This window comes from Micromonospora sp. NPDC049801, assembly GCF_040656575.1.
Classification (GTDB): domain Bacteria; phylum Actinomycetota; class Actinomycetes; order Mycobacteriales; family Micromonosporaceae; genus Micromonospora.
In genome coordinates this window covers 1-55690 of the sequence record NZ_JBFAMS010000007.1, presented here as the reverse complement: position 1 = coordinate 55690, position 55690 = coordinate 1, and the positions used below count along the sequence as shown (strand labels likewise).

The 55690-nt window shown below is 72.8% G+C and carries 55 protein-coding genes (1 of these 55 cut by a window edge); 35 read left to right on the top strand and 20 right to left on the bottom strand.

The window, feature by feature from the left end; all coding sequences use genetic code 11:
• Positions 1–15 carry the 3' end of a biotin/lipoyl-binding carrier protein gene (locus tag AB0I89_RS14780; protein WP_007464729.1) on the top strand. It extends 207 nt beyond the left edge of the window, so only the last 15 of its 222 coding nucleotides appear in the window; its start codon lies off the left edge, out of view; the stop codon is at positions 13–15.
• Positions 12–521: a GNAT family N-acetyltransferase gene (locus AB0I89_RS14775; RefSeq protein WP_357125867.1), complete on the top strand. Its 510-nt coding sequence runs from the start codon at positions 12–14 to the stop codon at positions 519–521. Before AB0I89_RS14780 ends, AB0I89_RS14775 begins: the two co-directional genes overlap by 4 nt.
• 11 nt (positions 522–532) lie before the next feature.
• Here the strand turns inward: AB0I89_RS14775 and AB0I89_RS14770 are convergent, their stop codons facing one another.
• Entirely contained in the window at positions 533–1144 is a 612-nt protein-coding gene (locus AB0I89_RS14770) for a helix-turn-helix domain-containing protein (RefSeq protein WP_357125864.1), read from the bottom strand.
• A 112-nt stretch (positions 1145–1256) separates the two neighbouring features.
• Here AB0I89_RS14770 and AB0I89_RS14765 point away from each other — a divergent pair, with 112 nt between their 5' ends.
• Positions 1257–2840: an MDR family MFS transporter gene (locus AB0I89_RS14765; RefSeq protein ID WP_357125861.1), complete on the top strand. Its 1584-nt coding sequence runs from the start codon at positions 1257–1259 to the stop codon at positions 2838–2840.
• 64 nt (positions 2841–2904) lie between these two features.
• On the opposite strand, the gene AB0I89_RS14760 is transcribed toward AB0I89_RS14765, so the two are convergent.
• Positions 2905–4734 (bottom strand): tetratricopeptide repeat protein, encoded by a 1830-nt coding sequence (locus tag AB0I89_RS14760; protein WP_357125857.1) that lies wholly within the window; start codon positions 4732–4734, stop codon positions 2905–2907.
• Positions 4735–4915: 181 nt separating this feature from the next.
• Here AB0I89_RS14760 and AB0I89_RS14755 point away from each other — a divergent pair, with 181 nt between their 5' ends.
• Together AB0I89_RS14755 and AB0I89_RS14750 are read left to right on the top strand one after the other, a co-directional pair.
• Positions 4916–5947, top strand: a complete 1032-nt coding sequence (locus tag AB0I89_RS14755) for an SIS domain-containing protein (protein WP_357126547.1) — start codon at positions 4916–4918, stop codon at positions 5945–5947.
• A 30-nt stretch (positions 5948–5977) separates the two neighbouring features.
• Positions 5978–7573: a histidine kinase N-terminal domain-containing protein gene (locus AB0I89_RS14750; protein ID WP_357125854.1), complete on the top strand. Its 1596-nt coding sequence runs from the start codon at positions 5978–5980 to the stop codon at positions 7571–7573.
• 249 nt (positions 7574–7822) lie between these two features.
• On the opposite strand, the gene AB0I89_RS14745 is transcribed toward AB0I89_RS14750, so the two are convergent.
• Positions 7823–9274, bottom strand: a complete 1452-nt coding sequence (locus AB0I89_RS14745) for a glycosyltransferase family 39 protein (RefSeq protein ID WP_357126544.1) — start codon at positions 9272–9274, stop codon at positions 7823–7825.
• Between the two features lie 377 nt (positions 9275–9651).
• On the opposite strand from AB0I89_RS14745, the gene AB0I89_RS14740 reads away from it, so the two are divergent.
• The 4 genes from AB0I89_RS14740 to AB0I89_RS14725 are packed head-to-tail and all read left to right on the top strand — an operon-like array spanning position 9652 to position 13047.
• Positions 9652–11364: a nitrite/sulfite reductase gene (locus AB0I89_RS14740; protein ID WP_357125851.1), complete on the top strand. Its 1713-nt coding sequence runs from the start codon at positions 9652–9654 to the stop codon at positions 11362–11364.
• Positions 11361–11522, top strand: coding sequence for a hypothetical protein (locus tag AB0I89_RS14735; RefSeq protein WP_355050529.1), 162 nt, complete (start codon positions 11361–11363; stop codon positions 11520–11522). The genes AB0I89_RS14740 and AB0I89_RS14735 overlap by 4 nt, the downstream gene beginning before the upstream one ends.
• On the top strand, positions 11519–12280 hold the full coding sequence (locus AB0I89_RS14730; RefSeq protein WP_357125848.1) for a phosphoadenylyl-sulfate reductase: 762 nt from the start codon (positions 11519–11521) through the stop codon (positions 12278–12280). The genes AB0I89_RS14735 and AB0I89_RS14730 overlap by 4 nt, the downstream gene beginning before the upstream one ends.
• On the top strand, positions 12277–13047 hold the full coding sequence (locus tag AB0I89_RS14725) for a CbiX/SirB N-terminal domain-containing protein (protein WP_357126541.1): 771 nt from the start codon (positions 12277–12279) through the stop codon (positions 13045–13047). The genes AB0I89_RS14730 and AB0I89_RS14725 overlap by 4 nt, the downstream gene beginning before the upstream one ends.
• A gap of 85 nt (positions 13048–13132) precedes the next feature.
• Here the strand turns inward: AB0I89_RS14725 and AB0I89_RS14720 are convergent, their stop codons facing one another.
• The gene (locus tag AB0I89_RS14720; protein ID WP_007072794.1) at positions 13133–13390 is read right to left on the bottom strand and encodes a WhiB family transcriptional regulator; all 258 of its coding nucleotides are present in this window, start codon (positions 13388–13390) and stop codon (positions 13133–13135) included.
• Between the two features lie 447 nt (positions 13391–13837).
• Positions 13838–14788 (bottom strand): diacylglycerol kinase family protein, encoded by a 951-nt coding sequence (locus AB0I89_RS14715; RefSeq protein ID WP_357125844.1) that lies wholly within the window; start codon positions 14786–14788, stop codon positions 13838–13840.
• Positions 14789–14831: 43 nt separating this feature from the next.
• Between AB0I89_RS14715 and AB0I89_RS14710 the strand changes: the two genes are divergently transcribed.
• Positions 14832–15221 (top strand): hypothetical protein, encoded by a 390-nt coding sequence (locus AB0I89_RS14710; RefSeq protein WP_357125841.1) that lies wholly within the window; start codon positions 14832–14834, stop codon positions 15219–15221.
• 114 nt (positions 15222–15335) lie between these two features.
• Here the strand turns inward: AB0I89_RS14710 and AB0I89_RS14705 are convergent, their stop codons facing one another.
• The 3 genes from AB0I89_RS14705 to sodN are packed head-to-tail and all read right to left on the bottom strand — an operon-like array spanning position 15336 to position 16697.
• The gene (locus AB0I89_RS14705; RefSeq protein WP_357126538.1) at positions 15336–15743 is read right to left on the bottom strand and encodes an ATP-binding protein; all 408 of its coding nucleotides are present in this window, start codon (positions 15741–15743) and stop codon (positions 15336–15338) included.
• A 31-nt stretch (positions 15744–15774) separates the two neighbouring features.
• Positions 15775–16296: a GNAT family N-acetyltransferase gene (locus AB0I89_RS14700; RefSeq protein WP_357125838.1), complete on the bottom strand. Its 522-nt coding sequence runs from the start codon at positions 16294–16296 to the stop codon at positions 15775–15777.
• On the bottom strand, positions 16293–16697 hold the full coding sequence (gene sodN / locus AB0I89_RS14695; RefSeq protein WP_355050524.1) for a superoxide dismutase, Ni: 405 nt from the start codon (positions 16695–16697) through the stop codon (positions 16293–16295). Before sodN ends, AB0I89_RS14700 begins: the two co-directional genes overlap by 4 nt.
• Positions 16698–16781: 84 nt before the next feature.
• On the opposite strand from sodN, the gene AB0I89_RS14690 reads away from it, so the two are divergent.
• The 3 genes from AB0I89_RS14690 (at position 16782) to AB0I89_RS14680 (ending at position 19542) form a co-directional block, all read left to right on the top strand.
• Entirely contained in the window at positions 16782–17132 is a 351-nt protein-coding gene (locus AB0I89_RS14690) for a S24/S26 family peptidase (protein WP_357125834.1), read from the top strand.
• Positions 17133–17276: 144 nt separating this feature from the next.
• Positions 17277–18455: an NADP-dependent malic enzyme gene (locus AB0I89_RS14685; RefSeq protein ID WP_357125831.1), complete on the top strand. Its 1179-nt coding sequence runs from the start codon at positions 17277–17279 to the stop codon at positions 18453–18455.
• Positions 18456–18579: 124 nt separating this feature from the next.
• A complete protein-coding gene (locus AB0I89_RS14680) occupies positions 18580–19542 on the top strand; it encodes a zinc-binding dehydrogenase (RefSeq protein ID WP_357125828.1) in 963 nt (320 codons plus the stop codon).
• 124 nt (positions 19543–19666) lie between these two features.
• On the opposite strand, the gene AB0I89_RS14675 is transcribed toward AB0I89_RS14680, so the two are convergent.
• Complete coding sequence (locus AB0I89_RS14675; RefSeq protein ID WP_357125825.1) at positions 19667–20632, bottom strand: chlorophyllase; 966 nt, start codon at positions 20630–20632, stop codon at positions 19667–19669.
• Between the two features lie 75 nt (positions 20633–20707).
• Entirely contained in the window at positions 20708–21757 is a 1050-nt protein-coding gene (locus AB0I89_RS14670) for an aldo/keto reductase (RefSeq protein WP_357125822.1), read from the bottom strand.
• A gap of 90 nt (positions 21758–21847) precedes the next feature.
• Between AB0I89_RS14670 and AB0I89_RS14665 the strand changes: the two genes are divergently transcribed.
• Positions 21848–22309: a MerR family transcriptional regulator gene (locus tag AB0I89_RS14665; protein ID WP_357125819.1), complete on the top strand. Its 462-nt coding sequence runs from the start codon at positions 21848–21850 to the stop codon at positions 22307–22309.
• On the opposite strand, the gene AB0I89_RS14660 is transcribed toward AB0I89_RS14665, so the two are convergent.
• A complete protein-coding gene (locus AB0I89_RS14660; protein WP_357125816.1) occupies positions 22191–22736 on the bottom strand; it encodes an aminoglycoside adenylyltransferase in 546 nt (181 codons plus the stop codon). The two genes, AB0I89_RS14665 and AB0I89_RS14660, sit on opposite strands and share 119 nt — an antisense overlap.
• A 120-nt stretch (positions 22737–22856) precedes the next feature.
• Between AB0I89_RS14660 and AB0I89_RS14655 the strand changes: the two genes are divergently transcribed.
• Positions 22857–23111, top strand: coding sequence for a type II toxin-antitoxin system prevent-host-death family antitoxin (locus AB0I89_RS14655; RefSeq protein ID WP_357125813.1), 255 nt, complete (start codon positions 22857–22859; stop codon positions 23109–23111).
• Entirely contained in the window at positions 23108–23482 is a 375-nt protein-coding gene (locus AB0I89_RS14650) for a type II toxin-antitoxin system VapC family toxin (protein ID WP_357125810.1), read from the top strand. Before AB0I89_RS14655 ends, AB0I89_RS14650 begins: the two co-directional genes overlap by 4 nt.
• Before the next feature lie 35 nt (positions 23483–23517).
• On the opposite strand, the gene AB0I89_RS14645 is transcribed toward AB0I89_RS14650, so the two are convergent.
• Positions 23518–24411 carry an alpha/beta hydrolase gene (locus AB0I89_RS14645; RefSeq protein ID WP_357125807.1) on the bottom strand — a complete coding sequence of 298 codons (894 nt, stop codon included), beginning with the start codon at positions 24409–24411 and terminating at the stop codon, positions 23518–23520.
• A 157-nt stretch (positions 24412–24568) separates the two neighbouring features.
• On the opposite strand from AB0I89_RS14645, the gene AB0I89_RS14640 reads away from it, so the two are divergent.
• Positions 24569–24736, top strand: coding sequence for a hypothetical protein (locus AB0I89_RS14640; protein ID WP_357125804.1), 168 nt, complete (start codon positions 24569–24571; stop codon positions 24734–24736).
• On the opposite strand, the gene AB0I89_RS14635 is transcribed toward AB0I89_RS14640, so the two are convergent.
• From AB0I89_RS14635 to AB0I89_RS14620, 4 genes are all read right to left on the bottom strand, one after another.
• Positions 24733–25848, bottom strand: coding sequence for an acetate kinase (locus AB0I89_RS14635; protein WP_357125801.1), 1116 nt, complete (start codon positions 25846–25848; stop codon positions 24733–24735). The genes AB0I89_RS14640 and AB0I89_RS14635 overlap by 4 nt on opposite strands.
• Entirely contained in the window at positions 25845–27914 is a 2070-nt protein-coding gene (gene pta, locus AB0I89_RS14630; protein WP_357125798.1) for a phosphate acetyltransferase, read from the bottom strand. The genes AB0I89_RS14635 and pta overlap by 4 nt, the downstream gene beginning before the upstream one ends.
• Before the next feature lie 148 nt (positions 27915–28062).
• Positions 28063–28248, bottom strand: coding sequence for a DUF6104 family protein (locus AB0I89_RS14625; protein ID WP_139582193.1), 186 nt, complete (start codon positions 28246–28248; stop codon positions 28063–28065).
• A gap of 121 nt (positions 28249–28369) precedes the next feature.
• The gene (locus AB0I89_RS14620; protein ID WP_357125794.1) at positions 28370–32107 is read right to left on the bottom strand and encodes a multifunctional oxoglutarate decarboxylase/oxoglutarate dehydrogenase thiamine pyrophosphate-binding subunit/dihydrolipoyllysine-residue succinyltransferase subunit; all 3738 of its coding nucleotides are present in this window, start codon (positions 32105–32107) and stop codon (positions 28370–28372) included.
• Between the two features lie 254 nt (positions 32108–32361).
• Between AB0I89_RS14620 and AB0I89_RS14615 the strand changes: the two genes are divergently transcribed.
• Together AB0I89_RS14615 and AB0I89_RS14610 are read left to right on the top strand one after the other, a co-directional pair.
• On the top strand, positions 32362–32703 hold the full coding sequence (locus AB0I89_RS14615) for a hypothetical protein (protein ID WP_357125791.1): 342 nt from the start codon (positions 32362–32364) through the stop codon (positions 32701–32703).
• Complete coding sequence (locus tag AB0I89_RS14610) at positions 32700–33107, top strand: hypothetical protein (protein WP_357125788.1); 408 nt, start codon at positions 32700–32702, stop codon at positions 33105–33107. Before AB0I89_RS14615 ends, AB0I89_RS14610 begins: the two co-directional genes overlap by 4 nt.
• Before the next feature lie 103 nt (positions 33108–33210).
• On the opposite strand, the gene AB0I89_RS14605 is transcribed toward AB0I89_RS14610, so the two are convergent.
• From AB0I89_RS14605 to AB0I89_RS14595, 3 genes are all read right to left on the bottom strand, one after another.
• Positions 33211–34032, bottom strand: coding sequence for an ABC transporter permease (locus AB0I89_RS14605; RefSeq protein WP_357125785.1), 822 nt, complete (start codon positions 34030–34032; stop codon positions 33211–33213).
• On the bottom strand, positions 34029–34964 hold the full coding sequence (locus AB0I89_RS14600) for an ABC transporter ATP-binding protein (protein ID WP_357125781.1): 936 nt from the start codon (positions 34962–34964) through the stop codon (positions 34029–34031). Before AB0I89_RS14600 ends, AB0I89_RS14605 begins: the two co-directional genes overlap by 4 nt.
• A 129-nt stretch (positions 34965–35093) precedes the next feature.
• On the bottom strand, positions 35094–35738 hold the full coding sequence (locus AB0I89_RS14595; RefSeq protein ID WP_357125778.1) for a hypothetical protein: 645 nt from the start codon (positions 35736–35738) through the stop codon (positions 35094–35096).
• A 151-nt stretch (positions 35739–35889) separates the two neighbouring features.
• Here AB0I89_RS14595 and AB0I89_RS14590 point away from each other — a divergent pair, with 151 nt between their 5' ends.
• From AB0I89_RS14590 to AB0I89_RS14550, 9 genes are all read left to right on the top strand, one after another.
• Positions 35890–36666, top strand: a complete 777-nt coding sequence (locus tag AB0I89_RS14590) for a GNAT family N-acyltransferase (RefSeq protein WP_357125775.1) — start codon at positions 35890–35892, stop codon at positions 36664–36666.
• Complete coding sequence (locus AB0I89_RS14585) at positions 36663–37595, top strand: lysophospholipid acyltransferase family protein (protein ID WP_357125772.1); 933 nt, start codon at positions 36663–36665, stop codon at positions 37593–37595. The genes AB0I89_RS14590 and AB0I89_RS14585 overlap by 4 nt, the downstream gene beginning before the upstream one ends.
• Before the next feature lie 368 nt (positions 37596–37963).
• Positions 37964–38788: a DUF4097 family beta strand repeat-containing protein gene (locus AB0I89_RS14580; RefSeq protein WP_357125769.1), complete on the top strand. Its 825-nt coding sequence runs from the start codon at positions 37964–37966 to the stop codon at positions 38786–38788.
• Positions 38785–39396 (top strand): PadR family transcriptional regulator, encoded by a 612-nt coding sequence (locus AB0I89_RS14575; protein ID WP_357125766.1) that lies wholly within the window; start codon positions 38785–38787, stop codon positions 39394–39396. Before AB0I89_RS14580 ends, AB0I89_RS14575 begins: the two co-directional genes overlap by 4 nt.
• Before the next feature lie 74 nt (positions 39397–39470).
• Complete coding sequence (locus AB0I89_RS14570) at positions 39471–40172, top strand: response regulator transcription factor (protein WP_357125763.1); 702 nt, start codon at positions 39471–39473, stop codon at positions 40170–40172.
• Positions 40169–41725 carry a HAMP domain-containing sensor histidine kinase gene (locus tag AB0I89_RS14565; protein WP_357125760.1) on the top strand — a complete coding sequence of 519 codons (1557 nt, stop codon included), beginning with the start codon at positions 40169–40171 and terminating at the stop codon, positions 41723–41725. Before AB0I89_RS14570 ends, AB0I89_RS14565 begins: the two co-directional genes overlap by 4 nt.
• A gap of 62 nt (positions 41726–41787) precedes the next feature.
• The gene (locus AB0I89_RS14560) at positions 41788–43491 is read left to right on the top strand and encodes a trypsin-like peptidase domain-containing protein (RefSeq protein ID WP_357125757.1); all 1704 of its coding nucleotides are present in this window, start codon (positions 41788–41790) and stop codon (positions 43489–43491) included.
• 169 nt (positions 43492–43660) lie between these two features.
• Positions 43661–44329, top strand: a complete 669-nt coding sequence (locus AB0I89_RS14555; RefSeq protein WP_357125754.1) for a BON domain-containing protein — start codon at positions 43661–43663, stop codon at positions 44327–44329.
• A 141-nt stretch (positions 44330–44470) separates the two neighbouring features.
• A complete protein-coding gene (locus tag AB0I89_RS14550; RefSeq protein ID WP_357126535.1) occupies positions 44471–45526 on the top strand; it encodes a glycosyltransferase family 4 protein in 1056 nt (351 codons plus the stop codon).
• 15 nt (positions 45527–45541) lie between these two features.
• Here the strand turns inward: AB0I89_RS14550 and AB0I89_RS14545 are convergent, their stop codons facing one another.
• Positions 45542–47041, bottom strand: a complete 1500-nt coding sequence (locus AB0I89_RS14545) for a protein kinase (RefSeq protein ID WP_357125750.1) — start codon at positions 47039–47041, stop codon at positions 45542–45544.
• A gap of 164 nt (positions 47042–47205) precedes the next feature.
• Here AB0I89_RS14545 and AB0I89_RS14540 point away from each other — a divergent pair, with 164 nt between their 5' ends.
• The 7 genes from AB0I89_RS14540 (at position 47206) to AB0I89_RS14510 (ending at position 55566) form a co-directional block, all read left to right on the top strand.
• A complete protein-coding gene (locus AB0I89_RS14540; RefSeq protein WP_355052803.1) occupies positions 47206–48039 on the top strand; it encodes a patatin-like phospholipase family protein in 834 nt (277 codons plus the stop codon).
• Positions 48039–49055: a 1-acyl-sn-glycerol-3-phosphate acyltransferase gene (locus tag AB0I89_RS14535; protein WP_357125746.1), complete on the top strand. Its 1017-nt coding sequence runs from the start codon at positions 48039–48041 to the stop codon at positions 49053–49055. Before AB0I89_RS14540 ends, AB0I89_RS14535 begins: the two co-directional genes overlap by 1 nt.
• Positions 49056–49064: 9 nt before the next feature.
• Positions 49065–49385, top strand: a complete 321-nt coding sequence (gene cutA, locus AB0I89_RS14530; protein WP_357125743.1) for a divalent-cation tolerance protein CutA — start codon at positions 49065–49067, stop codon at positions 49383–49385.
• 48 nt (positions 49386–49433) lie between these two features.
• A complete protein-coding gene (locus tag AB0I89_RS14525; protein ID WP_357125740.1) occupies positions 49434–52865 on the top strand; it encodes a hypothetical protein in 3432 nt (1143 codons plus the stop codon).
• Between the two features lie 134 nt (positions 52866–52999).
• Positions 53000–54052: an acyl-CoA desaturase gene (locus AB0I89_RS14520; RefSeq protein WP_357125737.1), complete on the top strand. Its 1053-nt coding sequence runs from the start codon at positions 53000–53002 to the stop codon at positions 54050–54052.
• Positions 54053–54121: 69 nt separating this feature from the next.
• The gene (locus AB0I89_RS14515) at positions 54122–54415 is read left to right on the top strand and encodes a 4a-hydroxytetrahydrobiopterin dehydratase (RefSeq protein ID WP_357125734.1); all 294 of its coding nucleotides are present in this window, start codon (positions 54122–54124) and stop codon (positions 54413–54415) included.
• On the top strand, positions 54412–55566 hold the full coding sequence (locus AB0I89_RS14510) for an FHA domain-containing protein (protein ID WP_357125731.1): 1155 nt from the start codon (positions 54412–54414) through the stop codon (positions 55564–55566). The genes AB0I89_RS14515 and AB0I89_RS14510 overlap by 4 nt, the downstream gene beginning before the upstream one ends.
• The last annotated feature ends 124 nt before the right edge of the window (positions 55567–55690 follow it).

Here is a 55690-nt window from a genome sequence, read left to right as displayed (position 1 = left end):
GCGGTGATCGGTTGACCGGCCTGCTGGTCCGGCTCGCCGATCCGGCCGACTTCCCGGGGGTCGCCCGCCTGACCGTGGCCGCGTACGAGGCGGATGGTCAGCTCAAGGGTGAGCACGGTTACGCGGCGGTACTGGCCGACGTGTCGACCCGGGCCGCCGCCGGCGAGGTGCTGGTCGCGGTGGACGAGGCGACCGGATCGGTGCTCGGCTCGGTGACCTTCGTGCTGCCGGGCACCCTGTTCGCCGAGCTGTCCGGGCCGGGCGAGGCGGAGTTCCGCATGCTGGCCGTCGACCCGGCCGCCCAGGGGCGGGGTGTCGGCGTGGCGCTGGCGCGCGCCTGCGTCGACCGGGCCGCCGAGCTGGGTTGCACGGCGGTCGTGATCTGCGTCCGCGCGGGGATGGCCGTGTCGGCCCACCGGCTCTACGAGCGTCTCGGGTTCGTGCGGACGCCGGAGAAGGACTGGTCGCCGGCGGCCGGAGTGGCTCTGCTCGGCCTGCGGCTGGAGCTGTCCCGCGGCTGACCGTCGGCCCGTCAGCCGCGAGCGTTGGCCGGGCTGGTCGGGGTGGCGTCCCCGTCTCGCGGAGTGCCGATCGCGGCCAGCAACTCGTCGGCGACCTCCAGCGCTAGCCGGCGGCGCTCGGAGTCGGTGATGCCCGGCGCCCGTACGGCGAACCAGCTCGTGTGCACGGCGAAGAGGGACAGCGCGGCGCGGAGTTGGGCGGCGGGGGAGTCGTCGCCGCGGCAGAGCGCGTTGGCGAGCTGCATCATCCGGCCGCGCATCTGCTGGCCGGAGGAGAGGCTCTTGAGCACGGTCTGGTTCTGCTCGAAGAAGCGCATCACCGAGGGCATGTCGCCGCCGAACATCGTGTCGGCGTAGCGGGAGATCAGCGTGCGCCGAGTCTCCAGGGTCGCCGGCTGTGACTCGCCCCAGGTGGTCAGCGCGTCCATCTGGTCGAGCCGATCCTCCACGAAGCTGGCGACGATGTCGTCCTTGCTCTTGAAGTGGTAGTAGAGCGCGGCCTTTGTGACGTTGAGGCGTTCGGCGATCTCCCGTAGCGAGGTCTTCTCGTACCCCTGCTCGGTGAAGAGCTCCAACGCGACGGCCTTGATCCGCTCCCGGGTGCCGCCTGTGCTCTCCCTCACCCACGCCCTCCAATTCGTTTGACCGCGTGCCGGTATCCAACTTACCGTGCGGCTAGTAAGGTGACTAGCCGGGCGGCAAGTAAGTACGACAAACCTCGGGGGGAGCTTACCCATGACTCAGGCAACCCAGGCCGACGTGCGACCCAATGTACGGGTCGTGCTGTTCGGGCTGATGATCGCGATGATGCTCGCGATGCTCGACAACATGATCGTCAGCACCGCGCTGCCGCGGATCGTCGGCGAGTTCGGCGGCCTCAACCACTTCACCTGGGTGGTCACCGCGTACGTCCTGGGTACCACCGTCTCCACCCCGATCTGGGGCAAGCTCGGTGACCTCTACGGCCGCAAGTCGGTCTTCCTGACCTCGGTCGTCATCTTCCTCGTCGGCTCGGCCCTCTGCGGCATGGCCGGCTCCGGGATCTTCGGCGGGCCCGAGGACGGCATGGTGCAGCTCATCGCCTTCCGGGCCGTGCAGGGCCTGGGCGCGGGCGGCCTGATGGTCGGCGTCATGGCGATCATCGGCGACCTGGTCCCGCCCCGCGAGCGCGGGCGCTACCAGGGCATGATCGCCGGCATCATGGCCATCGCCATGGTGGCCGGCCCGCTGGTCGGTGGCTTCATCACCGACAACCTCTCCTGGCGGTGGGCGTTCTACGTCAACCTGCCGCTGGGTGGCATCGCGCTGCTCGTGCTCATCACCACCATGCACCTGCCGAAGTACCGGACCGAGCACCGGATCGACTGGCTCGGCGCCGGGCTGCTCTCGGTGGGCATCACCGCGATCGTCCTGATCACCACGTGGGGCGGCAACGAGTACGACTGGACCTCGCCGCAGATCTTCGGCCTCGCCGCGTTGGCGCTGGTGACGCTTGTGGCGTTCGGCCTGGTGGAGCGTCGGGTCCCGGAGCCGATCCTGCCGTTGACGCTCTTCGCCAACCGCAACTTCGCGCTGATCTCGGTGGTCGGCTTCCTGCTCGGCTTCGCGATGTTCGGCGCCATGAACTTCCTGCCGCTGTACCAGCAGACCGTCCAGGGGGCCTCGGCCACCAACAGCGGTCTGCTGCTGCTGCCACTGATGTTCGGCATGCTCGTCGTCTCGCTCGCCGTCGGCCGGGCGATCACCAAGAACGGCAAGTACCGCGCGTACCCGATCGTCGGTGGTGTGGTGATGGCCGGCGGCATGGCCCTGCTGTCCATGCTCGACACCAACACCAGCAAGCTGACGTCCTCGCTCTACATGGTCGTGCTCGGCGTCGGCATGGGCTTCCTCATGCAGACCTCGATGCTGATCGCGCAGAACAGCGTGGAGCAGAAGGACCTGGGCGCGGCGAGTGGCGCGGCCACGTTCTTCCGGTCGATCGGCGGCTCGTTCGGCATCTCGCTGTTCGGCGCGATCTTCGCCAACCGGCTGGCCGACTCCGCCGCCGGCGCGGCCTTCGGCGGCGAGTCCAGCGGCGGTGGGATGGACCTGGAGAAGCTCAAGCAGCTCCCCGCCCAGGCGCAGGAGCTGGTCCTCAGCGGCCTGGCCGACGCGATCTCGCACGTGTTCCTCTGGGCCGTGCTGTTCACCGTGGCGATCCCGGTGCTCGCCTGGTTCATCAAGGAGATCCCGCTGCGCACCGCCAACGAGGCGCCGGCGCAGGCGACACCGGAGGAAGACGCCGAGGTCGCCCTCGGCAAGGCCCCGGTCGCCTGATCCTCCCCCGAAGAAGCGCCCCGCCGATCCTCGGCGGGGCGCTTCTCGCGTGTGCGCGGAACACTCAGCGTCGGTGGGTCAGGCGCTGCCAGAGACGGCGTAGCGGGTTGCGGGGGCGGGGAAGGCGGGGGGCCCGCTCACCGAGCATCCGGGTGGCCAGGGCCGTGGTGACCGGATCGACGGCCGGGGCGGCCAGCGCGAGGTGGGCCAGCGAGGTCGCGATCGGCACCGGCCGCGTCTGGGCCACCGTCGCCACGTCGGCCAACCGCTCCGCCACCACCCGGGCCACGTCCGACCGCGCCTCCGGGTCCACCCAGGCGGCGGTGACCAGGGCGAACAGCGCCGCCTCGGTGACCCAGTCCTCCACGCCCCAGACCAGGTCGAGCAGCACCTGTCGTCTCGTCGAGCCGTCCCAGGGCTCGTCGGTGCGCTGGTGCAGCAGCCCCAGGCAGGCCCACACCTGAACGGCGCGTACCCAGATCGACGGATCCTGCGCGGCCAGCAACCGGCCCAGCGCGTTGGCCGGCGCGGCGGGCGGACGCACCAGCAACCCGAGCAGGTCGTCCACGTCGAGACCGGCCAGACCGACCGCCGCGTCGTAGGCGGCGGGTGGGTGCGGCCACGCCGGTTGGGCCACCTGACCGATCCGCTCGACCGCCACCGCCGAGGGCCCGGGAAGCGCCGGCGTCGGCAGGTGCCCCGTGAAGGTCCAGAGCCGCCGTGCGGAGGCGCGCCGGGGCTCGCGCGGGTCCGGCTCGACCGCGCCCGCCACCTCGATGTGCAGCCCAGGCGCCACGGACGTCACCGTCCGCAGGGCGCTCGGTGGGGCTGCCGCCGTGAGGTGTACGACGCCGCCGATGCCGTTGTCGTCGTCGGCGACCGCCTGGCGCAGCGCGTCCAGCAGGGGCCCGCCGGCCGGCGTCAGTTGCCCGAGCCAGGGCCGCGCCCGACAGCACTGGGCCAGGTCGCCGTGCTCGTGACTGTCGTCCGGGTGGTCACGGATGAAGTCGGCGAGCGCGACCAGGTGGGACACGTCGCCGTCGCGCAGGTGCCGCAGGCGGTGCGTCGTGTGCACCGCGCAGTCGAACGTCGGGTCCCGGGCCAGCGCCCGCTCGGTCCACTCCAGCGCGTCGTCGAGCCGGCCGATGTCGGCCAGGGTGCCGGCGATGTCGGCATAGACGGCCAGGTCGTCGGGGTCCAGATCGACTGCCCGGTACAGGGCCGCGAGGGCGTCGCGGGTCCGTCCCGCGCTGCGGTACGCGTACCCGAGCCAGACCTCGCCCATCTTCGACGGCTGGCTCCGTACCCCTCGGCTGGCCCAGCGGATCGCCAGCGTGACCTCGCCGAGACGCCGGGCCAGCGCGGACGCCGCGCCCAGCAGCGTCCCGTTCTCCGGATGGACGGTGACAGCGTTGCGGGCCAGCGTGAGGTACGGCGTGAGGGCGGCCCGGCCGGCGCGCGGCACCGGGTCGCCGAGCGCCGCGCAGACCTGCATGAGGACGCGGGCCAGGCGGCCCGGGTCCAGCCGTTCGGCCAGTTCGGGAGCGGTCACCCAGGGCACGCCCGCCCACTCGGCGCCCGGCGCGTGGCCGGTCGCGGCGGCGAGCAGTTCCAGCCCTTCGGCGGGGCGGCCGGCGGCGGCCAGTAGGTGGGCACGGGCGACGACCGCGCCCACGAAGGTGTGGTGGTTGATCGGAAAGAGGTCGAGGCCTCCTCCGTCGGCCGCGGCGAGGTGGGCAAGCGTCTCGTGCACCTCGGGCAGGGTGGGCGCTCGTGCCAACGCGCCAGCGAGGTGGCGGGCGGCGTGGTGCAGGTCACCCTCGCCCAGTGCCAGCCGGGCCAGGGCCAGCTCCTCCGTCGCGGAGAGCGCGGGGTTGTCCCTTCCCTCGGGCACGGTGTCCTCTCGTCGCAGTTTCTCGGCGGGGCCAGCGTAGTTGATATTGAGATGATCAAGTGATCAACTGCGCACTACTGCTCGAATAATTGCTCTGGCCAGCAGAAGGGTGCAAGACTGAGCAGGAAACGCGCGGCAATCGCGCAGGAGGGGAGTGTCCGTGTCACGTGCAGGGTCGGGAATGGCCGCCGACATCGACGAGCAGCCGGCCGGTTACGCGCGCCTGCTCGACACCGCCAACGCGGCGGCGATCGCCCGGGTGGCCGCCGTCGTCGCCGAGCGTCGACCACGGCACGTCGTCTTCACCGCCCGGGGTACCTCCGACCACGCCGCCCTCTACGGGGCATACCTGACCGAGATCCGGCTCGGCCTGCCCGCCGGGCTCGCCTCGCCGAGCGTGGTCACCCTCTTCGGCGCACGCCCCGACCTGTCCGACGCCCTCGTCGTCGGGGTCAGCCAGAGCGGTGGCTCGCCCGACCTGGCCGAGGTGCTGCGCGCCGCGCGGGCCTCCGGCGCGCTCACCCTCGCGGTGACCAACGCCCCCGACTCCCCGCTTGTCGAGACGGCCGAGCTGAGCATCGACATCGCCGCCGGCCACGAGCGCGCGGTGGCGGCGACGAAGACGTACACCGCCGAGCTGCTCGCCCTGCTGATGCTGGTGGAGGGCATCCGGGCCGGCGACGGCGTACTCCCCACGGCCGAGAGCGAGGCGCTCGCCGCGCTGCCCGACCTGGCCGCCCGCACCCTCGCCGACGACACCCCGGCCCAGCTCGCGCCGCGTTACCGCTTCGCCCGCCAACTCGTCACCACCGGCCGGGGGTACGCCTACCCGACCGCCCGCGAGGCGGCGCTGAAGCTGATGGAGACCTCGTACCTGCCGGCGCTCGCCTTCTCCGGCGCCGACCTGCTGCACGGCCCGCTCGCGATGACCGATCCGGAGGTCCCGGTCCTCGCCGTGGTCGGCTCCGGCCCCGGCGGCCGATCGATGGGCGAGGTGCTGCCCCGGCTCGGCGAGCGCCGCGCCGACGTGGTGGTGGTCGGCTCCGCCGACGTGCCGGGCACCGCGCGACTCGCCGTCCCCGAGGTCGACGAGCGGTACGCCCCGCTGCTGGACATCCTGCCGTTGCAGCGCCTGGCGCTGGCGTTGGCGCTCACCCGCGGCGAGGACCCGGACGCGCCGCGCGGCCTGAAGAAGGTCACCGCGACGATGTGAGGCGCGGCGCGGCGTGGCACCCTGGTCACCGTGTCCACGCTGCGCGACCTCGCCGAGGAGCACACCCACCTCCGTCCGGCCGACATCGACCACCTGCACCGGATCGCCGGTGACTGGCAGTTGCTCTCCGACCTGTCCTTCGCCGACCTGCTGCTCTGGGTGCCGGTCGACGCCGAGGGCACGTTCCTCTGCGTCGCCCAGGTGCGCCCCACCACCGCGCCGACCGCGTACCAGGACGACCAGGTGGGCCGCATCATCGGCGGCTCGGAGGTGGCCCACCTGGCGGTCGCCTACTCCCAGGGGCGGATCTGGCGCGAAGGAGACCCGGTCTGGTACGGCGACGTGCCCGCCCGGCACGAGGCGATCCCGGTCCGGCTGCGCACCGCCGACGGCGAGGCCGGCGAGGTGATCGCCGTGGTCGGCCGGGACACCAACCTCTCCACCGCGCGAACGCCCAGCCAGCTCGAACTCAACTACCTGACCACGGCCGACGACCTCGCCCAGATGATCGCGGACGGCACCTTCCCGCCGCCCCGGCACCCGGGCGAGACAACGTCCGCGCCCCGCGTCGGTGACGGCCTGGTACGCCTCGACGCCGGGGGCAAGGTCACCTACGCGAGCCCGAACGCCCAGTCGGCGTACCGGCGGTTGGGTTACGCCTCGCACCTGGTGGGTGAGGACCTGGCGGCGTTGCACCGCCGACTGGCCGGCGACCCGCTCGACGGCACCGAGGCGGCGACCGGGATCCTGGCCGCGCTGCGGGGCGAGGCCCCGCCCCGCCGGGAGATCGACGCGCGCGGGGCCACGATGCTCACCCGGGCGCTGCCGTTGATGCCCGCCGGCGTACCGATCGGCGCGCTGGTGCTGGTGCGGGACATCACCGAGGTCCGCCGCCGGGATCGGGCGCTGATCACCAAGGACGCCACCATCCGGGAGATCCACCACCGGGTCAAGAACAACCTTCAGACGGTGGCCGCGTTGCTGCGGTTGCAGGCCCGCCGGGTGTCCATGCCGGAGGCCCGGGTGGCCCTGGAGGAGTCCGTCCGCCGGGTCGCCTCGATCGCCCTCGTGCACGAGACGCTGTCGATGTCGAGCGACGAGGCGGTCGAGTTCGACGGCATCGTCGACCGGGTCGCCAGCGCGGCGACCGAGGTCGCGGCGACCGAGGTGAGCGTCGGGATGCGCCGCCAGGGCAGCTTCGGGGTACTGCCGGCCGAGATCGCCACGTCGCTGGTGATGGTGCTCAACGAACTGCTGCTCAATGCCGTCGAGCACGGCTTCCCACCGGCCGACGAGGCGGAGGAGCCAGCCGTGAGCGCGGCTGCCTCGGGCCTGGTGCCGGTGGCCGCACCCGAGGTCGATCCGTCGCTGCGACCCGAGGTGGTCGTCTCGGCGCACCGGTTCCGCAAGATGCTGCACGTCTCGGTGACCGACAACGGACGCGGGCTGCCGCCCGAGTTCGACGCCGAACGTGGCAGCCGACTCGGCCTCCAGATCGTCCGGGCACTGGTCACGGGGGAGTTGCGCGGCACCATCGAGCTGCGCGCGGGCGTCAACGGAGGCACCGAGGCGTTGCTGGTCGTCCCCCTGGGCCGCAGCGCCTCGGACGGCCGCTCCCAGGGCTGAGCCGTCCGCTGCCCGCGGGCCCTTGCGGGGAGCGGATATGTGAATGAGCGTGATGCCGGTGAGTCATCAAGATGACTCACCGGCATCACGCTCATCGCAGTGGGCCGGCCACGCCTCGTGGGCGATGAGGCCGTCAGCCGACGCCGCGGGGGTCCGCCCGCCTCCTGCTCGGTCGGGCCCACGGTCGACCTCGCCGGCGAGCGAGCAGGCCGACGGTCGACGCGCGGGTCCGCGCGGTGGGCCGGTCGGTCAGCGGCTGGTCAGCAGGGCGACGGTCAGGCCGGGGCGCTGCCAGACCTGGGCGACGGTGAACTGCGCGCGCAGCGCGTCGCCTTTGGCGTCCGGCACGGCGGCCAGCGGCTCGGCGTGCCGCCCGGCAACCACGAGCCAGACCCGTGCCGTGCCGGCCAGGCACTGCGCCGGTCGCGGGCACTCGGCGGCCCAGAGATCGCCCCGGGCGACCTCGTCCTCGGTGACGAGCACGTCCCGTGGCGGGTCGTCGAGGTGGTATTCGATGCCCAGATCGAGGAAGAGCCAACTGTGCCGGGGGGAGTAGACCACGGCGTCCCCGGGGCGCTGGCCGTCGGCGATCGCCCGGGCGACGCCCGCGTAGTCCACCGGCGCGCTGCGCGGCCACTCGTGGGTCCGCCGCAACGCGGCCTGGTCGGGGAGGCCGAGAAGCCCGGCCAGGACCACCACGGCGAGCGCGGCCGGCGCGGGCACCGACGCCAGCGCCGCGCCGGCCAGCAGGCAGGCGAACGGCACCACGAACACCAGGTAGCGGGGCACCCACAGCGGTACGACCGCCCCGGCCACGAAGAGCAGCAGGACCGGCAGCAGCACCGCGCTCAGCGGTAGCAGGGCGTGCCGTCGGAGTCGGGCCGCGCCGAGCGCCGCCACCCCGACCAGCAGGCCGCCCACCACGCTGCTCTGGGCCACGCCGCCTGGCAGCGCGCTCAGGTCGTCCGGCCGTGCCAGGCCGACCCAGTTCAACTGCTCGGAGCGTTGCGCGCGGGCATGCAGCAGCAGCGGTGTCACCACCAGCGCGACCGGCACCAGCGCGACCGCCCACCGCCACACCCGCCGATCCCGACCGCCGGTCGCGGCGATGCCGGCCACCCCGGGACCACCCCACCAGGCGACCAGCACGACCAGCGCGTGCGCGGCCAGCAGGGTGAGCGCGACCAGGTGAGTGAGCCCGAGCGCGGCCACGGCGACGCCGTACCCGGTCCAGCGGGCCCACCCCGGCCGGCGCAGCGCGGCCACCAGCAACAGGGTGGCGAGTACCGCGAGGGCGGTGGCCAGGGCGTACGGGCGGGCCTCCTGCCCGTACCGGGAGGTGCTGGGCAGCACCGCGAACAACAGCCCGGCGAGGAGACCCGCGCGCCGGTCGACGAGGTGCGCCCCGAGCACGGCCAGCAGCCCCGCGGCGACGGTCATGGCCAGCGCGGCAGGCACCCGCAGGGCGACCGTGGAGTCGCCGACGACCAGGACCCAGACGTGCATGAACAGGTAGTACGGTCCGGTGGCGGCGTCGATGGTCCCGGCCAGTCGGGCGAGTTCCTCCGGCGACCGGGTGGCGGCGCTCCAGGTCGCCAGCTCGTCGCGCCAGAGCTGCGCCGAACCGATCCCGGTCAGCGTGACCGCCAGGGTCAGCAGCGCCGGAAGAAGCCAGACCGGCACGCCCCGCGCGACCCCGATCGACTTCCCGGACCATCCGTCCACAGCCCCGAGCCTGCCACGCCGCCAAGGCCCTCGGGCCCACCCCGCGAAGTGCCGCGAGTTGGCTGGCCCGTGATGTGGGATGCCGCACGTGGACATTGGCCGGGCCCTACCCGGTGTGGCAGCATGGGCGCATGACCGCCGCTGTCGTCCGCCGCTTCGTGGCTCGTCGCCACGTCGACTACGGCCGCGTGCGCAGCGCCATCTGTCCGGCTCACTGACGACGCCCGACCAATCTGTCTCGGGCGCGCTCCGCGCCGGCTGTCTGAAGACACCGTTGTCCCGCCCGCTTCGTCGGGCCGGCCGTCGCGCCCCGCGCGTGCCCCGAGGCACAGCAGACAACGGAGGACGCCGCGATGGCGGTCAGCAGCATCCCGGCCCGGCCCGAGGACCCGACGGCCCGGCCCGCCCGGCCGCCGCGCCGGCCCCGGGGCGAGGGCCAGTGGGCGCTCGGGCACCGTGAGCCGCTCAACCCCAACGAGCGGATCAAGAAGGACGACGACCCGCTCAACGTTCGGGCCCGGATCGAGAACATCTACGCGCACCGTGGCTTCGCCTCCATCGACCCGCAGGACCTGCGCGGCCGGTTCCGCTGGTGGGGCCTCTACACCCAGCGCAAGGCGGGCATCGACGGCGGGCGCACCGCCGTGCTGGAGCCGCACGAGCTGGAGGACGAGTTCTTCATGCTCCGCGTCCGCATCGACGGCGGCCAGCTCAGCCTGGCCCAGTTGCGGGTCATCGCGGACATCTCCCGGGAGTTCGCCCGGGACACCGCCGACATCACCGACCGGCAGAACATCCAGTACCACTGGATCCGCGTCGAGGACATGCCGGAGATCTGGCGTCGGCTCGAGTCGGTCGGCCTGCAGACCACCGAGGCGTGCGGCGACTGCCCGCGCATCGTGCTCGGCAGCCCGGTCGCCGGGGTGGCTTGCGACGAGCTGCTCGACCCGACCCCGGCGGTCGACGAGATCGTCGCCCGGTACGTGGGTGACAAGCAGTACTCCAACCTGCCCCGCAAGTTCAAGACGTCGATCTCCTGGCTGGTCGACACCCCGTACGAGTCGAACGACATCGCGTTCCTCGGTGTCGACCACCCCGAGCACGGCCCCGGCTTCGACGTCTGGGTCGGTGGCGGCCTCTCCACCAACCCGATGCTCGCCCAGCGGCTCGGCGTCTGGGTGCCGCTGGTCGAGGTACCGGACGTCTGGGCCGGCGTGGTCGGCATCTTCCGTGACTACGGCTACCGCCGGCTGCGTAACCGGGCCCGGCTGAAGTTCCTGGTCGCGGACTGGGGCGTCGAGCGCTTCCGCGAGGTCCTGGAGAAGGACTACCTCGGTCGTACGCTGCTCGACGGCCCCGCGCCGACCCTGCCGTCGAAGCCGATCGACCACGTGGGTGTGCACGAGCAGGCCGATGGGCGGAACTACGTGGGTGCTGCCCCGGTGGTCGGGCGGGTCTCCGGCGCGCAGCTCAGCCAACTGGCCGACGTGGTCGAGGCGCACGGCAGCGACCGGGTGCGGCTCACTCCGTACCAGAAGCTGCTGGTGCTCGACGTGCCGACGGCGCGGACGGAGTCGCTCGTCGACGCGCTCCGCGGCATCGGCCTGGAGGCCCGGCCGTCGGCGTGGCGTCGCGGCACGATGGCGTGCACCGGCATCGAGTACTGCAAGCTCGCCATCGTCGAGACCAAGGCTAGCGGTGAGGAGCTGGTGGCCCGGCTGGAGCAGCGGCTGCGCGACTTCGACGCGGACATCTCGATCCACATCAACGGCTGCCCGAACGCCTGCGCCCGCACCCAGGTCGCCGACATCGGCCTCAAGGGTCAGCTGGTGGTCGGCCCGGACGGCCGGCAGGTGGAGGGCTTCCAGGTGCACCTGGGCGGCGGCCTCGGCATGGCGCAGGGGCAGACCGCCGGTTTCGGCCGCAAGCTGCGAGGCCTGAAGACCACCGCCGAGGAGCTTCCCGAGTACGTGGAACGGCTGGCCCGCCGCTACCTGGCCGGGCGGAACGAGGGCGAGACGTTCGCCAACTGGGTGATCAGAGTCGACGAGGAGGAACTGCGGTGAGCAGCGAGAACCGAGCGGCACCCCTGTACTGCCCGTACTGCGGCGAGGAGGACCTGCGGCCGCACGAGGCGGGGCACGGCGCCTGGGAGTGCCACGCCTGCGCCCGGGTCTTCTCGGTGAAGTTCACCGGGCTGCTCTCCCGGACGGTGACCCGATGAGCCTCGTCTCCGCCGCAAGCCTGCGCCTGGTCGGCCCGGGTGGTCCGAAGCCCGCCGACCCGTCCCTGCGCAGCCCGGACGAGCTGCGCGTGCTGGCCGAGGACGCCGGTCGGGAGCTGGAGGGCGCTCCCGCGCTGGAGATCGCCCGCTGGGCGGCGCAGACCTTCGGCGACCGGTTCTGCGTCACCAGTTCGATGGCCGACGCCGTCCTGGCCCACCTGGTGTCCCGGGTCGCCCCGGGCGTGGACGTGGTCTTCCTCGACACCGGTCTGCACTTCCCCGAGACGCTTCGCGTACGCGACGAGGTCGCCCGTACGCTGCCGGTGAACGTCCGGTCGATCCGACCCCGGCTCACCGTGGGGCAGCAGGACGGCCAGTACGGTCCGCGACTGTTCAACAAGTCGCCGGACGACTGCTGCCAGTTGCGCAAGGTGGAGCCGTTGGAGCGGGCCCTGTCCGGGTACGACGCCTGGGCCGCCGGTCTGCGTCGGGACGAGTCGCCGACCCGGGCCAACACGCCGGTGGTGACGTTCGACGCGCGGCGCGGCAAGGTCAAGGTCAACCCGATCGCGGCCTGGTCGCAGGGGGACGTGGACGCCTACATCGCCCGCTGGAACGTGCCGGTCAACGAGCTGTTCAAGCAGGGGTACGGCTCGATCGGCTGCTGGCCGTGCACCCGCCGGACGAAGGCCGGCGAGGATCCGCGCGCTGGCCGCTGGGCCATGTTCGAGAAGACCGAGTGCGGGCTGCACGTCTGACCTCGTCGTCGACGACCCCGACCGGCCCCGGTGCGGCCGGCGGGGCGGTCCCGGTGGTGCTGGTGGCGCACGGCAGCCGGGATCCACGAGCCGCCGAGGCCACCCGGGCGCTGGCCCGGGCGGTGTCGGCGGCCCGGCCCGGCCTGTCGGTGTGGGCGAGCTGGCTGGACCACACCGAGCCGGGGCCGACCGAGGTGCTGCGCACGCTGGCCCAGGCGGGGCACCGGCGTGCGGTGGTGGTGCCGCTACTGCTGACCGCCGCGTACCACCGTCGGGTGGACATCCCGGCGGCGGTGACCGCCGCGACGACGGCCGGAGCAGCGCTGACGGTACGGGTGACCGACGTGCTCGGCCCGGCGGACGGGACGGTGACGCGGGCCCTGCTGGCGGGGCTGCGTCGTCGGCTCGGGGAGGTCGCGCCGGGGCGCTTCGACGCCCTGGTGCTGGCCGCCGCGGGCACCCGGGACGCGCGTGCGCGCGGTTCCGTGGGCCGGGTGGCCGATGCGCTCGGCGTTGAGTTCGGGGTGCCCTGCCGGGTGTCGTACGCCTCGGCGGCCCCGCCGGCGACGGGTGTGGCGGTGACGCGGCTGCGGGCGGCGGGCGCGCGTCGGGTCGCGGTGTCCGCGTACTTTCTCGCGCCGGGCCTGTTCCACGACGCGGTGACCGCCTCGGCGCGGGCGGCCGGCGCGGTGGCGGTGGCGGCCCCGTTGACGGATGCGCCCGAGTTGGCAGAGCTGGTGCTGAGCCGGGTCGACGAGCCGGCCTGACCGCTCGTCCGACCCGGTCGGTTTTGGACAGCAGTACGCCCCGGCAGGCGGACCCGCCGGGGCGTACTGCTGTGTCGTTGGGAGATCAGGCGGAGTGAGCGCGCAGCACCCGGAGGCCGCCGCGCCGCTTGACAGCGCGCCGCTCCTCCTCGCTCATCCCGCCCCAGACGCCGGCGTCCTGACCCGACTCGAGCGCCCACTGAAGGCACTGGTCGGTGACGGAGCAGCGCCGGCAGACGGCCTTGGCCTGCTCGACCTGAAGGAGAGCCGGTCCGGACGTCCCAATCGGGAAGAACAGCTCCGGGTCCTCGTCGCGGCAGACAGCATGGTGACGCCAGTCCATGGCGGCAACACTCCTCATTCTGGATGGGTGGCAATTTATTGCGGGTCGTGCTTTTCCTATATGCATCCGCAGTGCCTATGGTGACCGTTCGCGTCTGACCATTCGGCAGTGCGTGAGCAGGCAGTCAGCCCCGGGGACCTGCTGGAACAGCTCAACCTGACGAGCATATCCAGGCAATGTCCCGGTAACTCAAGTTCGCTTGTGAATACTTTCACGAACGCTCGCGATGTCAAGGGTGACGCTCGGAAAAACTCCGCGCGGTGAGCAAGCCCACAACCCATTTGTCCGGGTTCCAGTGCCTTCCTGGTTACCCGCCGTGCCACAGTCGAGGATCAATATAGTACAGTCCGCGTGACATTGCTGACATTTCCGGCACCTGCCCCTCGGTGTGGCGGCGCCTGCCGAAGCGGTTGCGGCGCCGCGTCGACCAAGGGCAGTACCCGAGACCTAGCAGATTACTCTCAGTGCGGCCGGAATGGAGGTGAATCTGACCTTCTCCCGCTCGCCAAGATAGTCACCGTCGAGCTGGAACGCCTGCGGGCGGCTGGAGACCAGCGTGAACTCCGCAGTGTCATGGAGGCGTAACACCTGACGTCCGTTCGGATCTGGCTGCCGACCCATGAATTGGGTGACTGTCCGTGTTGTGCTAGCCACCCGGAGCTGTCGCAGTGCCAGCACGTCGAGGCCGAGGTCGAACGACGCCTCCGGATTCGGGTTGACCTCCCGATCACCCAGGTACGTCCACGGGGCGGTGTTCTGGATGATGACGGTGGCCAGCTCGCCCTCCGACTCCTCACCCGGTCGCTCCAGACTGATCGCCGGATGCCGCCGGTCCGAGGCGAAGAAGTACTGGCTCATGATCGAGCGGAAGTAGAGCCCGGGCGTCGAGACCCGCCCCTTGCGCCGGGCCTGCTCCACCCGGTGGATGACGGCGGCGTCCAGCCCGAACCCGGCGCAGAAGGTGAAGTAGCGGTCGTCGGCGCGGCCCAGCCCGACCGTGCGCTGCCGGCCCAGGCGCAGCCCTTCCAGGATCATGCTGGTGGCGTCCGGCCACTCCCGGGGCAGACCCAACGCGCGGGCGAAGACGTTCGTGGAACCGCCCGGGACGGTGGCCAGCGCCGGCAGTCGCTGGGCCATCGACGCGTCACCGACACCGGCCGGCGGCTCGGCCGTCATCAGGCCGTTCACCACCTCGTTCACGGTGCCGTCACCACCCAGGGTGACGACGAGATCGACGCCCTCCGCGGCGGCCTCCCGGGCCAACGCCATGGCGTGCCCCCGGCGGCGGGTGTAGCGCACACTGAGGTCGACTTCGCTGCGCAGCGCACGGACAAGCACGTCTCGGCTGCGTTCGCTGGTGGTGGTGGCCTTCGGATTGACCACCAGGACGGCCCGCATGGGCGGCACTGTACCTCTCGGTAGCACGGGTATCGTGGCGCGCGTGACCATCGACTCGGCCCGGATTCCCGGCACGCTTCGCTGGGCGGTGCGGCTGCTGTGGGCGGAGGCGGTCGCCGTCGGGCTGATCGCGGTCTGGTTGCTCTGGGCCGACCTGACCGCCGCCACCACCGATCTCGCGTCGGCGTTGCTGGTGACCGCCTTCGCCGTCGGGGCGGCCGTCGCGCTGTGGGCGCTGGGCCGCGCGCTGCTGCGCCGCCGGGCCGGCGCACGGGCCCCCGCGATCGTCCTTCAGCTGATGCTGCTGCCGATCGGCTGGTTCATGATCCAGGGCGGGCTGGGCTGGCTGGGCATTCCGCTGATGGCGCTCGGCCTGGGCGTCGGCTGGCTGCTCGTCAGCCCGCCCACGACGAAGGCCCTCGGCTTCGAGTGACGTCGACCGGCGGGCGCGGCTGAGCCCGTCGCGGCACGCTGACGTGCACGGTGGCCCCGCCCGCGACGCCGCGCCGCCTGAGCCTCGCGGCCCGGCACGGCGGAGCGTTGCCGGTCAGTAGCCGCCGGAGCGGCGGGTCAGCAACGAGATGGTCGCCCGGCCGTCGGTGGCCGTGGCGGACGCCGACGTGGTCAGCGCGGTGAGCACCTTCCAGGCGAAGGACGACTCGGCGGGCAGCGTGGCGCCGCGGACGGTCGGCACGGTCACCTCGACGGTCAGCGCGTCGTTGGTGACAGCGAACCGACACTCCAACTCGGCGTCACGGGTGGCGATGGCGAGCAGCATGGCGCACGCCTCGTCGACCGCGATCCGCAGATCCTCGATCTCGTCGAGCGCGAACTGCAGCCGGGCCGCGAGGCCTGCGGTGGCGGTACGGAGCACGCCGAGGTAACCGCCGTCGGCGGGCACCGTGAGGTGCACCACGTCGTCGTCGGTCGTTGGCTGGCCGGTCAGTTGAGTCACGCTCATCCCCCCGGTCGGGGACTCTACCCGGTCAGTCGCCCGGGCGCGTGTCGGCGGCCTCCGCCTGAGCGGCCAGATCGCGTAGGGCGTCACCGCTGAGCCGGTACGGGACCCACTCGTTCATCTGCTGGGCGCCGATCGAGGCGTAGAAGCCGGCGGCCGGATTCCACTCGATCATCCACCACTCCAGCCGGCGGTAACCCCGACGTACGCAGATGTCGGCCAGCGTGGCGAGCAGTAGTCGGCCCGCGCCGGTGCCCCGGGCCGCCGGGGAGACGTACAGGTCCTCCAGGTAGATGCCGTGCACGCCGGCCCAGGTGGAGAAGTTGAGGAACCACAGGGCGAAGCCGACCGGCGCGTCGTGCTCGTCGACCGCGACGTGACCGAAGAGGGCCGGAGCGGTGGTGAACAGCGCCGAGGTGAGCTGTTCCTCGGTGAGGTGACACTGCTCGGGAGCGCGTTCGTACGCCGCCAGTTCGTGCACCATGGCGACGACGGCCGGTACGTCCGCGGGACGTACCGGCCGGATCGTCGGGGTGACCGGGTTGGTCACGCCTTCTTGGTCTCCCAGAAGATCTTCGCGATCTCGTCGATCTTCGCGAGGAGCTGGTCGGCCGTGGCCGGGTCGAGGCTGCCCTTGACGCCGCTGGCGCCGGCGAGCTTGGTGGCCTCGTTGAACAGGGTGTGCAGGTTCGGGTACTTCTCGAAGTGCGGCGCCTTGAAGTAGTCGGTCCAGAGCACCCACAGGTGGTGCTTGACCAGCTCGGCGCGCTGCTCCTTGATGATGACCGCCCGGGTGCGGAACTCCGGGTCGGTGTTCGCCTGGTACTTCTCGCAGATCATTTTGACCGATTCGGCCTCGATCCGGGCCTGGGCCGGGTCGTAGACGCCGCACGGCAGGTCGCAGTGAGCGCTCGCGGTGACGCGGGGCGCAAGGATGCGCGGAAGTCGCATCGGGATCCTCCATGGGAAGTTTGCGATGATCAAAGGCGACATTACTCCTGGGAATGCTCCCCGAACCGGGTGGAGGTGAAACCGGTGCGCGCCGATCACCCGGGTGAGCCGCCTCGTTTGCGCGGCCCGCTGACGGCGGTCGCGGTGGCCGGCCCGTCCATGGCGCCGACGCTGCGGCACGGCGACGCGGTGCTGGTCCGCTCGGGCGGGCGTCCCATCCGGCCCGGCGACGTGGTGGTCGCGGTCTTCCGAACACGGCCGGAACTGCTGGTCGTCAAGCGGGCGGTCCGGCCTCAGGATGGCGGCTGGTGGCTGCGCGGTGACAACGAGTTGATCACCGACGACTCCCGGGCGTACGGCGTGGCCGACGTACGCGGCCGGGTGGTGGCTCGCTACTGGCCGCGCCCCGGACGGGTGCCTCGTCGGGATATATGACCCTGCTCACATCCGAGGGGCAGGGTCGACACTATGCTCGGAAAGTGCCGGGTGACCCCCCGCGCCGCGTGCCATCGCTCGCCGCCCACCTCGCGGCCGGGCCCGCCGCCTCACATCTGCTCGACAGATCCTGGAGTCACCGCCATGTCTTCATCCACCGTGGACCCCGCTGATCCCGTCTTCCAACTGCACGTCGGCGGCAAGATGGCCGTCGCCTCGACGGTGCCGCTCACCAGCCGCGAGGACCTCTCCCTGGCGTACACCCCGGGGGTGGCCCGGGTGTGCGAGGCGATCGCCGCCGACCCCGCCCTGGCCGACGAGTACACCTGGGCGTCGCACGCTGTCGCGGTGGTGACCGACGGCTCGGCCGTGTTGGGGCTCGGCAACATCGGCCCGCGCGCCGCCCTGCCGGTGATGGAGGGCAAGGCGGTGCTGTTCAAGCAGTTCGCCGGGGTGGACGCGGTGCCGATCTGCCTGGACACCCAGGATGTGGACGAGATCGTCGCAGTGGTGCGGGCGCTGGCCCCCTCGTTCGGCGGGATCAACCTGGAGGACATCAGCGCGCCGCGCTGCTTCGAGATCGAGCGTCGCCTCGACGAGGCGCTGGACATCCCGGTCTTCCACGACGACCAGCACGGCACCGCCATCGTGGTGCTCGCGGCGCTGCGTAACGCCGCCACCCTGCTCAACCGCAAGCTCGGCGACCTGCGGGTCGCGGTGAGCGGCGCGGGCGCGGCCGGGGTGGCCGTGACGAAGATGCTCATCGCCGGTGGCGTCAACCCCGACCAGGTCGTCGTCTGCGACTCGAAGGGGATCATCGGCCGGCACCGCACCGAGCTGACCGGTGGCAAGGCCGAGTTGGCGGCGAGCACCAACGCGGACGGCCGCCACGGCGACATCACCGAGGCGCTGCGCGACGCGGACGTGCTGATCGGCGTCTCCGGAGGCGAGATCCCGGAGGCCGCCATCGCCGGTATGGCACCCGGTGGGATCGTGTTCGCGCTGGCCAATCCCACCCCGGAGGTGCACCCGGAGGTGGCCGCCCGGCACGTCGCGGTGGTCGCCACGGGCCGCAGCGACTACCCCAACCAGATCAACAACGTGCTGGCGTTCCCCGGGGTGTTCCGGGGCGCGCTGGACGCCGGCGCCACCCGGATCACCGACGCGATGAAGGTCGCCGCGGCGGACGCCATCGCCGCAGTGGTGGCCGAGTCGTTGACTCCCGAGGCGATCGTCCCGTCGCCGCTGGACCCGCGTGTCGCTCCGGCCGTCGCCGAGGCGGTGGCCGAGGCCGCCCGCCGTGACGGCGTGGCCCGGCGGTGACCGGAACGCCGTGACCGGCGTGGTGACCGGAACGCCGTGACCGGCGTGGTGACCGCGACGGCGTGACCGGCGTGCGGCGTGGCCCGGCGGCCGGCCCTTCTTAACGAGCGCTCAGCTTGTTACGGTGCCGATCATGCGTGCTGCCTTCGTCTCCCGCTTCGACGACGCCGATCCGCTCACCGCCCTCACCGTCGGTGAGCGACCCGAGCCGACCCACCCGGAGGACGACTGGGTGACCGTGCGGGTGCGCGCCACCTCGCTCAACCACCACGACCTATGGTCGCTGCGCGGGGTGGGGCTCACCGAGGCGCAGTTGCCGATGATCCTCGGCTGCGACGCGGTGGGTGTGGACCCCGAGGGCAACAACGTGGTCGTCTACCCGGTCGTCGTCACTCCCGGTGACCCACGCGGCGTCTCCATCCTCTCCGAGCACTTCGCCGGGACCCTCGCCGAGCAGGTCGCCGTACCCCGGTCGAACCTGGTCCCGCTGCCCGGCGGCATGGCCGCGACCGACGCCGCGTGCCTGCCCACGGCCTGGCTGACCGCGTGGCGGATGCTGACCACCAAGGGTCGCGTCGCGGACGCCGACAGCGTGCTGGTGCAGGGCGCGGGCGGCGGCGTCGCGACGGCGGCCGTCGCGCTCGCCGTCGCGATGGGCAAACGGGTGTACGCGACCAGTCGCGACGCCGCCAAGCGCGAGCGGATCTCCGCTCTCGGGGCCACCGCTGTGGAGCCCGGCGCCCGGCTGCCGGAGCGGGTCGACGTGGTGATCGAGACGGTCGGCGCGGCGACCTTCGAGCACTCGATGAAGTCGGCCGCCCCGATGGCCCGAATCGTGGTCTCCGGCGCCACCGCCGGCCACCAGCCGACGGTCAACCTGCGCCGGGTCTTCGCCATGCAGTTGGAGATCCTGGGCACGTCGATGGGCACCCCCGGGGAGCTGTACGAGCTGCTGGCGTTCTGCGCCGAGAACGAGGTCCGCCCGGTGGTGGACAGCGTGGTCCCGTTCAGCCGGGTCGAGGACGCCTTCGCCCGCCTGCACTCCGGCGACGCCTTCGGCAAGGTCGTCCTCGACCACACCGCCTGACCCCCGCGCCCGGCCCCCACACCTCCACACCCCCGCGATCTTGCACTTTCTGTTGCCGTCTCGCGAAAAATGTCCCGCTATGACGCGACAGAAAGTGCAAGATCGCGCGGGGGAGGGGCGACGGTCAGAGGTGATCGTCGAAGGTTGCGATGTCGTTGCGGGTCGCGTCCTTGGCGATGCGCTTCTTGGCCGCCGGGTCGCCGTACAGCGACCAGCGCAGGAACTCGACGGACGTGTCCGAGACGACCCGCAGTGACGCGGCGTCGCCGAGCAGCGCTCGGCCGTGGTCACCCTTGGGCAGGCTCAGCAGCGCCTTCGGCCACGGCACCTTGTCGTACGCCGCCTTGCCCGCCGCGTAGTCGACCACCTCGTCCAACTCGCCGTGCACGAACAACTGCGGCGCGGTCGCGCCCGCGAACGCCGTACCGACGCCGACGGCCGTACCGGCGAACACCACCCCGGCGTCCAGCCGTTCGTCCCGGCCCGCGGTGAACAGGCCGATGGTGGTCACCCCGCCGGCCGAGTGCCCCGCCGCGGCCACCCGGTCGGTCGCCAACCGGCCGCGCAGCCCGTCGCCGGCCCTGCCGTCGAGCGCCAGCACCTGGGTCAGCGCGTACGACACGTCGGCCGGTTGGTTGAGGACGTCGAGGACGTTGCCGTCACCGCCCTTGGAGGTGTGCGGGAAGGTCGGCGCGGCCACCACGAAGCCGGCCGCGGCCCAGCGGGTCAGCAGCGCGGCGTAGTCCTCCGGCCGCCCGCCGAGGCCGTGGCTGAACATCACCACCGGAAACCGGCCGTCCGCCGCCGCCGCGGACCGCCTGGCCGCGCCGCCGGCCTTCCCGGCCGCCGGATACCAGAGGGTCACCGGCAGCGCACGGCCGTCCCGGTTCAGCTTGAGCTGTCGTACGCCGACGCCGAAGGCGCTCTCGGGCGCGGACCCGGCGGGTACCCGCGGTGTCGGCGTGGCGGCCGGCGGCGGCTCGACGGCGACCGGCGCGGTCTCCTTCCTCGGGGCGTCCGTGGAGCAGCCGACCAGACCGGTCAGGAGCAGGGCGCTGGCCAGCAGCGTGGGGGTGACACGACGCGACATGGCCTCAATTGTGCCGTGCCGTGCCGGTGGCTCGGGGCGGTCCGGCGCGCTGCGGCCACGCTGTCACCGGTCGTCTCAGGCCGCGGCGCGTTCGGAGAGCGGACGCCGCCGCCGCGCCGGGTCGGTCAGGGAGCGGGGGCGGAAGGCGGCGTTGGGCTCGTACCGGTTCGTGCCGGGTGGCACGATCTCGTCGATCCGGTCGAGGGTCGCGTCGTCCAGGGCGAGGCTCGCGCCCTTGAGCAGGTCCTCCAGGTGCTGCATGGTCCGTGGTCCGATGATCGCCGAGGTGACCGCCGGATGGGCCACGGTGAAGGCGATGGCGAGTTGTGGCAGCGTGCACCCGATGTCCGCCGCGAGGTCGACGAGCCGCTCGACGATGTCGAGCTTGGCCGCGTTCTCCGCGATCGCGGGATCGAACTGCGCCGGCCGGAGAACCGCCCGCCCGGTCGACAGGTCGACGGCCCGATCCTTGCGGTACCTGCCGCTGAGGAAGCCGAAGGCGAGCGGGCTCCAGACCAGCACCCCCATGCCGTAGCGCTGGCAGACCGGGAGGACCGAGGTCTCCACCCCGCGGGCGAGGATCGAGTACGGCGGCTGCTCGGTGCGCAGCCGGCCGAGGCCGCGACGCTCGGACACCTGGTGTGCCTCGACGATCTCCTCAGCGGGGAACGTCGAACATCCGAAGGCGCGGATCTTTCCCTGGCTCACCAGGTCGGTGAGCACCGAAAGCGTCTCCTCGATGTCGGTCGAGGGGTCCGGGCGGTGGACCTGGTAGAGGTCGATCCAGTCGGTACCCAGACGTTGGAGGCTCCCCTCGACCGCCTTGAGGATCCACCGCCGCGAGTTGCCACCCTGGTTGGGCCCCTCGCCCATCGGAAAGTGGACCTTGGTGGCGAGGACGACGTCGTCGCGACGCCCCCGCAGCGCCTTCCCCACGATCTGCTCGGACTCACCCCGGCCGTACATGTCGGCGGTGTCGATGGCGTTGATGCCGCTGTCGATCGCGGTGTGGATGATGCGGACGCACTCGTCGTGGTCCGGGTTTCCGACGGCACCGAACATCATGGTTCCGAGGCAGTGGGTGCTCACCTCGATGCCGGTCCCGCCGAGGGTGCGATAGCGCATGCCGATGCTCCTCTGGCGATGTCGTGACGATCACGGGGGACCCTAGGAGCTGGAGTCGGCTCTAGGTCAAGCCTGGCTACCCTGCTCGGCATGGCCGACGACATCGCGAGTCTGAGCATCGGGCAGGTCGCCGAACGCACCGGCCTGAGCGTGCACGCCCTCCGCTTCTACGAGCAGGAGGGCGTCTTCGTCGATCCCGTACGCCGAGGGCCCGGCGGGCGTCGCGTGTACAGCCAGGACGACGTGGACTGGTTGACCGTCTGCATCATTCTCCGTACCTCGGGCATGCCGTTGCCCGCGCTGCGCCGGTACGCCGACCTCGTCCGGGCGGGTGCCGGCAACGAGGAGGAACGTCTTGCCCTGATGCGCGAGCACCGCGAGCGCGTCACCGGCCAGATCGGCAAACTCACGCAGTGCCTGGACCTGATCGGTTTCAAGATCGGGGTGTACGAGGACCTGCTCGACGAGGCCCAGCGCGCAGTCGAGCCAGGTCGGCCGCGTCCTTCGGACGGCGGGGACGCTCCGGCATCCACACCGGGTACATCTGCTTGAACTCGATCTGGGCCGCCACCGAGATCGTCGGCACGGTCAACGAGCCGATCCGGCCGGGCGGCGCGTCCAGCATCCCGGCCGGCAGAGGGGTGCCCGCCCAGGGGCCGGCGCCCACGGTCGGCCGACCGCTGTCGTCCCGGCCCAGGTACGCCACGCTGACCTCGACGTCTCCCGCGAACAGGTCGAGCTGTCGCTCCGCCGGCATCCTCGGGTCGGGACGCCAGCCCCGGGCCAGCAGCAGTGCGGGGAGTCGCGGCGCGTCCTCGTGCCAGCAGTACCAGTCGACGTCGACGTGCGGGCGGGTCACCGCGCCGAGGTGGAAGTCCATCGCCCAGCCGCCGCGCAACCACACCGGGACACCAGCCGGCGTGCTCACCTCGACCAGTTCGGCGATGCTCGCCAACTGGCGACGCGCGAGGTCGTCCATCGGGCCACGGTACCGTCGGGAGGCGTGCGCGTCCGACCCCCGCCCCGAGCCGACAAGGCCGCTGACGTCAGCGTTCAAACAGGCTAGACTAATCCCTTAGCTAAGCGAGAGGGCTGCGCCATGTCGGCTGAGGCCGTGCACTACAACATGCATGATGCCAAGACCCATCTGTCGCGCATCATCGAACGGGTGGAACGCGGCGAGGAGATCATCATCGACCGGGCGGGCACCCCGGTGGCGAAGGTCGTACCCCTGGTCCGGCGGGCCAACCGCACCGCGATCGGCTCGCTCGCCGGCGAACTGGACCTCTCGGGTGACTGGGACTCACCACGGACCAACGCCGAGATCGCCGAGGACTTCGGCCTCGGCGCATGAACCTGCTGCTGGACACTCACGTCGCCCTCTGGGCCATCGCCGGCGACCCGGACCTCGGCCCCGAGTTGCTCGACCAACTACGCCACGAGCCAGACATCTTCCTCTCCCCGGTCACCCTGTGGGAGATCACCATCAAGCAGAGCACCGGGAAACTCGCCGGACCGCCTGACCTTGCGGAGCGGGTTCGAGACATGGGCTTCCGGGACCTCCCGGTGACCCATGCCCACGCCATCGCCGCTGGCCGCCTGCCACCACATCACCGCGACCCCTTCGACCGCATGCTGGTGGCGCAGGCGATCACCGAAGGGTTGACCCTCGCTTCGCGCGACGCGTCGATAGCCCTGTACGACGTGGACGTCCTCAAGGTGTGACCGGACGGCTCGGCCGGGTGCCGGGTGGGGAGTTGCTAGCGGGCCGGGCGTGACTCGTAGCGGGTCAGCGCCGTGCGGGCGTCGAGGGGGAGGCGCGCGCCGGCCGTGCTGTCGCCGTAGAGGGCCCAGCGCAGGAAGTCGGTCGTCGTGGCCAGCACCGGTGTGAACCCGGGACGGTCCGGCGTGAGGTACTCGCCGTGCCCCTGCCCCACGACGCTGAGGAAGGCAGCCGGACCCCGGGTGCGCGCGTACGCCGCCCGCCCGACCGTCACCGGCACCACCGGGTCGGCCGTGCCGTGCACGAACAGCACCGGGGCGCTCGGCCCCGCGAAGCTGCCGGGCAGTCCGCCGCCGGCGATCACGATGCCGGCGCGCAACCGGGTCGGGTGGCCCTCGGTGAACATGCCGGAGGTGGTGAAGCCGCCCGCCGAGTGACCGGCGGCGGCGACCGACGCGAGATCCAGGTGGCCGGCGAGCGGATCACCCGGGTCGCGGTCGAGGCGGCCCAGGTGCCGGATCAGCCGCCAACCGTCGGCGGGCTGGTTGCGGACGTCGGCCCGGGTGAAGTGCGCGGCGTCCGAGCGGGTGTGCGGGTACGCCGGCGCGGCCACCACGAATCCGGCCGCCGCCCACCGGGTGGTCAACCCGGCGTGCAGTTCGGGCCGGCTGTGCAGCCCGTGGCTGTAGACGACCACCGGGAATCGTCCGGCGGCCACACCGTCGGTGCCCGCCGGATACCAGAGGGTCACCGGCAGGGGGCGCGCCGAGCGCGGATCGAGGGTGAGCGTACGCACGCCGACGGTGTACGACCCCTCGGGCGCTCGGCGCGCGGCCGGTGCCCCGGTGGACCCGCCGGCCACGGCGGAGGCCGGCGCGCACCCCGCCAGCAGCGCTGTCACCAGTACGGCGACCAGCCGTCCCGCCCCCACTGTCTCACCGTAGGCGTCGGGACCTGCGCGACGACCCCGCCGTCCGGCCTGCCTCTGCCCCCACCCGGTCGGGTCACCTCCGCCGCCCGGCCCGACCCGACGCGACCACGGGAGGTGGGGGCGGTGCGTCGGCCACGGCTTCGCTAGGGTCACCGGCATGGCTGAGAACTACACCGACCCCAGCGGCAACACCGAGGCGTTCCGCGCCTTCACCCAGACGCCGGAGGCCGCCGTCCCGGCCGACGCGCCGTCCCGGCTGCCCCTCATCGTCGGCGCGGCGGTGGTCGTGGTGCTGCTGGTGGCCCTGGTCGTCTGGCTGGCCTAGAGCTTCCCCACCACGTCGCGGGTCTGCCGGGCGATCTCCCGTTCCTCGTCGGTGCGGATGACGCAGACGCTCACCTCGGCGCCGTCGGGTGAGATCACCCGGTCACCCTGGCCGCCGTTGCGGGTGTCGTCCACGCTGATGCCGAGCCGGTCCAGGCCGGCCAGCGCGGCAGCCCGCACTCCGGCGGCGTGCTCGCCCACCCCGGCGGTGAACGCGATCGCGTCGACGCGGCCGAGCAGCGCGTAGTACGCCCCGACGTACCCGGTGATCCGCCGGCAGTAGACGTCGAAGGCCAGCGCGGCGGCCCGGTCGCCGGCGGCCCGGCGTTGCAGTACCTCGCGCATGTCGTTGACGCCGCTCAGGCCGAGCAGGCCGCTGCGGTGGTTGAGCAGGTCGTCGATCTCGTCCACCGACAGGCCGCCCTCGCGTCGCAGGTGGAAGATCACGGTCGGGTCCAGGTCGCCGCTGCGGGTGCCCATCACCAGCCCTTGCAGGGGTGACATCCCCATCGAGGTGGCGACGCTGCGACCACCGGCCACCGCGCAGGCGCTCGCCCCGTTGCCCAGGTGCAGGGTGATCGTGTTGAGCTGCCCGTACGGCCGGTCCAACAGCTCGGCGGTACGCCGGGAGACGTACGCGTGCGAGGTGCCGTGGAAGCCGTACCGGCGGATGTCGTACCGCTCGGCGGTGTCCCGGTCGATCGCGTAGGTCGCGGCGGCCTCGGGCAGGGTGTGGTGGAACGCCGTGTCGAAGACGGCGACCTGCGGCACGTCCGGCAGGGCCGCCCGTGCCATCTCGATGCCGGCCAGGTTGGCCGGGTTGTGCAGCGGGGCGAGCGGGACCAGGTCGCGGATCGCGGCCAGCACCGCGTCGTCGACGAGCGTCGGGGCGGTGAACGTCCGGCCGCCGTGCACCACGCGGTGCCCGACGGCTGTCAACCCGGTCAGGTCCAGCCCGTCCAGGATCTGCCGGACCGCGCTGGCGTGGTCCGCCGGGCCGCCACCGGCCTCGCCGACCCGCTCGACGGTGCCCTGCCCGAGCGTGCGGTCCCCGTCGTAGAGCCGCCACTTCACCGACGACGACCCGCAGTTGAGCACCAGGACCCGACTCATGACGCCTCCCCGGCGGCCGCCTGGATGGCGGTGATCGCCACCGTGTTCACGATGTCCGGCACCAGCGCGCCCCGGGACAGGTCGTTCACCGGCCGGCGCAGGCCCTGCATCACCGGCCCGACGGCGACCGCCCCGGCCGAGCGCTGCACCGCCTTGTACGTGTTGTTGCCCGTGTTGAGGTCCGGGAAGATGAAGACCGTGGCGTGCCCGGCGACCTTGCTCTCCGGCAGTTTGGTCGCCGCCACCGCCGGATCGATCGCCGCGTCGTACTGGATCGGCCCCTCGACCAGCAGGTCGGGCCGCCGTTCCCGGACGAGCGCGGTGGCCGCGGCGACCTTCTCCACGTCGGCGCCCGCGCCGGAGCTGCCGGTGGAGTACGACAGCATGGCCACCCGGGGCTCGATGCCGAACCGTGCGGCGGTGTCGGCCGACGAGATCGCGATGTCGGCGAGCTGGGCGGCGTCCGGGTCGCGGTTCACCGCGCAGTCGCCGTAGACCAGCACCCGGTCGCGCAACAGCATGAAGAAGACGCTGGAGGCCACCGAGACGTCCGGGACGGTACGGATGATCTCGAAGGCGGGTCGGATGGTGGCGGCGGTCGTGTGCGTGGCGCCGGAGACCATGCCGTCGGCGTGCCCGGTGGCCACCATGAGCGTGCCGAAGTAGTTGGGCTGGGCCACGATGTCGTACGCCAGCTCGGCGGTGACGCCCCGGTGGGCGCGCAGGCGCGCGTACTCGGCGGCGAACTCGTCGTGCCACCCACTGCTCGTCGGGTCGACGAGCCGCGCGTCGCCAAGGTCGATGCCCAGCTCGCGGGTGCGCCGGGCGATGTCGTCGGGACGGCCCAGCAGCGTCAGGTCGGCCACGCCCCGGCGTAGCAGGATTTCCGCCGCCCGCAGGATCCGGTCGTCGGTGCCCTCGGGAAGCACCAGGTGGCGGCGCTGCGAGCGGGCCCGGTCGATCAGCTCGTTCTCGAACATCAGCGGGGTGACCCGCGTCGAGCGGCTCACCCGGAGCCGGCGGGCCAGGTCGTCGGTGTCCACGCAGCGTTCGAACGCGCCCAGCGCGGCCTCCACCTTGCGCGGGTTGGCCACGCTGGGCCGCCCCTCGATTCGGCTGGACGCCTCGACCGTGTCGTAGCTGTCGCTGCCCACGGACAGCACCGCCAGCCCGGTGTTCAACCCCTCCACCAGCCGCATGACCCGCGGATCGGGCTGCTCGCCGAGGGTGAGCACCAACCCGGCCACCGACACCTGCCCGGCCACGTGGGCCGCGCTGGCGGCGACGAGCAGGTCGGCCCGGTCGCCCGGGGTGATCACCAGCGCCCCCTCGGTGAGGTGGCCCAACAGGGTCGGCACGTGCGCCGCGCCGACCACGAAGTCCAGCACGTCCCGCCCGAGCGCGGCGTCGTCCCCGGCCAGCAGGGTGGCGCCGAGCGCCGCCGCCACCTCGGCCACCGTCGGCGCCGACACGCTCGGCACCTCCGGGATGGCGTACGCGGGCACCGGCAGCTCCGGCAGCGTCATCGGTCCGGGCACCCGGTTGGCGATCACCGCGAGCACTGTCGCGCCCAGGTCGGCCAGATCGTGGTACGCCCCGCGCATGGCCGCCGCGACGGCCGCCGGCTCCTGCTCGTAGCCGTCCACCACCGGTACCACCACGCTGCCGAACTCGGTGGCCAGCCGGGCGTTGAAGGCCAGCTCGCGAGGGTGCGCGGGGTCACCCGGCTCGTCGAAGTCGCTGCCCACCACGACCACCGCCGGGCACTGCCGCTCGACCGCCCGGTAGCGCTCCACGATCGCGGAGATCAGCTCTTCGCGCCGGCCGTCGGCGACCAGCGCGGCCGCCTCGGCGTAGGTGGCCCCGGCCAGCTCGGCGACCGGCACCTCGACCCGGTACCGCTCGCTGAGCAGGGCGAGGATCGAATCGGGGCCGGTGTCGGCGACCAGCGGCCGGAACACGCCAATCCGCCCCACCTGCCGCGACAGCAGTTCGGCCAGTCCGAGAGCGATGGTCGACTTACCCCCGCCCGAACCCACGCTGGTCAGGTACACGCTGCGAGCCACGCCCCCACCCTAGAAGATCGCCGGCCCCACCCCGCCCCCTCCCGAGCACCCCGCCCCCTCCCGAGCACCCCGCCCTCGTGATCAAGAGGTTTGCGTCACGATCGGGGCCAGAAGTGACGCGAACCTCTTGATCACCGGGTCAAAGGGGTTAGGCGTCTTCGTCGTCGGGGTCGTCCAGGCGGGCCAGGTAGGTTGCCAGGCGTTCGATGGGGGTTTCGAACTCCGGGTTGAGGTCGACGAAGTCGCGCAGGCGCTCGCCCAGCCACTCCAGGGTCACCTGCTCGTCGCCCCGGCGTTCGACCAGCTCCTCGATGCCACGGTCGGTGAAGTACACGGCGTACGTCCTCGTGCTCGGCCCGGCGCGGACCGGGCGGGTCGGTGATCGGATGGACCGACGCGAGCCGGGGCAGGACCGTGGTCGACGGCCCTGCCCCGGCTCGCGTGGCGCGGTCAGGTCATGGGCGGGGAAGTGCCGCCTCGATGAGCGCGGTCTGCTCGACCTCGTGGGTCTTGGCCGAGCCGACCGCCGGGGCCGCCGCGGCCGGGCGGGAGATCCGCCGCAGCCGGACGTCGGTGAGGTGCTCCAGCAGGTTGAGCGCCACGAACGACCAGGCGCCCTGGTTGGCCGGCTCCTCCTGCACCCAGGCGAAGTCCTCCGCGTTCGGGTACTGCGCCAGGGCGGCGCGGATCTCCTCGACCGGCAGCGGATAGAGCTGCTCGATCCGGAGGATCGCGGTGTCGGTGACGCCGCGCTCTTGCCGGGCCTGGAACAGGTCGTAGTAGACCTTGCCGGAGCAGAGCAGCACCCGCTTCACCGCCTCCGGCGCCGGGGCGGCCGTGTCGCGCAGCACCGGCTGGAAGGTGCCGGTGGTGAAGTCCTCCACGGAGGAGACGCAGAGCTTGTGCCGCAGCAGCGACTTGGGCGTGAACACCACCAGCGGCTTGCGCTTGGGCGACAGGGCCTGGCGGCGCAGCAGGTGGAAGTAGTTCGCCGGGGTCGTCGGGATGGCGACCCGCATGTTGTCCTCGGCGCACATCTGCAGGAACCGCTCCGGGCGACCGGAGGTGTGGTCCGGGCCCTGGCCCTCGTGGCCGTGCGGCAGCAGCAGGGTGACAGCCGAGCGCTGACCCCACTTCACCTCACCGGACGAGATGAACTCGTCGATCACCGACTGGGCGCCGTTGACGAAGTCGCCGAACTGGGCCTCCCAGGCGACCAGCGCGTTGATGTTCTCCACCGAGTAGCCGTACTCGAAGCCCATCGCCGCGTACTCGCTGAGCAGCGAGTCGTGCACGAAGAACCGGGAGCGCTCGCCGTCGCCGGTGAGCGACTTGAGCGGCAGGTAGTCGTCCCCGGTACGGGAGTCGACCACCGACGCGTGCCGCTGGACGAAGGTGCCGCGACGCGAGTCCTGACCGGCGAGCCGGACGGTCACCCCGTCGTGCAGCAGCGCCCCGAACGCGATGATCTCGCCGTACCCCCAGTCGATGTTGCCCTCGACGGACATCTTGGCCCGCCGGTCGAGCAGCTGCTGGATGCGCTTGTGCGGGGTGAAGCCCTCCGGCAGGTTGACGTGCGCCTCGCCGATCGCCTTGACGACGGCGGCGTCGGTGGCGGTGTCGACGGCCGGCTCCGGCTCCTCCTCGCGGCGCGGCCGGTTGAGCTGGCGCGGCGCGGCGGCGGCGTCCCGGGTGGCCTTGAAGACCTTCTCCAGTTGGGCCTGGTAGTCGCGCAGCAGCTCCTCCGCGTCCTCCACGGTGATGTCGCCGCGACCGATCAGCTCCTCGGTGTAGAGCTTGCGCACCGAACGCTTCGAGTCGATGATCTTGTACATCTGAGGGTTGGACATCGACGGGTCGTCGCCCTCGTTGTGGCCGCGCCGGCGGTAGCAGACCATGTCGATCACGACGTCCTTGTTGAACGTCTGCCGGTACTCGAAGGCCAGCCGGGCCACCCGGACCACGGCCTCCGGGTCGTCGCCGTTGACGTGGAAGATCGGCGCCTGGATCATCCGGGCCACATCGGTGCTGTAGAGGCTGGACCGGCTGTACTCCGGGGCGGTGGTGAAGCCGACCTGGTTGTTGACCACCACGTGCACCGTGCCGCCCGTGCGGTAACCGCGCAGCTGCGACAGGTTGAGCGTCTCGGCGACCACGCCCTGCCCGGCGAACGCGGCGTCACCGTGCACCGCCAGCGGCAGCACGGTGTAGCCCTCCAGCTTGAGGTCGATCCGGTCCTGCTTGGCCCGGACGATGCCCTCCAGCACCGGGTCGACGGCCTCCAGGTGCGACGGGTTCGCCACCACCGACACCTTGACCGCGTGCTCGCCGTCCGGGGTGGTGAACTTGCCGTTCTGGCCCAGGTGGTACTTCACGTCGCCGGAGCCCTGCGTGGAGCGCGGGTCCAGGTGGCCCTCGAACTCCGAGAAGATCTTCTCGTACGGCTTGCCGACGATGTTGGCCAGCACGTTGAGGCGGCCCCGGTGGGCCATGCCGATGACGACCTCGTCCAGGCCGTTCTCGGCGGAGGACTCCAGCACCTCGCCGAGCAGCGGGATCAACGACTCGCCGCCCTCCAGCGAGAAGCGCTTCTGGCCCACGTACTTGGTCTGCAGGAAGGTCTCGAACGCCTCGGCCGCGTTGAGCCGGTTGAGCACGTGCTTCTGCTCGTCGGCGGACGGCTTCTCGTACTTGCGCTCGATCCGCTCCTGGATCCAGCGCCGCTCCTCCGGGTCCTGGATGTGCATGTACTCGATGCCGACCCGGCGGCAGTACGAGTCACGCAGCACGCCGAGGATCTCGCGCAGCTTCATCCGCTGCCGGCCGGCGAAGCCGTTGACCGGGAACTCGCGGTCCAGGTCCCACAGGGTCAGCCCGTGCTGGAGAACGTCCAGGTCGGGGTGCTTGCGGATCTTGAACTCGAGCGGGTCGGTGTCGGCCATCAGGTGACCGCGCACGCGGTACGCGTGGATCAGCTCGTGCACCCGGGCGGTCTTGTTGATCTGACCCTCGGAGTTGACGGCGACGTCCCGCATCCAGCGGACCGGCTCGTACGGGATCCGCAGCGAGGTGAAGATCTGGTCGTAGAAGCCGCGCTCGCCCAGGATCAGCTCGTGCATCACCTTGAGGAACTCGCCGGACTGCGCGCCCTGGATGATCCGGTGGTCGTACGTGCTGGTCAGCGTGATGACCTTGCTGACCGCCAGCTCGGCGAGGGTGGCCTCGGACATGCCCTGGTAGGGGGCCGGGTACTCCATCGCGCCGACGCCGATAATCGCGCTCTGCCCCTGCATGAGCCGCGGCATCGAGTGCACGGTGCCGATGCCGCCCGGGTTGGTCAGCGAGATCGTGGTGCCGGCGTAGTCCTCCATGGTCAGCTCGTTGCGCCGCGCCCGCCGGACGACGTCCTCGTACGCCTGCCAGAACTGCCGGAAGTCCATCTGCTCGCAGCCCTTGATGGAGGGGACCACCAGGTTGCGGGTGCCGTCCGGCTTGGCCAGGTCGATGGCGATGCCGAGGTTGACGTGCGCCGGGCGGACCACGGCCGGCTTGCCGTTGGCCTCGGCGAACGAGTTGTTCATCTCGGGGTGCTCGACCAGCGCGCGGACCATCGCGTAGCCGACGAGGTGGGTGAAGCTGACCTTGCCGCCCCGCCCCCGGGCGAGGTGGTTGTTGATCACGATCCGGTTGTCGACCAGCAGCTTCGCCGGGACCGCGCGCACGCTGGTCGCGGTCGGCACGCTCAGCGAGGCGTCCATGTTCTGGACGATCTTCGCGGCGACACCCCGTAGCGGCGTGGTCTGCGGGCCGTCGGCGGTCGGCGCGGGCGCCTTCGCGGCCGGCTTGGCCGGGGCCTCCTTCGCCGGCGCCGGGGCGCTCTTGGCCGGGGCGGGCGCGGCGGCGGCCGGCTTGGCCGGAGCGGCGGCGGCCGGCTTCGTGGCGGGCTGGGTCACCTTGGCCGCGGCCTCCGGCTGGCCGTCCGGCTCGGGGGCGGCGGCCGGCTTGCCAGCGCTCTCCGTCGGGCGCGGTGTGGCGGCGCCGGGCGCTGGTCGATAGTCGGCGAAGAAGTCGTGCCAGGCTGAATCGACGCTCGTGGGGTCGGCGAGGTAACGCTGGTACATCTCCTCGACGATCCACTCGTTCGGGCCGAAACCCGCCAGTGGGTTCTCCTGCGAAGTCTGCTGGGTCGACACGGCCGGTAATCGCCTCTTTCACGCGGGTTTGTGTGTCACGCGGTGTCCGTCACGCCGATCAAGGAGAACGGACAGACGACTCCCAGGCTACGCCGTACGGATCGCCCCGGCATTTCCGCCTCGGTCGGGTGGCCCGATTCACAGAAGATGCCAGAAGTTCGGCAACCCCTGCGGCGATCGTCGCCGGCTGGTACGGCGAGATTGAGTATCCCGACGGATGTCTCAGCCGGCCCTCCTCCGCCACGATCGGGCGCATGGATGGACATGGGGTACGGGGGCGCTACGGCAGGAGCATGGGGGTGGCGGCCGGTTGGTACGTCACCGCCATCGCGGCCGTGGCGGTGGGCACCACGAGCGTGCCGAGCACGCCGCCGGGCGGCGACTGCGCGGCCTGGTTCAGTTGTCTGTCGCCGGGGGAGTCGCTGGCGTTCGTCGCGTTGGTGTGGGGAGCACCGATATTCGTCGGGGTGCTGTTCGTGACGGCGCTGGTGGCCGCGCTGGCCGCCCGGCTCGTCCCGTCGGCCGTGATCGCCGGGACCCTGTCCGCGGTGGTCAGCCTCACGCTCTGCGGTGCCGTCCTCGCGGGGCTGGCATGAAGCGCCTCGGCCTCGGAGGGCTCTTCTTCGCCTGGCTCTACGGGGTGCCGTTCCTGCTGATGGTGGGACTGATCCGCCGCGTCTCTGCGCCCTACACGCCGACGTACGCCGAAGCCAAGGCCTTCGGCGCCACCACCGACGCCCTGTTGACGACCGGGCTCCTGCTCAACGCGGTGCTTCCGGTGATCGGTCTGCTCCTGGCCGGGCTGGCCGGGGACGAACGGTGGCGTCGCCACTTCGCCGGGGCATTCGCCGGGGTGGCGCTGATCTACGTGGCGGTCGCGCTGGTGGGCGGCATGGCGACCAGCGCCCTGATCGGGCACGTCCCCGACGACCAGGAGCCGGCCCCGCAGATCACCCAGTGCATACCCATCAGCGGCGGCCGGGGCTGCCCCGGCGGCTGACGCCCGTGCGGCCGTGCCGCCGCCACCCCCGATTGTGAAAGGAAGGGCCCCTTACTAGACACCAGGCGTTAGTAAGGGGCCCTTCCTTCGGGAGAACCCTTGGTTAGGAGATGTCGCGCCGGCGGATCAGCAGGGAGCCGGCGACGCCGGTCACCACCGCGTATCCGATCAGCACGGCCGCGCCGGCCCAGCGCGGCGGGTTGCCGGGGATGTCCGCCCCGGTGACCATCAGCGACGACGCCAGCGACGGCACCAGCAGTTGCAGGTTGTTGATCCAGTCGCCCCAACGATCCGCCAGGATGGCGATGACGAAGATGGCGCCGATCGAGCCGCCCAGGTAGAGCAGGATGCCGGTCACGGTGGCGCCGATCTGGCTGCGGATCAGCACGCCGATGCCGACGCCGAACACCGCCCACAGCAGGTACGCGAGCAGGTTCAACCCGATCGCCCGCCAGGCCGCGTCGTTGCCCAGTTGCCCGTCCACCCCGACCGCGCTCAGCACCGCCGACCCGGCGATCAGGTTGAACACGGTGGTGACCAGCCAGAAGAGCAGCGCCAGCACACCCGCCGCGACCAACTTGGCGAGCATCACCGCGGTGCGGTGCGGGCTCGTGAGGAACGTGGTGGTGACCGTCTGGTGGAAGAACTCGCTGGTCACCACGATGATGCCGAGCAGCATGACGATGAGCAGGCCGAAGAACTGCCCGGTGGTGAACAGGTTCGACGAGAGCGCGTCCGGAGTGGCCGCCGCGGCGAACTGGTCCGCCTGATCGCCCACCTGGGCGGGGTCGGTGCTGGTGAGGGCGTCGGCCTGCAACCAGTTGATGAGCAGCGTGAGCGCCCACAGCGGCAGGCTGATCAGCGCGAAGATCCACCAGGTGTTGGTGGTACGGATCTTGAGCAGCTCGGATCGGACCAGGTTCATCGGATGCCCGCCTTTCCGGCCGTCAGCTCCAGGAAGACCCGTTCCAGGTCGGGTCGTTCGGTGGACAGTTCGTGCAGTTCCACGCCGGCGGCCAGGGCGGCCCGGCCGATCGTCGGGGCGTCCACCCCGGAGACCAGCAGCACGCCGTGCTCGTCGGTGGTGACGGTGGCCGACTGCGCCTTCAGCGCGGTGGTCAGCGCCTCGGCCTGCGGGGTGCGGACCCGGACCTGGGCGCCCTGCGCCATCGACCCGAGCACCTGCTCGACCGGCCCCTGCCGGACGAGCTGCCCGGCCGCGATGATCACCACGTCGTCGGCGAGGAGCTGCATCTCGGACAGCAGGTGACTGGAGACCAGCACCGTACGGCCCTCGTGGGCGAGGTTCTTGAGGAACCCGCGCATCCACCGGATGCCCTCCGGGTCGAGGCCGTTGGCCGGCTCGTCGAGGATCAGCACCCGCGGGTTGCCGAGCATCGCGGCGGCGATACCGAGCCGCTGCTTCATGCCCAGCGAGTAGCCCTTGAACTTGCGCTTGGCGGCCGGGGTCAGCCCGACCAGTTCCAGCACCTCGTCGGCCCGGCTGCGGGGCAGACCGGCCGCCGCGCAGATCACCCGCAGGTGGTTGATGCCGGTGCGGCCCTTGTGCGCGCTGGACGCCTCCAGGATCGCGCCGACGTGCCGCAGCGGGTCGGTCAGGTCGGCGTAGCGGTGGCCGCTGATGGTGGCCGTGCCGCCCGTGGGCGTGACCAGGTTCAGCAGCATGCGCAGCGTGGTCGTCTTGCCGGCACCGTTCGGGCCGAGGAAGCCGGTCACCCGCCCCGGTGCCACGGTGAAGGACAGGTTGTTCACCGCCCGCACGTTCTTGTACTGCTTTGTCAGACCGGACACCACGATCTGACCGTCGCTGGTGGGGCTTCGCTGCCCGTCAGTCATCGTTCTCCTCCCGTGTGGCGTCGAGGTACGCCGTGGCACAGCGTGACGGTACCGAGCAACAAGGTCAATCAGCCCGAGTACCTACGGCGTGGTCCTCCTTGGGAAGGACGCCCGGAACGGCGACGGGCCTCAGCGGGCGATCCAGGTGGCGCGGGCAGCGCCGAGCAGCGTGCCGTCCGGGCCGTACAGGCTGGTGTGCACCAGCGCCTTGCGGCCGTCGACACCGATCAGCGCGCCGGTCACCACGCACTCGACGCCGGGCGCCGGCCGGGCCGCGACCACGGCGGCGATCCGGCCGAGCAGGTACGGGCGGTCCGGCGTGAGCACCGTCCAGCCGCCGGGGCAGTCCAGCGCGGCCCAGACGGTGGCGTCGTCGACCTGCTCGGGCGCGCGGAACGGCGCGGCGGTCCGGCCGTCCGGCAGTCGTCCGGGGAAGATCCGCAAGCCGTCGGTCCGGCGCGGACCACAGACGAAACACCCGGGGTACGGGTGCGCGACGAACCCGGGGTAGCGGGTCGCCGCCTCCGCCGCCGTCCCGGCGTCGACAGGTGGTACGACGGCGTCCACGACACCGGCCGGGCGGACCTCGGCCACCAGGTCGCCGGCCGGGTCCCGGACCTCGCCGTCGACGAGGGTCAGCTCCGTCTCCAGCGGCGGTGGGCGACGCAGCGTCACCTCGACCGGTCCGGGCCCCGCCGCGGTGGCGAAGAGGCCGGCGCTCCACCCGCCGTTGCCGGAGCCGGTGGGCCCGTTGTAGCGGGACTCGACGCGCATGGGTGACCTCCGTGAAGCGTGGACCGGCATCGTCGCCGATCCGTCCCGCAGCCTTGCACGAAGGCACCCCGCAGGCATCCGCCGGCCGGCGTTCACCCGTCCGACACCAGCGGTGCCCGCCGATGGCACCCGGGGCCCTTACACAGATCCCATGGCCGTTCTGCATGTCGCTGGCACGCCACTGACGACCAGCGGATACACCCTGCTGATCGCCGACGACCCCACCCAGGTCGCGGCCGCGCAACGCCTGCGCCACGAGGTGTTCGCCACCGAGTTGGGCGCCACCCTCGCACCCGGTCGGGCCGGGTTGGACGTGGACCCCTTCGACGCCCACTGCGACCACCTCATCGTCCGGGAGGACAGCACCGGGCAGGTGGTCGGCACGTACCGGCTGCTGCCGCCGGGGCGTACCGACCGGCGGTACGCCGAGAGCGAGTTCGACCTCGCCGCGCTGGACCCACTGCGCGACGACCTCGTCGAGACGGGCCGGTCCTGCGTGCACCCGGACCACCGCTCCGGCGCGGTGATCAACCTGATGTGGGCGGGGCTCACCCGCTACCTGCACCTGCGCGGCTCGCGCTGGCTCGGCGGCTGCGCCTCGGTGCCGGTCGACGACGGCGGTCGTACCGTCGCCGGGGTGTGGGCGCAGGCCCAGGCCCGGCACCTGTCGCCGCCGCCGCTGCGGGTCCGGCCGCTGCGTCCGTGGTTCGCCGAGCCGGCCGCCGCCCTGGCCGCCCCGGCCCCCGATCCGGGCGCTCGGGTGGCGGTCCCGCCGCTGCTGCGCGGTTACCTGCGACTCGGCGCGTGGATCTGCGGTGAGCCGTCGTACGATCCCGACTTCGGCTGCGCCGACTTCTACGTGCTCTTCTCCCTCGACCGGATGAACCCGCGCTACCTGCGGCACTTCCTCGGCGGAGACGAGCGGTGAGCGTCGCGGCGCAGGACCTGTGGCGGCCCTCGTCGGGCTGCGACGACGAGTGCCTACCGGCGACCGGCGAGGTGCCCACGGTGTCGGTGGCCCGCCGGGTGCTCCGGCTGGTCGGGGCGGGAGTCATGCTGTTGGCCGGGGTGGGCGTGGCGGTGCTGCTGCCCGTGCTGCCAGCGCCGGAGCGGCAGGCCCTGCTGCGTGGCTGGGCCCGTGGCACGGTGCGCGCCTTCGGCGTCCGGCTGGTGATCAAGGGGCGGCTGCCCCGGCGGCGCGCGCTGCTGGTCGCCAACCACGTGTCGTGGCTGGACATCCTCGCCGTGCTGGCGGTCGCGCCCACCCGGATGGTGGCGAAGCGGGAGATCCGGTCATGGCCGGTGGTCGGGCTGCTGGCCGCCGCCGCGGGCACCGTCTTCGTGGACCGGTCGCGCCCGCGCGCGCTGCCGGCCACCGTGCGCCGGCTCGCCGACACGCTGCGCGCCGGTCGGTCGGTCGCGGTCTTTCCCGAGGGTACGACCTGGTGTGCCGGGAACGGCGCGGCCGAGTGTCGCCCCGGGGGCGGCTTCCGTCCGGCCATGTTCCAGGCGGCGATCGACGCGGGCGTTCCGGTGGTGCCGCTGCGGCTCGGGTACCGGATCGCGGACACCGGGGCGTGCACCACGGTCGCCGCGTTCCTCGGCGCGGACACCCTGCTGCGCTCGGTGGCCCGGGTGGTCGCGGCCCGGCACCTGGTGGTGTCGGTGACGATCGCCGCCGCGCTGCATCCGGGGCAGGACGCCGACCGGCGGTTGCTGGCCCGGGCCGCCGAGTCGGCCGTACACCTGGTGGCGGCCGCCCCGGCGCGGACCCGGCTGCGGCCGGTGCCCACGGCGACCCCGGCGGTCCCGGCGCCAACGCCCAACCCCGGTCGGGAGCTGGACCTGGCCGCCTGAACCGGCCCCCGCCCGCTGTCCCGACCCCCGCCCCCCGCCCCCTGTCCCGGCCCTCGCCCGCTGTCCCGGCCCTCGCCCGCTGTCCCGGCCTGTGCCGGCCCCTGTGCGCTGCGCCGGCCCCCTGTGCGTGGTGCCGGCCGGCCCCCGCGCGCCGCGTGCCCTCGCGGGGGAACGCCGGTCAAGATCCGCGCAACAACCGGGTTGTTGCTGCCTCCCGTGTGCCGGAGGCAGCAGCATCCGGGAAACTGCGCGGGTCTTGGCGGACGCCGCCGGACAACGTCTCGCGACAGTCTTGTCGTATCGCGATGTATCGCGTTACTGTCTTCTCGGGAGGCGCGCCACGGCGTGCCGTCGAGAGGAGCACACCCATGGCCGGATGGACGGTCGAGACGCCGCAGCGGCTCACCCTGGACGGTCCGGTCACCCGGCTGGACGTCCGCCTCGTCAGCGGACGGCTCAACGTGGTCGCCGCCGACGGGCCGGCCCGGATCGACATCACCGAGGTCGGCCGTCGACCCGTCCTGATCGACCACTCCGACGGTCGCCTCAGCATCCGCCAGGAGCGCGACTGGGGCTGGCCGAACTTCCTGCGCGGCCTCCGGGCGATCCACCGCTTCCCCCGGGTGGACGTCTCGGTTGCCGTACCGGCCGACGTCCTCGCCGACCTGGGATTGGGCGCCGGCTCGGTGGTCGTCTCCGGGCTGCGCAAGCAGACCACCGTCGACCTCGCCGCCGGCCAGATCACTCTCATGGGGCTGCGCGGCACCACCTTCGCGAAGCTCACCTCGGGGCCGGTGGAGGCGCTCGGGGTGCGCGGTGATCTCACCCTGGAGACCGTCTCCGGGGAGGTGATCCTCGCCGACAGCGCCGCCGAGCGGGTGCGGGCGCAGACCGTCTCCGGCGCGATCACCTGCGACCTGGACAATCCCCGACGCAGCGACATCCGGCTCGCCACGATCTCCGGCAGCATCACCGTCCGGGTCCGCGAGGACAGCGACCTCTCCGTCCGGCTGAACACCGCCGCCGGCCGGATCACCAGCGGTTTCCCGCAGGTACGCAGCTCGACATATCCGCTGCCGAGCAGCGAGGGGGTGCTCGGCACCGGTGACGGTAAGCTCTGGGCCTCCGCGACCTCGGGCAGCATCGCCCTGCTCGCCCGAGCGGTCGACGACGATTCCGAGGAGCTGCCGTGACCGCCGTGTTCAGCCACGGACGGCTCCGGCTCTACCTGCTCAAGCTCCTGGACGACGGTCCCAAGCACGGCTACGAGCTGATCCGCCTCCTGGAGGACCGGTTCCTCGGGCTCTACGCGCCCAGCGCCGGCACCATCTATCCCCGGCTGCAACGGTTGGAGGCCGAAGGGCTGGTCAGCCACACCGCCGCCGGCGGGCGCAAGACGTACGCCATCACCGACGCCGGCCTCGACGAGCTGCGCCAACGTGCCGGTGAGCTGGCCGCGTTGGAGGCGGACATCGCGGCCTCGGTGGCGGACCTCTCCACCCTGGCCGGCGAGATCCGCAGCGAGGTGCGTGGCTCGACGCGTGACCTCAAGCGGGAGCTGAGCGAGGCCACCCGGCAGACCCGGCGGGCGCGGTGGGCACCCTCCGCGTCGTCGCACCGACCGCCGCCGTCCGACGCGCCACGCGCCGCCCTGCTCGACGAGTTCGACGAGCGGCTGGCCTCGTTCACCGGTGAGGTGAGCCGCCTGGCGCGCGGGCGGCAGTTCAGCGACACTCAACTGCGCACGGCGATCCGGCTGCTCGACGGGGCCCTGGACGGGCTGCGGCGGCTGCTGCGCTGACCGTTCGGCGACTCACAGGATTTTTCCAGCAAGCGTCCAGCGCCGGCGCAGTGAGTTCACCGATGATTGGGCCCATGGCCGCTACCCAGACCGAGGCGCGACTTCTCGTCGTCGAGGACGACCCCAACATCCTCGAACTGCTCTCCGCGAGCCTGCGCTTCGCGGGCTTCGACGTGGCAACCGCGACCAGCGGCAGCGCGGCCCTCAACGCCGCCAAGGACCACCGGCCCGACCTCGTCGTGCTCGACGTGATGCTGCCCGACCTCGACGGCTTCGAGGTCATCCGGATGCTGCGCGAGGGCGGTACGCGTACCCCGGTGGTCTTCCTGACCGCGCGGGACGCCACCGACGACAAGATCCGCGGGCTCACCCTGGGCGGCGACGACTACGTCACCAAGCCGTTCAGCCTGGAGGAGTTGACCGCCCGGATCCGCGCCGTGCTGCGTCGCACCTCCACCGGCGAGCAGACCCCGTCCCGGCTCACCTTCGCCGATCTGGAGCTGGACGAGGAGACCCACGAGGTGCACCGCGCCGGGCAGCGGGTGCAGCTCTCGCCGACCGAGTTCAAGCTGCTGCGCTACCTGATGCTCAACGCCAACCGGGTGCTGTCCAAGGCGCAGATCCTCGACCACGTCTGGAACTACGACTTCCGGGGCGACGACAACATCGTCGAGTCCTACATCTCCTACCTGCGGCGCAAGGTGGACACCGGGCAGCCCCGGCTGATCCACACCCTCCGCGGCGTGGGGTACGTGCTGCGCAAGCCGGCGGCGTGAACCCGGTCCACCAGGCGAAGGTGCGGGTCCGCGGCGTGCCGCTGCGGCTCAAGCTGGTCACCTCGGTGCTCACGCTGGTCGCCGTCGCGCTGCTGGTGATCAGCTCGCTGACCGCCTACTTCCTGCGCAACTACCTCCAGGGCCAGGTCGACGGGCAGGTGAGGTCGACCGCCCAGGGCCTCGGCCAGTTGCTCCCGAAGCTGCGCAGCGGTGAGGTCGGCGCGATGCTGCCCAGCGACTACGTCGTCATCGTGGCCGACGAGCAGCAGGTGTACCAGCCCAAATACGACCGTCTCAGCTACGGCCCCGACCAACTGCCCGCGTTCCCCACCAGCCGCGCGGGTTTCGAGGCGGCGGAGGGCGAGCCGCAGACCGTCCTGGCCCACAACGGCTACACCCGCTGGCGGGTGTACTACGCCCCCCAGCCGGACGGCTCGGTGCTGGCCGTGGGTCAGCCGCTGACCGACGTGGACCGGGCGGTGAAGCAGCTCGTCTGGATCGACCTGCTGGTCGGTGGCGCGGTGCTGATCATGCTGGCATCGGTCGGCGCGGCGATCGTCCGGACCAGCCTCAAGCCTCTCGTCGAGATCGAACAGACCGCCGCCGCCATCGCCGGTGGCGACCTCAGCCGCCGGGTGCCCGACCCCGAACAGGGCCAGGAGCATCCCACCTCCGAGCTGGGGCGGTTGTCCCGGGCTTTGAACGCGATGCTCACCCAGATCGAGGCGGCGTTCACCGCTCGCGCGGCGTCCGAGACGGCCGCCCGTTCGGCGGAGAGCAGTGCCCGGGACGCCGCCGCCGCCGCCCAGACGTCCGAGGCGCGGGCCCGGCGCTCCGAGGAGCGGATGCGGCAGTTCGTGGCGGACGCCTCGCATGAGCTGCGGACCCCGCTGACCACCATCCGAGGCTTCGCCGAGCTGTACCGGCAGGGCGCGGCCCGTGCGCCGGAGCAGACCGCCGGCCTGCTGCGCCGGATCGAGGACGAGGCGGCCCGGATGGGTCTGCTGGTGGAGGACCTGCTGCTGCTGGCCCGGCTGGACCGGGAACGCCCGCTCTCGCTGGCCCCGGTGGAGCTGCCGGTGCTCGCCTCCGACGCGGTGCAGGCGGCCCGCGCGATGGCCCCGGACCGGCGGATCGACCTGGACATCGAGCCCGGATCGGGTCCGCTCGTCGTCTTCGCCGACGACGCGCGCCTGCGCCAGGTCATCGGCAACCTCGTCACCAACGCCCTCACCCACACCCCACCGGACGCCGAGATCCGCCTGCGACTGCGCGCCGAGACGGGCAACCTCGCCGTCATCGAGGTGGCGGACACCGGCCCGGGGCTCTCCCGGGAGCAGGCGGAGCGGGTGTTCGAGCGGTTCTACCGCGCCGACGCGGCGCGGACCCGACGCGCCGACGGCAACACCGGCACGGGCCTCGGCCTGGCCATCGTTGCGGCCCTGGTGACCGCCCACCACGGTTCGGTCGAGGTGGTGGAGACGCCGGGTGGTGGCGCGACCTTCCGGGTCCGGCTGCCGCTGCTGCCGTCGACCGAGGAGAGCGGCGAGTGACTTTCAGCCAACTTCCAGGACGGTTCCAGCTTGATCGCAGTGCCGGGGGAGAAGGTAGGGGCATGACCGAGTTCGAGTCCGACCCGCAGCGCCGGCCGGCCCCCACCGACGCCGAGCCGTCGCACCCCACCGCCGAGCTGCCGCGCGACGAGCGCGCGCAGTCCGACTCTCCGACCACCTCCCTTGCGACCCACGGGGACGCGACGCCGACCGCCGCCATGCCGGCCGCCGACGACGCGCCGACCGCGCCCGTCGCGCCCGTCGGCCAGCCCGCCGGGTACGAGCCACCGACCGGCACGCAGCCCGCCGGGTACGAGCCACCGACCGGCACGCAGCCCGCCGGGTACGAGCCACCGACCGGCACGCAGCCCGCCGGGTACGAGCCACCGACCGCCGGGTACCAGCCGGCCGCCGGCCAGCCCACCGGGTACGAGCCGCCGACCACCGGCGCGTCCGCGCCGCCGTACCCGGTCTCCGGCCACCCGACGCCCGGCCAGCACGGCTACCCACAGCCGTCCGACGGTCGCTACCCGGGTGCCCCCTGGTACGCGGGCCAGCAGTCCGGCTGGGCCGGCGGGGGCCAGCCGGGCGCGACCTACCCGCAGCACCCCGGACAGCACCCGCAGCACCCCGGACAGCACGCGCAGCACCCCGGACAGCCCGTGCCGCCCTGGGGTCCGCAGGCCACGCCGCCCGGTTCCGGGCCCCGACCGGGCCGGATCGCCAAGTTCGCCGGCGCCGGCGTCGCGGTGTTCGCCCTGATGCTCGGCTCCGGCGTGGCCGGTGGGGCGCTCGCGCTCGCCCTCGACGGCGACCGTGGCGGCGTCACCCGCACCTACACGGCAGCGCCGGTGCTCAACAGCGCGGACCTGCCGAAGATCGCCGCCGCCGTACAGGACAGCGTCGTCTCCATCGCCACCGACAGCGGTGAGGGCTCCGGCGTGGTGCTCACCGCCGACGGCTACGTGCTCACCAACAACCACGTGGTCGCCTCCGCGAGCGGGGACACCGTGCAGGTCGTCTTCGCCGACGGCAGGAACGTCCAGGCGAAGATCGTCGGCACCGACCCGAAGACCGACCTGGCCGTGGTCAAGGCCAACGGGGTGAGCGACCTCAAGCCGGCAAAGTTCGGCGACAGCGACGCCATGCAGGTCGGCGACCAGGTCCTCGCCCTGGGTAGCCCGCTCGGCCTCCAGGGCTCGGTGACCGCCGGCATCCTCAGCGCCCGGGACCGCACCATCCGGGCCGGCGAGGGCCAGCAGCAGGACCCGAGGCAGCAGGGCCAGGCCGTCAGCTCGATCTCCGGGCTGCTGCAGACCGACGCGCCGATCAACCCCGGCAACTCTGGTGGCGCGCTGGTCAACACCCGGGGTGAGGTCATCGGCGTCAACACCGCCATCGCCACCTCCGGGCAGAGCACCGGCAACATCGGCGTCGGCTTCGCCATCCCGAGCAACAAGGCCAAGGACGTCGCGGGCAAACTCCAGCGCGGCGAGAAGGTCAGCCACCCGTCGCTCGGGGTCGGCGTCAACCAGGCCGAGGGCGGCGGCGCGCTGGTCGCCTCGGTTACCCCGGGCAGCCCCGCCGAGAAGGCCGGCCTCCAGCAGGGCGACGTGGTCACCCGCTTCGGCGACAAGCCGATCAACGACTCCGACGACCTGGTCGGCGCGGTGCAGGCCGGCAAGGTCGGCGACCGGGTCGAGCTGCACTTCAAGCGCAACGGGGCCGAGAAGACCGCGACGGTGACGCTCACCGAGACGTCCTGACCGACACCACAGAACCTGCCTCCCTCCGGCGGCGGGTGGCGGAGCCAAGGGGGTTGGCTCCGTCACCCGCCGCTTTTCCACGGCGGTTCACCCGGTTCGGGTGAACCGCCGTCACCCGTGTGCCCGGAAGGCTCGGCGGGCGAGCCGGCGAGCGTACGGGGGTGGGCCGATGAGCACGGTGGATGTCGAGGACGACCAGCGGATCCAGCGGGACGTCCTGGCCGAGCTGGCCTGGGATCCGCAGGTGCTGCCGAACGAGATCGGGGTGACCGTCGACCGGGGGGTGGTCACCCTCACCGGGTACGTCGACGGCGCTGCCCGTGGCTGGGCGGCCACCCGGTGCGCCCAGCGGGTCCGGGGCGTACGCGCGGTGGCCGACGAGATCGAGGTACGGCTACCGGGGACGCCGGGGCGTACCGACGGTGACATCGCCCTCGCGGCGTCCCGCGCCCTCGAATGGGACAGTTTCGTACCCGCCGAGCGGCTGGACGTCAGCGTGGCCAACGGCTGGCTGATGCTGCGCGGCGAGGTCGAGTTCGGCTGGCAGCGCCGCGCCGCCGAGGGGGAGCTGCGCCGCCTGGACGGCGTACGGGGTGTCACGAACCTCGTCGAGGTGCGACCGTCGACGCCGCCGCCGGACGAGCGGACCCGGCAGGACGTCCAGCGCGCGCTGGCGCGGACGCTCGGCGGCGAACGAGTGACGGTGGAGGTGGACGGTGACACGCTGGTCCTCGCCGGGGTGGTCCGCTCGTGGTGGGAACGGGACCAGGTGGAGCGGGTGGCGTGGTCCACGCCGGGTGTGCGGGTCGTGCACGACCAACTCCTGGTCGGCGGGTGAGCGTCCGTCGTGTCCGGTTTATCGGTGGTCGCGGGGGGAACCCGCCGCGAACCATGCCGACCGGGGGACCAACGGGGAGGACTCGTGGCCGTGAACCACCCGCCCGCCGACCGCCCGCCGGAGCGGTCGTTGCGCATCGCGATGGTGGTCCCGCCCTGGCTGTCCGTGCCGCCGCCCGGCTACGGCGGCCTGGAACAGGTGGTGGCCGGCCTGGTGGACGCGTTGACCGCGCACGGTCACGCGCTGACGCTGTTCGGCGCCGGCGATCACCATGGCACCGCCGCCAGCGGTTTCGTCTCCACCGTGGCGGAGGTGCAGTACGAACGACTCGGCGAGTCCCTGCCGGAGCTGGCGCACCTGGCCCGGGTGAACCGCCTGATCACGCCGGCCGATTTCGACGTGATCCACGACCACAGCACGATCGGCCCGCTGGTGGCCGGCCGTCGGTCGGTGCCGACGGTGGCGACCGTGCACGGCAACCCGGTGGGGGAGTACGGCGACGTGCTCGGCGACGCCGACGAGAACGTCGCCCTGGTGGCCATCTCGCACGCTCAGCGTCGACTCAACACGGGCCTGCCCTGGGCCGGCACCGTGCACAACGCGCTGGACCTGCGGGGCTTTCCGCGCAAGACCGAGCCGGGCCCGGGGCCGGTGCTGTGGCTGGCCCGGTTCAGCCCGGACAAGGGTCCGGACGTCGCCATCCGCGCCTGCCGGGAGGCGGGCCTACCGCTGCTGCTGGCCGGCAAGTGCAACGAGCCGGCCGAGCGGCGCTACTACGAGCAGGTCGTCGAGCCGCTTCTCGACGAGGACGTGACAGTCGTCCTGAACGCCGACCGTGCCGAGACCCTGCGGATGCTCGTCGACGCCCGCTGTCTGATCATGCCGATCCAGTGGGACGAGCCGTTCGGGATGGTGATGCTGGAGGCGATGGCGACCGGTACGCCGGTGGTCGCGCTGGATCGGGGCGCGGTGCCGGAACTGGTGCGACCGGGACGAACCGGGCTGATCTGCCGAGGGCCTGAGGAGTTGCCCGCCGCGCTGCTGGCCGCGCGAGGGCTGGACCCGCGCGACTGCGTGGCGCACGTCGCCGAGAACTTCTCGGTCGAGCGGATGGCGTACGGCTACGAGGAGGTCTACCAGCGCTTCGCCCTCGGCCGGCCCGACGTGCGGCGCACCGCCACCGTCGCGGTGCGCTGACCGCCTCGCCCCGGATCAGACACGTGCCGCGCCCAGTTCGGCGATCGCGGCGTCGAGCCGCTGCGCGTACGCCGGGCTGATCGCTCCCTCGCCGAGCCGGACGGCGACCTTCGCCCGCAGCCGCGCCACCGATGGTGCCAGCTCGTCCCGGCCGGAGCTGACGGCGACGAGCAGGTTGCCCAGCGACTGGCGCAGGTCGAGGCCGACATCGCTACGGATCTCCCCGTCGCGCACCCCGGCGTCGACAAGCCCGTTGACGCGGAGGCCAGCTTCGGCGAGGGTGCCCGGCCCGGCGGTGGACGCGACGCTGGGCGGCGCCGACGATTTCGCCGGCGCCGGTTGGAGCGGTTGGGTGGCGGGCGGATCGGTCGGCGGCTCGCTGGTCGCGGGCGTCGTCGGGCCGGCCGTGGGCTGGACCTGACGACGCGGCTGGTCGTCGGGGAGCAGGGCCACCCCGGCCAGCGCCACGGCGACGGCCAGGACCACCGGGATCAGGAGCAGCGCCGGACGTCGGAACGACCGGCCGGTACCGTCGCCGGGCGAGGTCAGCGGCCGGGCCACGTCGTCGGCGCGTACCACCGTCACGACGCCCGCCCGCGCGGCCGGAGCAACGGCCGGCTGCGGCAACGAACCCGACAGGGTCGGAACCGGCACCGCGATCGTGGCGGTCGGCGGTTCGGGCGTCAGCAGGTGCCCGCGCAGCACGGTGGCGACCTGCCGGGCCGTCGGCCGGTCGGCCGGGTCGCGGGCGAGGCTGCGCAGGCAGATCCGGGCGACCTCGCTGGGCAGCTCCGGCACGCCGGCCAGCGTCGGCGCGGGGCCGCCGGCGAGCGCGGCGCTGAGCTGTTCCCAGGTGTCCGCCGGGTACGGCACCCGCCCGGTCAACGCCTCGTACAGCAGGACGCCGAGCGAGTAGACGTCGGTGGCCGGCTGGGCGGGCGCGCCGTCGAGGCGTTCCGGGGCGACGTACGCCGGGGTGCCGAAGGTGCCGCCGTCCTCGTCCTCGTCCGGTGCGCCGATCCGGGTGGCGATGCCGAAGTCGAGGACCTTCACCCCCATCGCCGTCATCATGACGTTGGCCGGGGTGATGTCCCGGTGCACGATGCCCAGCCGGTGCGCGGCGGCCAGCGCATCCGCGACCTGGGCCCCCACCTCGACGGCCTCGGGCCACGGCAGCGGCCCCTCGGTGAGCCGTAGCTCCAGCTCCTCGCCGCTGAGCAGCTCCATCACGACGAACGAGGTGATGGAGCCGTCCGGGTCGACCGTCTCGCCGTAGTCGTGCACCGACGTCACGTGCGGGTGCACCAACTGGGCGGCGGCGCGCGCCTCCTCCCGCACCATGTCGCGGAACCGCGCGTCGGCGGCCAGCGAGGCGGCGAGCACCTTGAGCGCCACGAAGCGGTCGAGCACCTCGTCCCGCGCGCGCCAGATGACCGACATGCCGCCGGCACCGATCTGGTCGATGAGTCGGTACCTGCGGGCCAGCAAGCGGCCCGGATGCAATGCTGCCTTCACGGATCGCACCTGCCCTCGGGGTGGGAGCGGTATCAGGTTGCGCGAATGTGTCCACCCTGTCAACGCCGACGGTACGGATCGTCGGCGGACGGTGGCTGGGGTGCGCCGACCGTCCGCTGGCGGCGGGCCGTGGGTGGGCGGCGGGCCCGTGCCAGGATGAGGACATGGCTCCGGGACCGGTGGCGTTCGTACTCGGCGGCGGCGGGGTGCTCGGCGCCGTCGAGGTGGGCATGCTGCGCGCGCTGTTCCGCGCCGGCATCCAGCCCGACATGGTGCTCGGCACGTCGATCGGCGCGGTCAACGGCGCGCTGGTCGCCGCCGACCCGTCCGAGGCGGTGACCGACCGGCTGGTCCGGCTCTGGGCGTCACCCGAGGCCAGCGAGGTGTACGGCGACTCGGTCGCCCGACAACTGCGCCGCTTCGCCGCCCGTACCCATCTGCACTCGCCCCGGCCGCTGCGCCGGCTGCTCGAATCCGAGCTGGGCGTGGACACCACCTTCGCCGACCTGCGGGTGCCGTTCCGCTGCTGCGCCGCCCACATCGAGCGGGCCGCCGAGCACTGGTTCACCAGCGGCCCGGTCGTTCCGGCGGTGTTGGCGTCGGCGTCGGTGCCGGGCCTGCTCCCGCCCACGGAGATCGACGGCGCGCACTACATCGACGGCGGCATCGTCAACTCGATCCCGATCGGCGAGGCGGTGGCCGCGGGCGCGAGTCAGGTCTTCGTCCTTCAGGTGGGCCGGATCGAACGGGAGCTGACGCCGCCCCGGCGGCCGTGGGAGATCGCGCAGGTGGCGTTCGAGATCTCCCGCCGGCACCGTTTCTTCCGGGAGATGGCCGCGCTGCCCGAGGGGGTGGAGGTGCACGTCCTCCCGACCGGTGGGCTGAATCCGCGCGACGACACGCCGTGGGCGTACCGGGACATGGCGGCGGTGGGCCGCCGGATCAGCCGGGCGTACACCGCTTCCCGCCGCTACCTCGCCACTCACGTGGAACGCTGATGCCGCTTCCTCCCAGGTGGTTGCGGCGGCTGCTGATCGCTCCCGGCGTGGTGCTGCTCGCGGTGGTCGTGGTGACCACGCTGCCGGTCTGGGCGCTGCTGGCCGCGGCTGCCTCACCGCTGGTCCCGGGCCGGCTGCGTCCGTTGCGACTGCTCTGGATCGGCTGTGTCTACCTGGTCTGGGACGCCGCCGCGCTGCTCGCCCTGTTCGTCCTCTGGCTCGCCTCGGGCTTCGGTTGGCGCAGCCGGTCGCCGGCCTTCCAGCGCGCGCACTACGTGCTGGCCGGCTGGTTCCTGCGGGTGCTGTTCTGGCAGGCCCGCTGGTCGCTGCGGCTGAGCATCGACGTGGTCGGCACCGACCCGGACACTGCCCTGCCCGGGCGGCCCGAGCTGGTGCTGTGCCGGCACGCCGGGCCGGGCGACTCGTTCATCCTGATCCACGGGCTGGTCAACTGGTTCAAGCGGGAGCCGCGGATCGTCCTCAAGGACAGCCTCCAGTGGGACCCGGCGATCGACGTGCTGCTCAACAGGCTCCCCAACCGGTTCATCGCGCCCACGGCGGAGCGTGGCGAGGAGACCGTACGCCAGGTCGGGCACCTGGCCACCGGCCTGGACGACAACGACGCCTTCGTGATCTTCCCGGAGGGCGGCAACTTCACCCCGAGGCGGCGACTGCGCGCCATCGCCCGGCTCCGCTCGCTCGGTATGGAACGCATGGCGAGGCGTGCCGAACGCATGCGCCACGTGCTCGCCCCGCAGCCCGGTGGGGTGCTCGCCGCGTTGGACGCCGCACCGGACGCCGGGGTCATCTTCGTCGCCCACACCGGCCTGGACCAGCTGGTCAGCATCGGCGACGTGTGGCGGGAACTGCCCATGGACAAGCGGATCGTGATGCGGTTCTGGTCGGTGCCGCCGGAGGAGGTGCCGACCGGGCGGCAGCAGCGCATCGACTGGCTCTTCGACTGGTGGGCGCAGATCGACACGTGGATCGCCGCCAACCGTGAGGTCTCCGCGTAGGGTGCGCTCGTGGAGCAGATCTGCGTGGTGACGACGGTGGTGGATGCGCGTTCGGTCGCGGACGTGTTGGCGGCCGCGGCCGTCGCCGGGCGGCTCGCCGCCTGTGCCCAGGTCGGCGGTCAGGTGGACAGCACCTACTGGTGGCGCTCCGGAGTGGAGACCAGCACCGAGTGGTCCGTGCTGTTCAAGACCGCGCCGGACCGGTTGGCCGCGCTGGTGGACCAGATCCGGGCCAGCCATCCGTACGAGGTTCCGGAGATCCTCGTGTCCAGGGTGGAGAGCGGGGACCCCGCCTACGCGGCCTGGGTGCACGACCACACCCGCCCCTAGGTACGCCTACTCTGGGCCGTACCCCACCGGCTTGTCGATGATGACCGGGTGGACGACACCCGCTATCCCTGCCCCGCCTGCGGCGGCCCGGCCGACCTGAGCGCCGGTTGCGCCGGTTGCCACCGCCCACCGGACCCGACGGCGGCCGAGGTGGTCCGACTCGGCCGGGAGGTGGCTCGGCTCGAACCCGAGGTTGAGCGGGCCCGCCGGACGTACGCCGAGTTGGCGGGCCTGCTGGCGGCGACCTCGCGGCGGCGTGCCGAGCTGGCTGCCGTCGTGCGGGCACAGCGGGCGGCGGGGACTCCGGTCGTGCCGGCGACGCCGCTCGCCGCGTCGACGCCAGCGGTGGGTACGCCGGCACCCGGTGTGGCGGAGACCTCGACGCGGACCGTCCAGGGGCTGCTGTTCGTCCTGGGTGGACTGCTGCTCGGCACGGCGGCGGTGGTCTTCACGGCGGTGGCCTGGGCGGCTGTGGGGGTCGGTGGCCGGGCGTTGATCCTGGCGGCGGTCACGGCCCTGGTCCTGGCCGTCCCGCTGCTGGTGGTCCGGCGGGGTCTACGGGGGACGGCGGAGACGTTCGCCGCGGTGGGCCTGCTGCTGGTGTTGCTCGACGGGTACGCCGCCTGGTCGGTGGACCTGGCCGGGGTGTCCGCTTGGCCGGGCACCCGGTACGCCGCGCTGGTCGGGGGGGTCAGCGCGGTGGTCGCCGTCGCGTACGGGCGGCTCAGCGGGTTGGCCGGGCCCTGGTTCACCGCGCTGGTGGCGGCCCAGCCGGTGCTGCCGCTGCTCGCGGTGGAGGCCGAGGTCGGCGCGGACGGCTGGGCGCTGGTGTTGCTCGGGGTGGCCCTGCTCGACCTGGGGGTGCTGGTCGCGCTGCGCGACGGGGTGGCGGGCGGCCGGCTCGCCGGTCGGGTGCTCGCCGGGGTGGGTCACGTCGGCGCGCTGGTCGCCGCCGCCGCAGGTGCGCTGGTGCCGTTGCTGCTGGGGCGGGCGGCCGGTACGCCGCTGCTGGCCGGGGCGCCGTTGCTGCTGGTCGCGGTGACGGGGGTCGGCGCGGCGTGGCTGGTCGGCGGCGCGGCGCTGCGGGCGGTGACCGCGGGGCTGCTGGTTCCGGTGCTCGCCGCCGCGCTGCTGCGCCCGGTGGGCGAGCTGCGTCCGTCGCTGCTGCTGCTCGCGGCGTCGGCGGTGGCGCTCGTCCTGGCGGGGGTGGTGCGGTTGCTGCCCACCGGTTGGCGTGCCGGGCCGCGTGCCGGCGCGCTGCTGGTCGCCGCCGGCACGGCGCAGATCACGGTGCTGATCACCGGCGCGTTGGCGGTGGCCGCCGCCGCCCGGTCGCTGCCACCGTGGCACGGGGCCGGTGGGGGGCCGGACCTGAGTTGGGGGTGGCAGCTGGCGCCCGCCGTGGCACTGGCGCTGGCCGCGACCGTGTCGCTGCTGCCTCGACGCCTGTGGGCGGTGCTCGCCTCGGCCGGCGCGGTGGCGGTGCTGCTCGCCGTTCCGGCCGGCTGGACGGCGTCGTGGGCGACGGTGGTGGCCGTGGACCTGGTGGGTGCGTCCATGCTGCTGCTCGCCGTGCTCGCCCGTCCGGCGACCCGACCGGCGATTCTGCTCGGCTGGGCGTCCGGCGGCGCGGTCCTGCTCGGGCACGCGCTGCTGGTGGCGCTTGCCGATCCGGTCGGCGTGGCGGTGGCGTTGGGCACCGCCGGGGTGCTCGGGGTGGCGGTGGCGTCGCGGCGGGGGGTCGGGGCGTACCGCCGGGTGGCGGGTGTGGGTGTGCTGGTCGCGCAGCTCGCGCTGCCCGGCGTCGCCGCGACGGCGGTGTTCGCGGCCGGCTCGCCGCCGTGGTGGCAGGCCCGCGCGGCCCTGGCCGCCGCCGGGCTCTCGCTGGTCGCGGTGCTCGCGGTGCGTCGCCGCCGGACCAACCTCATCGGGTACGCGGTGCCGGGCTCGGTGGTCGCCGCGCTGGCGGCCGGGGTCGCGCCGCTGCTGGCGGCGGGGGACGAGCCGGTGACGTTGTACGCCGCGCTGGCGGCGCTCGGCGTCGTGCTCGTCGCCCGTTGGGGCGGCCTGTCGGCGACCGGTGACGAGCCGGCCGGGCCGGGGGAACAGCCGGCGGTCGAGGGGCCGTCGATGGTCGGCGTGTCGGGTGTGCTGGTGGCGGCGGGTGCGGTGCTGGCGGGGGTCGCGGCGCTGGCCGCGTTGCCGGCGGTGTGGGGGGCGCTGTTCACGCCGTACGGCATCCCCGGGCCGGTCTGGTCCGGCGCGCCGACCGTCGTCGCCGACCGTGGGCTGCTCCCCGCGGGGCTGGCGCTCGGCACGCTGGCGGTGGCGGCGGTGCTGGCCGGTTGGCGGGTACGCCCACCCGTGCTGGCGGCCGTGCCGTTCGCCGGTGCCGCGCTGCCGGTGCTGCTCGTCGCGGTGGGCGCGCCCTGGCCGGTGCTGCCGGCGGCCACCCTGCTCGCCGGGGTGTCCGCGCTGCTGCTCGCCGCGCTGCTGACGCCCCGGTGGGCGCTCGCGTCGCTCGTCGCACCGACGGGGGCGGTGCTGGCCGTGTCCGGAGTGACGGGGTTCCTGGCCACCCGGTCCGGCACGCTCGTGGCCGAGGGCACGCTCGTCGTGGCCGCCGTGGTCATCGGCGTCGGGGCGCGGCTGGCCGGGGTACGCGTCGCCGGCAGCGTCGCGGCGGTGGGGGCAGCGTGCGCGTTGGCGGTGTCGGCGACGCTCACCGGCGGGCTGCCGGTGCGGGCGGCGGCGTACCCGCTGCTGGGGGTGGCCGTGCTGGTCCTCGCCGTTGCCGCCGCGAGCGGCCGGCGGCTGGTCGTCGGCCGGGTGCTGGATGCCGCCGCGCAGGCGGTGGCGCTGGTGGCGGCGGTGCTCGCCGTCGAGTCGGCCCGGCATCTCGCGACCGTCTGCGTGCTGTGGGGGGTGGCCGTGGCGCTGCGGCTGCTGCGGCGGGGCGAGCCGGCCGGTCGACGGTGGCGGTTCGCGGCCGTCGCCGCCGGCAGTGAGCTGCTCGGGGCGTGGGTGCTGCTGGCGGCGGGCGGGGTGACCGTGCTGGAGGCGTACACCCTGCCGGCGGCGGCGCTCGCCGTCGGGGCGGGGCTGCTGGCGATGCGGAGCCGGCCGGGGCTGACCAGTTGGCCGGCGCTCGGTCCGGGGCTCGTCGCGGCGCTGGTGCCGAGCCTGGTGTCGGTGCTGGCCGGGCCGGACCCGCAGCCGTGGCGGCGGCTGCTGCTCGGAGCGGCGGCACTGGGCATCGTGTTGGCCGGGGCCCGCCGTCGCTGGCAGGCGCCGGTGCTGGTCGGGGGCGCGGTGTTGGCGGCCCTGGCGCTGCACGAGCTGGCCCGTGGCTGGGACCTGCTACCCCGGTGGATCTACCTGGGCGTCGGCGGGTTGGCGTTGATCGGGTTGGCCGCGAGCTACGAGCGGCGGCGGCGTGACCTGGCCCGACTGCGCGCCGTGGTGGCCCGGCTGGGCTGAGTCGAGGTCGGGGGGTAGGGCTCGCCCTACCCCCCGTACGGGGGTTCCCAGGGTTACTCAGCGCAACTTTTTTGGGCAGGGTTGACGGTGAGCCCGGACCGTCCGGTCCGATCCACATGAAGCGGGGAGCAGCGATGGCGCTCGGAGCGGTGGCGGAACGGCCCGCACGACGGCGGGGTAGTGACTACGCACAGTTGTCCCGACGGGTCAGTCAGGCCGGTCTGCTGGAGCGGCGGCCCGCCTCGTACGTCGCCCGGATCGTGCTCACCCTCGGCGCGTTCGTGGCCGGCTGGGTCGCCGTGGTCCTCGTCGGCGACTCCTGGTGGCAGGTGGCGCTGGCCGTCGTGCTGGCGGTCGCCACCACCCAGGTCGCGTTCCTGGGCCACGACGCGGGACACCGCCAGATGTTCCGTCGTCGCCTTCCCAGCGAGCTGGTCGGGTTGGTCGCCGGCAACGCGGCGGTCGGGCTCAGCTACGGCTGGTGGGTCGACAAGCACAACCGGCACCACGCCAACCCGAACCACGAGGACGAGGACCCGGACGTCGGGGCGGGCGCCCTGGTGTGGACGTACGAGCAGGCACTGGGTACGCGAGGGTTCGGTCGGTGGCTGGCGCGGCGGCAGGCGTACCTGTTCTTTCCGATGCTGCTGTTGGAGGGTCTGAACCTGCACGCGGCGAGCATCCGGGCGATCGTCGGCCGGGGGCCGGACGGCCGGTACGCCACCCCGATGCGGCACCGCGCGGCCGAGGCGGCGCTGCTCGTGGCACACACCGTCGGCTACGTGGCGCTGCTGCTGGCGGTCATGTCGCCGGGCAAGGCGCTGCTCTTCGCCGCCGTGCACCAGGCGCTGTGGGGCCTCTACATGGGCTGCGCGTTCGCGCCGAACCACAAGGGCATGCCGATGCCGACCGCCGCGGACGAGTTGGACTTCCTCCGCAAGCAGGTGCTGACCTCGCGCAACGTGCGGGGCAGCCGGCTGGTCGACACCGCGCTGGGCGGGCTCAACTACCAGATCGAGCACCACCTGTTCCCGAACATGCCCCGGGCCAACCTGCGTCGGGCGCAGCCGATCGTGCGCGCCTACTGCGCCGAGCAGGGCATCTCGTACGCGGAAACGGGTCTGGTCGAGTCGTACCGGCAGGCGCTCGCTCACCTGCACGAGGTGGGCCGGCCGTTGCGCGGCTGACGCGTCCCGCTGTGCCGTCCACCGGTGGCGCGTCGGACGCGGCGGGTGCGCCACCGGTAGGGTCTGGTCATGGCAGACCTGCTCACCGCGGACGCGGTGCGGAGAGAGCTGGGCGGGTTGTCCGACTGGTCGGGCGACCCGACCGGTATCGGCCGTACCGCCCAGCTCGGCAGTTTCCCGGACGCCATCGCGGTGGTGGACCGGGTGGCGGCGGTGGCCGAGGAGATCGACCACCATCCCGACATCGATATCCGATGGCGGACCCTGACCTTCCGCTGTGTCACGCACTCGGCCGGCGGGGTCACCCACCGGGACATCGAGCTGGCCAGGCGGATTGACGACATCGTCCGGAGCGCGGCATGAGATTTGAGATCAGCAAGGTGCTGGACGCCATCGAGGGGCGGGTCTGCACCGACCCGTCGCTGGTCCGGGCGGTGCTCGACCTGGCCGAGATCATTCGCTACCAGGACATCGACGGCGGTCGGCCGGCGAGTCTGCTGCGCCTCGGCATGGTCATCGACGCGCTCTCCCGCGAGTTGGAGGAGGACAGCGTCCAGGTGTACGCGGTGGTGCATCGCGCGCTGCTCTCCGACGCCGACCTGACCTCCAACGAGCGGATGGTGGTCCGCCGCTGGGCGGACGACGGGCTGGTCGAGGTGCTCGACAATCCCGGTGACCGGATGCTGGAGGTGGCCGACCTGCTGGGCGTGCCGGTGCTCACCCGGGTCCGTTTCGACGGGCTGCGTGGGCGGTTCCCGTGGCTGGTCGAGCAGCCCGGTCGGGTGGTCGCCCCGGTGCCGGGCGCGGGTGGTCCGGTGTTCATCGCGCACGTCGGCGGCGGGCACGCCCCGGTCGCCGGCAAGCGCTCGCCCACCGGTGCGAAGCTGCTGGCCCGCCAGTGGCGGTGCCCGGAGTCGGGGTGCGCGCTGTTCGGCGGCGGTGGTGGGGGTGGCGCGTTCGCCGACCTCGCCGGCGGCGCCGACCGTAGTCCGGCCGCGCAGCCGCCGCCCTCGCTGCGCAACGGCGTACCGACCTGCCCCCGACACGGCGCGCGGCTCGGTGACGTGGGCCCGCGTCCGCGTACGGAGGTGCTCGCGGTGCGCGTCGGCGGCCTGGTCCGGCGGCGGTTCGTGCTCAGTGAGGAGCAGCCGGTGGTGGCCGGCCGGGCACCCGAGCAGGAGGGCGGGATCATGCTCGGGCAGTGGCTCAACGACGAGGCCCGGCGGTGGATCAGCCGTGGTCACGTCCACTTCGAGCTGCGGGTCGGCGAGGTCATCGTGACCGACATCAGCACCAACGGCTCGGGCATCCGACCGGCCGGCTCGATGGCCGAGTCGGACCGGATTCCGCTGGCCCCGCAGCAGTCCCGGGTCCTCGGCGAGAACGACATGATCGAGCTGTACCCCGGCGTGCAGATCGGCCGCGCCGAGGAGTTGCCCACCGGCGCCCCGTTCACCCCCACCTCGGTAATGGCCGAGGCTCCCACCATGGCGATGCGCCTACCCCGTCCGTGACGCGAGTGGCGGGGGGGGGGGGGGGGGGCCCCCGCCCCCCCCCCCCCCCGGGGGGGCGCCCCCCCCCCCGCCCCCCCCGGGGTGGAGGGGGGGGGACGAAGGAAGACCGCGGCGCGCGCGCGGC

Coding starts and splice junctions, on each gene's coding strand:
- AB0I89_RS14765 (WP_357125861.1), top strand. CDS start 1,257: ATGACTCAGGCAACCCAGGCCGACGTGCGACCCAATGTACGGGTCGTG.
- AB0I89_RS14755 (WP_357126547.1), top strand. CDS start 4,916: ATGGCCGCCGACATCGACGAGCAGCCGGCCGGTTACGCGCGCCTGCTC.
- AB0I89_RS14740 (WP_357125851.1), top strand. CDS start 9,652: ATGGCGGTCAGCAGCATCCCGGCCCGGCCCGAGGACCCGACGGCCCGG.
- AB0I89_RS14730 (WP_357125848.1), top strand. CDS start 11,519: ATGAGCCTCGTCTCCGCCGCAAGCCTGCGCCTGGTCGGCCCGGGTGGT.
- AB0I89_RS14720 (WP_007072794.1), bottom strand. CDS start 13,390: ATGGACTGGCGTCACCATGCTGTCTGCCGCGACGAGGACCCGGAGCTG.
- AB0I89_RS14715 (WP_357125844.1), bottom strand. CDS start 14,788: ATGCGGGCCGTCCTGGTGGTCAATCCGAAGGCCACCACCACCAGCGAA.
- sodN (WP_355050524.1), bottom strand. CDS start 16,697: ATGCGACTTCCGCGCATCCTTGCGCCCCGCGTCACCGCGAGCGCTCAC.
- AB0I89_RS14685 (WP_357125831.1), top strand. CDS start 17,277: ATGTCTTCATCCACCGTGGACCCCGCTGATCCCGTCTTCCAACTGCAC.
- AB0I89_RS14675 (WP_357125825.1), bottom strand. CDS start 20,632: ATGTCGCGTCGTGTCACCCCCACGCTGCTGGCCAGCGCCCTGCTCCTG.
- AB0I89_RS14670 (WP_357125822.1), bottom strand. CDS start 21,757: ATGCGCTATCGCACCCTCGGCGGGACCGGCATCGAGGTGAGCACCCAC.
- AB0I89_RS14665 (WP_357125819.1), top strand. CDS start 21,848: ATGGCCGACGACATCGCGAGTCTGAGCATCGGGCAGGTCGCCGAACGC.
- AB0I89_RS14660 (WP_357125816.1), bottom strand. CDS start 22,736: ATGGACGACCTCGCGCGTCGCCAGTTGGCGAGCATCGCCGAACTGGTC.
- AB0I89_RS14655 (WP_357125813.1), top strand. CDS start 22,857: ATGTCGGCTGAGGCCGTGCACTACAACATGCATGATGCCAAGACCCAT.
- AB0I89_RS14650 (WP_357125810.1), top strand. CDS start 23,108: ATGAACCTGCTGCTGGACACTCACGTCGCCCTCTGGGCCATCGCCGGC.
- AB0I89_RS14640 (WP_357125804.1), top strand. CDS start 24,569: ATGGCTGAGAACTACACCGACCCCAGCGGCAACACCGAGGCGTTCCGC.
- AB0I89_RS14635 (WP_357125801.1), bottom strand. CDS start 25,848: ATGAGTCGGGTCCTGGTGCTCAACTGCGGGTCGTCGTCGGTGAAGTGG.
- AB0I89_RS14615 (WP_357125791.1), top strand. CDS start 32,362: ATGGATGGACATGGGGTACGGGGGCGCTACGGCAGGAGCATGGGGGTG.
- AB0I89_RS14610 (WP_357125788.1), top strand. CDS start 32,700: ATGAAGCGCCTCGGCCTCGGAGGGCTCTTCTTCGCCTGGCTCTACGGG.
- AB0I89_RS14605 (WP_357125785.1), bottom strand. CDS start 34,032: ATGAACCTGGTCCGATCCGAGCTGCTCAAGATCCGTACCACCAACACC.
- AB0I89_RS14600 (WP_357125781.1), bottom strand. CDS start 34,964: ATGACTGACGGGCAGCGAAGCCCCACCAGCGACGGTCAGATCGTGGTG.
- AB0I89_RS14595 (WP_357125778.1), bottom strand. CDS start 35,738: ATGCGCGTCGAGTCCCGCTACAACGGGCCCACCGGCTCCGGCAACGGC.
- AB0I89_RS14590 (WP_357125775.1), top strand. CDS start 35,890: ATGGCCGTTCTGCATGTCGCTGGCACGCCACTGACGACCAGCGGATAC.
- AB0I89_RS14580 (WP_357125769.1), top strand. CDS start 37,964: ATGGCCGGATGGACGGTCGAGACGCCGCAGCGGCTCACCCTGGACGGT.
- AB0I89_RS14570 (WP_357125763.1), top strand. CDS start 39,471: ATGGCCGCTACCCAGACCGAGGCGCGACTTCTCGTCGTCGAGGACGAC.
- AB0I89_RS14560 (WP_357125757.1), top strand. CDS start 41,788: ATGACCGAGTTCGAGTCCGACCCGCAGCGCCGGCCGGCCCCCACCGAC.
- AB0I89_RS14555 (WP_357125754.1), top strand. CDS start 43,661: ATGAGCACGGTGGATGTCGAGGACGACCAGCGGATCCAGCGGGACGTC.
- AB0I89_RS14550 (WP_357126535.1), top strand. CDS start 44,471: ATGGTGGTCCCGCCCTGGCTGTCCGTGCCGCCGCCCGGCTACGGCGGC.
- AB0I89_RS14540 (WP_355052803.1), top strand. CDS start 47,206: ATGGCTCCGGGACCGGTGGCGTTCGTACTCGGCGGCGGCGGGGTGCTC.
- AB0I89_RS14535 (WP_357125746.1), top strand. CDS start 48,039: ATGCCGCTTCCTCCCAGGTGGTTGCGGCGGCTGCTGATCGCTCCCGGC.
- AB0I89_RS14520 (WP_357125737.1), top strand. CDS start 53,000: ATGGCGCTCGGAGCGGTGGCGGAACGGCCCGCACGACGGCGGGGTAGT.
- AB0I89_RS14515 (WP_357125734.1), top strand. CDS start 54,122: ATGGCAGACCTGCTCACCGCGGACGCGGTGCGGAGAGAGCTGGGCGGG.
- AB0I89_RS14510 (WP_357125731.1), top strand. CDS start 54,412: ATGAGATTTGAGATCAGCAAGGTGCTGGACGCCATCGAGGGGCGGGTC.